52 protein-coding genes and 7 pseudogenes (1 of these 59 cut by a window edge) are annotated in these 55561 nt (G+C 70.4%); 24 read left to right on the top strand and 35 right to left on the bottom strand.

The window, feature by feature from the left end:
• The 4 genes from ACFYOH_RS32920 to ACFYOH_RS32905 form a co-directional block, all read right to left on the bottom strand.
• Nucleotides 1–1699, bottom strand: the 5' portion of a protein-coding gene (locus tag ACFYOH_RS32920; protein WP_388633225.1) for a GH92 family glycosyl hydrolase. 623 nt of this gene lie to the left of the window's left edge; the window shows 1699 of its 2322 coding nt (coding positions 1–1699); it begins with the start codon at nt 1697–1699; its stop codon lies off the left edge, out of view.
• Between the two features lie 314 nt (nt 1700–2013).
• Nucleotides 2014–3234, bottom strand: a complete 1221-nt coding sequence (gene glgC, locus ACFYOH_RS32915) for a glucose-1-phosphate adenylyltransferase (RefSeq protein ID WP_388633223.1) — start codon at nt 3232–3234, stop codon at nt 2014–2016.
• A 50-nt stretch (nt 3235–3284) separates the two neighbouring features.
• A complete protein-coding gene (glgA, locus tag ACFYOH_RS32910) occupies nt 3285–4430 on the bottom strand; it encodes a glycogen synthase (protein WP_388633556.1) in 1146 nt (381 codons plus the stop codon).
• Nucleotides 4431–4476: 46 nt separating this feature from the next.
• Nucleotides 4477–5226 carry a (2Fe-2S)-binding protein gene (locus ACFYOH_RS32905; RefSeq protein ID WP_388633221.1) on the bottom strand — a complete coding sequence of 250 codons (750 nt, stop codon included), beginning with the start codon at nt 5224–5226 and terminating at the stop codon, nt 4477–4479.
• 228 nt (nt 5227–5454) lie between these two features.
• Between ACFYOH_RS32905 and ACFYOH_RS32900 the strand changes: the two genes are divergently transcribed.
• Nucleotides 5455–6615, top strand: coding sequence for a DMT family transporter (locus tag ACFYOH_RS32900; RefSeq protein ID WP_388633218.1), 1161 nt, complete (start codon nt 5455–5457; stop codon nt 6613–6615).
• Here the strand turns inward: ACFYOH_RS32900 and ACFYOH_RS32895 are convergent.
• On the bottom strand, nt 6605–7762 hold the full coding sequence (locus tag ACFYOH_RS32895; protein ID WP_388633216.1) for a transglycosylase family protein: 1158 nt from the start codon (nt 7760–7762) through the stop codon (nt 6605–6607). The two genes, ACFYOH_RS32900 and ACFYOH_RS32895, sit on opposite strands and share 11 nt — an antisense overlap.
• A gap of 338 nt (nt 7763–8100) precedes the next feature.
• Here ACFYOH_RS32895 and gndA point away from each other — a divergent pair, with 338 nt between their 5' ends.
• Nucleotides 8101–9540, top strand: a complete 1440-nt coding sequence (gene gndA / locus ACFYOH_RS32890; RefSeq protein WP_388633213.1) for an NADP-dependent phosphogluconate dehydrogenase — start codon at nt 8101–8103, stop codon at nt 9538–9540.
• A 309-nt stretch (nt 9541–9849) separates the two neighbouring features.
• Here the strand turns inward: gndA and ACFYOH_RS32885 are convergent, their stop codons facing one another.
• Entirely contained in the window at nt 9850–10032 is a 183-nt protein-coding gene (locus ACFYOH_RS32885; RefSeq protein ID WP_388633210.1) for a transposase, read from the bottom strand.
• An 11-nt stretch (nt 10033–10043) separates the two neighbouring features.
• Here ACFYOH_RS32885 and ACFYOH_RS32880 point away from each other — a divergent pair.
• Nucleotides 10044–11212, top strand: a pseudogene (locus ACFYOH_RS32880) (RNA-guided endonuclease InsQ/TnpB family protein).
• A gap of 495 nt (nt 11213–11707) precedes the next feature.
• On the opposite strand, the gene panD reads toward ACFYOH_RS32880, so the two are convergent.
• The 8 genes from panD to ACFYOH_RS32840 all read right to left on the bottom strand — a co-directional run bounded on the left by panD (nt 11708) and on the right by ACFYOH_RS32840 (nt 20765).
• The gene (gene panD / locus ACFYOH_RS32875; protein ID WP_388633207.1) at nt 11708–12127 is read right to left on the bottom strand and encodes an aspartate 1-decarboxylase; all 420 of its coding nucleotides are present in this window, start codon (nt 12125–12127) and stop codon (nt 11708–11710) included.
• A gap of 245 nt (nt 12128–12372) precedes the next feature.
• Nucleotides 12373–14430, bottom strand: coding sequence for an acetoacetate--CoA ligase (locus ACFYOH_RS32870; protein WP_388633204.1), 2058 nt, complete (start codon nt 14428–14430; stop codon nt 12373–12375).
• Nucleotides 14427–15050 carry an RBBP9/YdeN family alpha/beta hydrolase gene (locus ACFYOH_RS32865; protein ID WP_388633201.1) on the bottom strand — a complete coding sequence of 208 codons (624 nt, stop codon included), beginning with the start codon at nt 15048–15050 and terminating at the stop codon, nt 14427–14429. Before ACFYOH_RS32865 ends, ACFYOH_RS32870 begins: the two co-directional genes overlap by 4 nt.
• Complete coding sequence (locus tag ACFYOH_RS32860; RefSeq protein WP_388633198.1) at nt 15047–16333, bottom strand: MFS transporter; 1287 nt, start codon at nt 16331–16333, stop codon at nt 15047–15049. The genes ACFYOH_RS32865 and ACFYOH_RS32860 overlap by 4 nt, the downstream gene beginning before the upstream one ends.
• Nucleotides 16334–16424: 91 nt before the next feature.
• Nucleotides 16425–17324, bottom strand: coding sequence for a TauD/TfdA dioxygenase family protein (locus ACFYOH_RS32855; protein WP_388633196.1), 900 nt, complete (start codon nt 17322–17324; stop codon nt 16425–16427).
• Nucleotides 17325–17364: 40 nt separating this feature from the next.
• Entirely contained in the window at nt 17365–18339 is a 975-nt protein-coding gene (locus tag ACFYOH_RS32850; protein ID WP_388633193.1) for a quinone oxidoreductase family protein, read from the bottom strand.
• A 43-nt stretch (nt 18340–18382) separates the two neighbouring features.
• Nucleotides 18383–19441 carry a 3-keto-5-aminohexanoate cleavage protein gene (locus ACFYOH_RS32845; protein WP_388633190.1) on the bottom strand — a complete coding sequence of 353 codons (1059 nt, stop codon included), beginning with the start codon at nt 19439–19441 and terminating at the stop codon, nt 18383–18385.
• Between the two features lie 301 nt (nt 19442–19742).
• The gene (locus tag ACFYOH_RS32840; protein ID WP_388633187.1) at nt 19743–20765 is read right to left on the bottom strand and encodes an AraC family transcriptional regulator; all 1023 of its coding nucleotides are present in this window, start codon (nt 20763–20765) and stop codon (nt 19743–19745) included.
• An 84-nt stretch (nt 20766–20849) separates the two neighbouring features.
• Here ACFYOH_RS32840 and ACFYOH_RS32835 point away from each other — a divergent pair, with 84 nt between their 5' ends.
• Entirely contained in the window at nt 20850–22052 is a 1203-nt protein-coding gene (locus ACFYOH_RS32835) for a TauD/TfdA family dioxygenase (RefSeq protein WP_388633184.1), read from the top strand.
• Between the two features lie 23 nt (nt 22053–22075).
• Entirely contained in the window at nt 22076–23593 is a 1518-nt protein-coding gene (locus ACFYOH_RS32830) for a long-chain fatty acid--CoA ligase (protein WP_388633181.1), read from the top strand.
• A gap of 58 nt (nt 23594–23651) precedes the next feature.
• On the opposite strand, the gene ACFYOH_RS32825 is transcribed toward ACFYOH_RS32830, so the two are convergent.
• The 5 genes and pseudogenes from ACFYOH_RS32825 to ACFYOH_RS32805 all read right to left on the bottom strand — a co-directional run bounded on the left by ACFYOH_RS32825 (nt 23652) and on the right by ACFYOH_RS32805 (nt 27336).
• Nucleotides 23652–24236, bottom strand: a complete 585-nt coding sequence (locus ACFYOH_RS32825) for a hypothetical protein (RefSeq protein WP_388633178.1) — start codon at nt 24234–24236, stop codon at nt 23652–23654.
• A 46-nt stretch (nt 24237–24282) separates the two neighbouring features.
• Nucleotides 24283–24462, bottom strand: a pseudogene (locus ACFYOH_RS32820) (hypothetical protein); the annotation flags it as partial.
• 74 nt (nt 24463–24536) lie between these two features.
• Complete coding sequence (locus tag ACFYOH_RS32815) at nt 24537–25739, bottom strand: Dyp-type peroxidase (protein WP_388633175.1); 1203 nt, start codon at nt 25737–25739, stop codon at nt 24537–24539.
• A gap of 194 nt (nt 25740–25933) precedes the next feature.
• Nucleotides 25934–26725, bottom strand: coding sequence for a hypothetical protein (locus ACFYOH_RS32810; protein ID WP_388633173.1), 792 nt, complete (start codon nt 26723–26725; stop codon nt 25934–25936).
• A 71-nt stretch (nt 26726–26796) separates the two neighbouring features.
• On the bottom strand, nt 26797–27336 hold the full coding sequence (locus ACFYOH_RS32805) for a hypothetical protein (protein ID WP_388633170.1): 540 nt from the start codon (nt 27334–27336) through the stop codon (nt 26797–26799).
• On the opposite strand from ACFYOH_RS32805, the pseudogene ACFYOH_RS32800 reads away from it, so the two are divergent.
• From ACFYOH_RS32800 to ACFYOH_RS32780, 5 genes and pseudogenes are all read left to right on the top strand, one after another.
• A pseudogene (locus tag ACFYOH_RS32800) lies at nt 27221–27631 on the top strand (SpoIIE family protein phosphatase); the annotation flags it as partial. The gene ACFYOH_RS32805 and the pseudogene ACFYOH_RS32800 sit on opposite strands and share 116 nt — an antisense overlap.
• Before the next feature lie 94 nt (nt 27632–27725).
• Nucleotides 27726–28298 (top strand): annotated as a pseudogene (locus ACFYOH_RS32795) (SpoIIE family protein phosphatase); the annotation flags it as partial.
• Nucleotides 28299–28356: 58 nt separating this feature from the next.
• A pseudogene (locus ACFYOH_RS32790) lies at nt 28357–28734 on the top strand (SDR family oxidoreductase); the annotation flags it as partial.
• Between the two features lie 682 nt (nt 28735–29416).
• Nucleotides 29417–29713, top strand: a complete 297-nt coding sequence (locus ACFYOH_RS32785; protein ID WP_388633168.1) for a hypothetical protein — start codon at nt 29417–29419, stop codon at nt 29711–29713.
• Nucleotides 29714–30913: 1200 nt separating this feature from the next.
• The gene (locus tag ACFYOH_RS32780) at nt 30914–32086 is read left to right on the top strand and encodes a PP2C family protein-serine/threonine phosphatase (RefSeq protein ID WP_388633553.1); all 1173 of its coding nucleotides are present in this window, start codon (nt 30914–30916) and stop codon (nt 32084–32086) included.
• A gap of 270 nt (nt 32087–32356) precedes the next feature.
• On the opposite strand, the gene ACFYOH_RS32775 is transcribed toward ACFYOH_RS32780, so the two are convergent.
• The 4 genes from ACFYOH_RS32775 to ACFYOH_RS32760 all read right to left on the bottom strand — a co-directional run bounded on the left by ACFYOH_RS32775 (nt 32357) and on the right by ACFYOH_RS32760 (nt 36116).
• Nucleotides 32357–32755 carry an SPFH domain-containing protein gene (locus tag ACFYOH_RS32775; protein ID WP_388633166.1) on the bottom strand — a complete coding sequence of 133 codons (399 nt, stop codon included), beginning with the start codon at nt 32753–32755 and terminating at the stop codon, nt 32357–32359.
• Between the two features lie 124 nt (nt 32756–32879).
• The gene (locus tag ACFYOH_RS32770) at nt 32880–33014 is read right to left on the bottom strand and encodes a hypothetical protein (protein ID WP_388633164.1); all 135 of its coding nucleotides are present in this window, start codon (nt 33012–33014) and stop codon (nt 32880–32882) included.
• A 51-nt stretch (nt 33015–33065) separates the two neighbouring features.
• Nucleotides 33066–35561 carry an ATP-binding protein gene (locus tag ACFYOH_RS32765; protein WP_388633550.1) on the bottom strand — a complete coding sequence of 832 codons (2496 nt, stop codon included), beginning with the start codon at nt 35559–35561 and terminating at the stop codon, nt 33066–33068.
• Nucleotides 35562–35852: 291 nt separating this feature from the next.
• Nucleotides 35853–36116 (bottom strand): hypothetical protein, encoded by a 264-nt coding sequence (locus tag ACFYOH_RS32760; RefSeq protein ID WP_388633548.1) that lies wholly within the window; start codon nt 36114–36116, stop codon nt 35853–35855.
• Here ACFYOH_RS32760 and ACFYOH_RS32755 point away from each other — a divergent pair.
• Nucleotides 36051–36317, top strand: a complete 267-nt coding sequence (locus ACFYOH_RS32755) for a hypothetical protein (protein ID WP_388633568.1) — start codon at nt 36051–36053, stop codon at nt 36315–36317. The genes ACFYOH_RS32760 and ACFYOH_RS32755 overlap by 66 nt on opposite strands.
• 311 nt (nt 36318–36628) lie before the next feature.
• On the opposite strand, the gene ACFYOH_RS32750 is transcribed toward ACFYOH_RS32755, so the two are convergent.
• Nucleotides 36629–37942: a PP2C family protein-serine/threonine phosphatase gene (locus ACFYOH_RS32750; protein ID WP_388633161.1), complete on the bottom strand. Its 1314-nt coding sequence runs from the start codon at nt 37940–37942 to the stop codon at nt 36629–36631.
• Between the two features lie 160 nt (nt 37943–38102).
• On the opposite strand from ACFYOH_RS32750, the pseudogene ACFYOH_RS32745 reads away from it, so the two are divergent.
• Nucleotides 38103–38495, top strand: a pseudogene (locus tag ACFYOH_RS32745) (PP2C family protein-serine/threonine phosphatase); the annotation flags it as partial.
• Between the two features lie 253 nt (nt 38496–38748).
• On the opposite strand, the gene ACFYOH_RS32740 reads toward ACFYOH_RS32745, so the two are convergent.
• From ACFYOH_RS32740 to ACFYOH_RS32725, 4 genes are all read right to left on the bottom strand, one after another.
• On the bottom strand, nt 38749–39351 hold the full coding sequence (locus ACFYOH_RS32740; RefSeq protein WP_388633158.1) for a DUF5994 family protein: 603 nt from the start codon (nt 39349–39351) through the stop codon (nt 38749–38751).
• Nucleotides 39352–39557: 206 nt separating this feature from the next.
• Nucleotides 39558–39923 carry a hypothetical protein gene (locus tag ACFYOH_RS32735; RefSeq protein ID WP_388633156.1) on the bottom strand — a complete coding sequence of 122 codons (366 nt, stop codon included), beginning with the start codon at nt 39921–39923 and terminating at the stop codon, nt 39558–39560.
• Entirely contained in the window at nt 39923–40594 is a 672-nt protein-coding gene (locus tag ACFYOH_RS32730; protein ID WP_388633153.1) for a hypothetical protein, read from the bottom strand. Before ACFYOH_RS32730 ends, ACFYOH_RS32735 begins: the two co-directional genes overlap by 1 nt.
• Nucleotides 40585–41133 (bottom strand): RNA polymerase sigma factor, encoded by a 549-nt coding sequence (locus tag ACFYOH_RS32725; RefSeq protein ID WP_388633150.1) that lies wholly within the window; start codon nt 41131–41133, stop codon nt 40585–40587. The genes ACFYOH_RS32730 and ACFYOH_RS32725 overlap by 10 nt, the downstream gene beginning before the upstream one ends.
• Nucleotides 41134–41330: 197 nt before the next feature.
• Here ACFYOH_RS32725 and ACFYOH_RS32720 point away from each other — a divergent pair, with 197 nt between their 5' ends.
• The 7 genes and pseudogenes from ACFYOH_RS32720 (at nt 41331) to ACFYOH_RS32690 (ending at nt 45349) form a co-directional block, all read left to right on the top strand.
• Complete coding sequence (locus tag ACFYOH_RS32720) at nt 41331–41816, top strand: Asp23/Gls24 family envelope stress response protein (protein ID WP_388633545.1); 486 nt, start codon at nt 41331–41333, stop codon at nt 41814–41816.
• Between the two features lie 76 nt (nt 41817–41892).
• Nucleotides 41893–42060 carry a hypothetical protein gene (locus ACFYOH_RS32715; protein ID WP_388633148.1) on the top strand — a complete coding sequence of 56 codons (168 nt, stop codon included), beginning with the start codon at nt 41893–41895 and terminating at the stop codon, nt 42058–42060.
• Nucleotides 42057–42464: an Asp23/Gls24 family envelope stress response protein gene (locus ACFYOH_RS32710; protein ID WP_388633145.1), complete on the top strand. Its 408-nt coding sequence runs from the start codon at nt 42057–42059 to the stop codon at nt 42462–42464. Before ACFYOH_RS32715 ends, ACFYOH_RS32710 begins: the two co-directional genes overlap by 4 nt.
• A gap of 52 nt (nt 42465–42516) precedes the next feature.
• Nucleotides 42517–43203 (top strand): DUF6286 domain-containing protein, encoded by a 687-nt coding sequence (locus tag ACFYOH_RS32705; RefSeq protein WP_388633142.1) that lies wholly within the window; start codon nt 42517–42519, stop codon nt 43201–43203.
• A gap of 30 nt (nt 43204–43233) precedes the next feature.
• Nucleotides 43234–43842 (top strand): alkaline shock response membrane anchor protein AmaP, encoded by a 609-nt coding sequence (locus ACFYOH_RS32700; RefSeq protein WP_388633139.1) that lies wholly within the window; start codon nt 43234–43236, stop codon nt 43840–43842.
• A gap of 86 nt (nt 43843–43928) precedes the next feature.
• Entirely contained in the window at nt 43929–44084 is a 156-nt protein-coding gene (locus ACFYOH_RS32695) for a DUF6131 family protein (protein ID WP_388633136.1), read from the top strand.
• 385 nt (nt 44085–44469) lie between these two features.
• Nucleotides 44470–45349 (top strand): annotated as a pseudogene (locus ACFYOH_RS32690) (PP2C family protein-serine/threonine phosphatase).
• A 254-nt stretch (nt 45350–45603) separates the two neighbouring features.
• On the opposite strand, the gene ACFYOH_RS32685 reads toward ACFYOH_RS32690, so the two are convergent.
• Nucleotides 45604–46230, bottom strand: a complete 627-nt coding sequence (locus ACFYOH_RS32685) for a DUF5994 family protein (RefSeq protein WP_388633133.1) — start codon at nt 46228–46230, stop codon at nt 45604–45606.
• Between the two features lie 351 nt (nt 46231–46581).
• On the opposite strand from ACFYOH_RS32685, the gene ACFYOH_RS32680 reads away from it, so the two are divergent.
• The 4 genes from ACFYOH_RS32680 (at nt 46582) to ACFYOH_RS32665 (ending at nt 49980) form a co-directional block, all read left to right on the top strand.
• Nucleotides 46582–47271 (top strand): DUF5994 family protein, encoded by a 690-nt coding sequence (locus tag ACFYOH_RS32680; RefSeq protein WP_388633131.1) that lies wholly within the window; start codon nt 46582–46584, stop codon nt 47269–47271.
• 10 nt (nt 47272–47281) lie between these two features.
• A complete protein-coding gene (locus ACFYOH_RS32675) occupies nt 47282–47560 on the top strand; it encodes a hypothetical protein (RefSeq protein WP_388633128.1) in 279 nt (92 codons plus the stop codon).
• A 149-nt stretch (nt 47561–47709) separates the two neighbouring features.
• Nucleotides 47710–48561, top strand: coding sequence for a slipin family protein (locus ACFYOH_RS32670; RefSeq protein WP_388633126.1), 852 nt, complete (start codon nt 47710–47712; stop codon nt 48559–48561).
• Nucleotides 48562–48711: 150 nt separating this feature from the next.
• A complete protein-coding gene (locus ACFYOH_RS32665) occupies nt 48712–49980 on the top strand; it encodes an ATP-binding protein (protein ID WP_388633123.1) in 1269 nt (422 codons plus the stop codon).
• 38 nt (nt 49981–50018) lie between these two features.
• Here the strand turns inward: ACFYOH_RS32665 and ACFYOH_RS32660 are convergent, their stop codons facing one another.
• The 5 genes from ACFYOH_RS32660 to ACFYOH_RS32640 form a co-directional block, all read right to left on the bottom strand.
• Nucleotides 50019–50504, bottom strand: coding sequence for a DUF5994 family protein (locus tag ACFYOH_RS32660; RefSeq protein ID WP_388633121.1), 486 nt, complete (start codon nt 50502–50504; stop codon nt 50019–50021).
• A gap of 284 nt (nt 50505–50788) precedes the next feature.
• Complete coding sequence (locus tag ACFYOH_RS32655) at nt 50789–51061, bottom strand: hypothetical protein (RefSeq protein WP_031029805.1); 273 nt, start codon at nt 51059–51061, stop codon at nt 50789–50791.
• Between the two features lie 251 nt (nt 51062–51312).
• Nucleotides 51313–51858: a DUF5994 family protein gene (locus tag ACFYOH_RS32650; RefSeq protein WP_388633118.1), complete on the bottom strand. Its 546-nt coding sequence runs from the start codon at nt 51856–51858 to the stop codon at nt 51313–51315.
• Nucleotides 51859–52048: 190 nt separating this feature from the next.
• A complete protein-coding gene (locus ACFYOH_RS32645) occupies nt 52049–53026 on the bottom strand; it encodes a magnesium transporter CorA family protein (protein ID WP_388633115.1) in 978 nt (325 codons plus the stop codon).
• 28 nt (nt 53027–53054) lie between these two features.
• Nucleotides 53055–53507, bottom strand: coding sequence for a hypothetical protein (locus tag ACFYOH_RS32640; RefSeq protein WP_388633113.1), 453 nt, complete (start codon nt 53505–53507; stop codon nt 53055–53057).
• A gap of 676 nt (nt 53508–54183) precedes the next feature.
• Here ACFYOH_RS32640 and ACFYOH_RS32635 point away from each other — a divergent pair.
• Nucleotides 54184–54819, top strand: a complete 636-nt coding sequence (locus ACFYOH_RS32635; RefSeq protein WP_388633111.1) for a PP2C family protein-serine/threonine phosphatase — start codon at nt 54184–54186, stop codon at nt 54817–54819.
• A 350-nt stretch (nt 54820–55169) separates the two neighbouring features.
• Here ACFYOH_RS32635 and ACFYOH_RS32630 read toward each other — a convergent pair whose 3' ends face one another.
• Entirely contained in the window at nt 55170–55412 is a 243-nt protein-coding gene (locus tag ACFYOH_RS32630) for a DUF5302 domain-containing protein (protein WP_388633109.1), read from the bottom strand.
• Nucleotides 55413–55561 lie beyond the last annotated feature (149 nt).

Raw genomic sequence — 55561 nt, 5'->3', positions numbered from 1 at the left:
CCATGCCGGGCACGTCCTGCGGCACGAGCCACTGGTACTGCCAGGCGGTCCCCTCGTGGAAGCCGGTGCCGCGGGCCGGGTCGGCCGAGCCGGTGAAGGCACCGGAGGCGTCGCGGGCGCGGAAGAAGCCGGTCGCGGGGTCGAAGATGTTCCGGTAGTTCCGCGCCCGTGCCGCGTAGCGGGCAGCGTCGTCCTCGTGGCCGAGGCCCCGCGCCATCTGGGCCAGCATGGCGTCGGCGAGCGCGTACTCCAGGGTGACGGAGGCGCCGTGGTGGTAGTCGGAGTCGCCCATCTTGGCGTACGGCCGGTCCTTGACGTACGGGGCGAAGCCGCGCGCGAGGTACTCCGCGTTGGCCTCACGGCCGATGCCCGGGTACTCGGCCGGGGGGACGCCGTCGGCGTTCTTCCTCAGCGCGCGGTAGACCCGCTCCTCGAAGCCCTTGAGCAGCCCGGTCTGATAGACAGTCGTCAGGAACGGGGTGACGGGGTCACCGCTCATGACGTTCGTCTCGACCGGGCCGTACCCCCACTTGGGCAGCCAGCCGCCGTCCTCGTCGACCGCGACGAGCGAGCGGGCCATGTCCCGTGCCTCGCGCGGCGCGAGGAGCGCGAGGAGCTGGGCCTGGGTGCGGTAGGTGTCCCACAGCGACCAGTTCTGGTAGTAGGTGAAGCCCTGGGCGCGGTGGACACGGCGGTCCCAGCCGAAGTAGCGGCCGTCGGTGTCGCTGCCGACGTTCGGCGCGAGGAAGGACCGGTACAGCGAGGAGTAGAAGGTCCGGCGCAGCGTGCCGGTACCGCCCTGGACGCGCACGGCGGCGAGCCGCCTCTCCCACGCCTCGCGGGCCCGTTCGCGCACGGCGTCGAAGGACCGGCCGCCCTCGGCGGCCAGGTTGCCGGCCGCGCCGCGCGCGTCGACGTACGACAGGGCGGTGGTCGCCTCGACCGTACGGTTCCTGGTGGTGTCGAAGCGGACGTAGGCACCGCCGGGTCCGCTGCGGGATCCCGGGGTGAGGGTCTCGCCGTCCCAGGTGCCGTACGCGGTGAAGGGCCGGCTGAACCGGGTGATCGTGTAGACCGTGTAGGGGCCGGTGTCCCGGCAGAAGCCGTGCCCGGTGATCTCGGTGCGCACGGTGTGGTCGTCGAGGATCTGGACGCTGCTGGAGACCGCCCTGTGCAGCGACTGGGCCGCGTTCAGCAGGACGTTGGCCTTCCCGGTGGCGGGGAAGGTGTAGCGCTGCACACCGGTGCGCTCGGTCGCGGTCAGCTCGGCCCGGATGCCGGAGGAGAGGCCCACCCGGTAGTAGCCGGGGCTCGCCGTCTCGTCCTGGTGCGAGAAGCCGGCCGCGTACCGGGTGTAGTCCGTCTGCGTGACGTCGCCGATGGTGGGCAGCACGGGCAGGTCGCCGCCGATGCGGCAGCCGACGCCCGAGAGATGGACCAGGGAGAAACCGCGGATATGGCTCTGCGTGTAGTCGTAGCCCGTGCTGTGCCCGGTGTCCGGGGAGAGCTGCACCATGCCGAAGGGCACGGCCGCGCCGGGGAAGGTGTTGCCCTCGTCCTGGCTCCCGATGAACGGGTTGACCAGATCGGCGAGGTGGCCGTCGGTCCGCTCGGCGGCCCGTGCGGCGGGGGTGGCGATCAGCGCCGACGCTGCCATCACTCCGGCCAGGCACAGCCGTGTGCGCCGGGTCCCTCTCATGTCGCATGACCTCCGCAGGTTCGACATCGATGTCTGAATCCTGAAGGTCGAACGACTCAGATCCGGGCAAGGTACGGTTATCGGGCGAACGCGTCGCGCCAGGCAGGGCCCGGACGGTGACGGAACGTCAGAGCGCCGGGCCGAACCCCTCGTGACTGCGGTGAGCCGGACGAGTGCGACGAGTCCGCAGCCTCGCGCGCGTGCCCGCGGCTGGCGAGCGTGCCGAAGGGGCGCGGGGAACCGCGCGGCCAGCCAACGGACCCGCGAACGAGAGACGACCCGGCACCGGACTTCCTGCGGCGGGCTGACGAGGTTCAGAGCACGCGCTGCCCCTTGCCCAGGGCGATCACCCCGCCCTTGGACACGGTGTACAGCTCCGCGTCCCGCTCCGGGTTGACGCCGATCGTCGCGCCCGGCGGGACCTCGACGTTCTTGTCCAGGACGGCGCCGCGCACCACCGCACCCCGGCCGATGCGCACGTTGTCGTGCAGCACCGAGCCCTGCACCACCGCGCCCGGGTCGACCCGTACGCCCGGGGAGAGCACCGACCGGGTGACCTGACCGCGGATCAGGCAGCCCGCGCTGATGATGGACTCGCTCGCGATGCCGCCCGCGTTGAAGCGGGCCGGGGAGAGCTGGCCCGAGTGGGTGTAGATGGGCCACTGGCGGTTGTAGAGGTTGAACGCGGGCCGCTCGGCGATGAGGTCCATGTGCGCCTCGTAGTAGGCGCCCAGGGTGCCCACGTCCCGCCAGTAGCCCTGGTCGCGGGTGGTCTCGCCGGGCACGTGGTTCTCGGCGAAGTCGTACAGCTGGGCCTCGCCGCGCCCGGTGAGCTGGGGCAGGATCGAGCCGCCCATGTCGTGCACCGACTGCTCGTCCTCGGCGTCCCGCTGCAGCGCCTCGATCAGGGCCTTGGTGGTGAAGATGTAGTTGCCCATCGAGGCGAAGACGGTCTCCGGGTCGTCCCGCAGGCCCGGCGGATCGGCGGGCTTCTCCAGGAAGCGCTCGACGACCTGGCCGTCCCGCCCCGGCGTGATGACCCCGAAGGAGGAGGACTCCGCGCGCGGCACCCGGATGCCGGCCACCGTCACGCCGGCCCCGCCCTCGATGTGCTGGGCGAGCATCTGCCGGGGATCCATGCGGTAGACGTGGTCCGCGCCGAACACGGCCACGTACTCCGGCTGTTCGTCGTGGATCAGGTTCAGCGACTGCAGGATCGCGTCGGCGCTGCCCAGGTACCAGCGCGGACCGAGCCGCTGCTGCGCCGGGACCGGTGTGACGTAGTTGCCGAGCAGGCTGGACATCCGCCAGGTGGTGGTGATGTGCCGGTCCAGCGAGTGCGACTTGTACTGGGTCAGCACACAGATCCGCAGCACGTCGGCGTTGACGAGGTTGGACAGGACGAAGTCGACGAGACGGTAGGTGCCGCCGAAGGTGACGGCTGGTTTGGCGCGGTCGGCGGTCAGCGGCATCAGACGCTTTCCCTCACCGCCCGCCAGTACGATCCCGAGTACGGAAGGCCCTCCACGACGCATGGCCGCTCCCCTCACCCTGGTTGAACCATGGCTGCCCCGAGCAGACGGGACTAAGCCTGCTTGAGGATCTCCTCGTACAGCGCGGCCGTGCGCCGGGCCACCGCGTCCCAGCCGAACTCGCCGACCGCGCGCGCCCGTCCGGCCTCCCCCATCCGCCAGGCCGCCTCCGGGTCGCCGAGGACGGTGTCCAGCGCCCGCGTGAGGCCCGCCTCGAACTCGTCGTCCACATCGACCAGGAGGCCCGTACGGCCGTCCTCCACGACCTCCGGGATCCCGCCGACCCGGGAGGCCACGACCGCAGTGCCGCAGGCCATCGCCTCCAGGTTGACGATGCCGAGGGGTTCGTACACCGAGGGGCACGCGAACACGGCCGCGCGCGTGAGGAGTTGGATCACTTCCGGACGCGGCAGCATCTGCGGGATCCAGAACACGCCCGCGCGGACCCGGCTCAGCTCCTCGAACAGCTCCCGGAACTCCCGGTCGATCTCCGGGGTGTCGGGGGCGCCCGCGCACAGCACGACCTGGACGCCCGGGTCGATGTCCCGTACGGCGCGCAGCAGATGGGGCACGCCCTTCTGGCGGGTGATCCGGCCGACGAACAGGACGTAGGGGCGGGCGGGGTCGATGCCGTGGCGGGTGAGGGCGTCGGTGCCGTGGTCGGGCCGGTAGAGGTGGGTGTCGATGCCGTTGTGCACGATGTGCACGGTGGCCGGGTCGAGCGCCGGGTAGCAGGCGAGGATGTCCTCGCGCATGGCGCCGGACACGGCGATCACCGCGTCGGCGGCCTCGACCGCGGTGCGTTCGGCCCAGCCCGACAGGGCGTATCCGCCGCCCAGTTGCTCGGCCTTCCAGGGCCGCAGCGGTTCCAGCGAGTGCGCGGTGACCACGTGCGGGACGCCGTACAGGAGCTTGGCTAAGTGGCCGGCCAGGTTCGCGTACCAGGTGTGGGAGTGGACGAGTTCGCGGCCTTCGAGGGCGGCGGCGATGGACAGGTCCACGGAGAAGGTGCGCAGCGCGTCGTTGGCCCCGTCCAGCACCGACCAGGGGCGGTGGCGTACGACACCGACGCCGCGTCCCTCGCCCCAGCAGTGCACCTCCAGGTCCACCAGGGAGGTCAACTCCCTGGCCAGGAACTCCACATGGACGCCCGCACCGCCGTACACGTCCGGGGGATACTCCCGGGTCAGCAGTCCCACTCGCACCGGACAACCCCCTGGCATCGGCGGCAGGTTCCTTTCATGGTCACCCAGAAGCGGCCCCTGGGGAAGAGCGCGGCGGCCGGGTGAAGCAGCAGTCGCCGCACACCCCGCCGCCGGGCACCCGGTAGTACAGGCAGCAGCTGCGGCGGCGGAAGGCGGTGCCGGTGCGGATGCCGGTGGCACGGAGCAGGGGGTGGGCGAAGAGTTCGTCCGTCAGGGCGCGGGTCCGGTCGGCCAGATCGGTACGGCCGTGCGCGCGGGCCCAGCGGTCCAGTTCGCGGGCCGCTCCGGCGAGCGCGGAGCCCGCGTTGCCCCACAGCAGTCCGGGTGCGCTGCCGTAGCCGGCGCTCAGGGCGTCCGCCAGGGGTTGCAGGTGTCCGTGGAGGACGGCTGCGGCGAGACCGGCGGCGTCGCCGGGCCGCGGGCGCAGCTCGGTCAGGTAGAGGTCGTCGGGGGCGGAGGCGAGCGGGTCCCAGCGCAGCAGCCGCGGGGCGAGCTCGGGCAGCCGGCCGTACCGGACGGCACAGCCGAGGGCAGCCGACCACAGCCGGGCGGCCAGCCCCTGCTGGGCGATGGAGGCGGCCACGCGTGGCTCGCGGGTGCGCAGCCGGTCCCCGACCACGGCCACCCGCACCGCCAACGCGTCCGGCGCCACCCGTGCGTAGGTCTCGGCGAGGGTCGGCAGTTGCCGGGGATCCGGTCCGTCGGTGACTGCGGCCGGACCCGGGACCGTGCGCAGGACGAAGAAGCCGCCGAGCGGGCGGAGGGCAGCGAGAGCGGGGTCGAGGTCCACGACGAGTACTGCTACCAGGTGAGTTCCCCGGTCCTCGCACGGGGTCTCCGCCTCGCGTCACCCGTCGCGAGGATGATCGCGCGGTCCGTGTACTCCATCGGCAGTAGGAGGCATTGCGTGCTCAGGGACGACGACGGGAAGGGCACGGCCGGGCAGAGTGTTGGCCATGGAAGCCGACCGTACGTCGTGCCGGGCCCAGAGCCCCCGCCGCCCGCAGAGGAGACGCAGATGAGCGCCCTCGCGCTGTCCGTGCTCCTGTCGTTCGCGTCCGCCCTCGCCTACGCGGCCGGCGCGATCGTGCAGGAGCAGGTGGCGGTCTCCTCCCCCGGCAGCGCGTACCTTCCGCTGCGGCGGCCCGGCTGGTGGGGATCGCTGGCCCTCAACGGCCTCGGCGGCGTGCTCCATGTGGTGGCGCTGGCCTACGGACCGCTCAGCCTGGTCCAGCCGCTCGGCGCGCTGACCATCGTCTTCGCCCTGCCCCTGGCGGCGCTCTTCGTCGGCCGCCGGGCCGGTGCGACCGCCTGGCGCGGCGCGGTCATGGCCACCGTCGGCCTCGCCGGTCTGCTCGCCCTGGTCGGTTCCTCCGACGGCCACTCCCTCGACACGGCCCAGCGGGTGGCGGTCGCGCTGGTCAGCGGCGGCGCGGTCGTGGCGCTGATGTGCGCCGGCCGGGCCGCGCACCGGCACCCGGCGGTGCGCAGCGTGCTGCTCGCCACCGCCTCCGGCACAGCGTTCGGCATGTCGTCGGTGTTCACCAAGACCGTGGCCGTCGACTGGACGCACGGCATCGACCTGGACGATCTGCCGTCCCTCGCGGTGATCGCCCTGTTCGCCGTCGCCGGTGTCCTGGTGTCCCAGGCGTCCTACCGGGGCGGCGGTCTGGCCGCGCCACTGGCCACGCTCACCGTGGTCAACCCGGTGCTGGCGGCCGCCGTCGGCATCCTGATGTTCGGCGAGACGTTCCGCCACGGCGGCGCGGGCACCGCGCTGGCCGTGACCTGCGGGGTGGTGGCTGCGGGCGGCCTGATCATGCTGACGACCGAGCGGATCGAGCGCGCCGGGACGCCGGCCCTGCCGGACGGCGGCCCGGAACCGGTCGCCGCCGCGGAGGCGTTCCCCACCGTGCCCCAGCAGCGAGGGGCCGCGGAGGCCGAGCCGGGGCGGGAAGGGCTTACCGAGGCCGACGGCACGCCCGACGCGCCGGTGCTGCGGCACCTGCTCGTGCCCGGCCCGGACGGCAGCCATGTTCCGGGCGCCCGCGGGCAGGGCACCGACGGCGGCGGACCGCCGGACGTCCGCTCGCTCCCCGCGTCGTACCTCGCGCTGCCCGCGGGCGTCGGGGTACCGCTGCCGGTCCTGGACGGGCGGGGTGCGTGCGTCAGATCCTGACGCCGCCGGCCCGCAGATAGGTGAGCGGGTCGATGTCCGTACCGAAGTCCGGTCCGGTCCGCACCTCGAAGTGCAGATGCGGGCCGGTGACGTTCCCGGTGGCTCCGGAACGGCCGATGCGCTGGCCCGTGGTCACGTTCTGCCCGATCCGCACCGAGATGGCCGACAGGTGGCCGTACTGGGTGTAGCGGCCGTCGGCGTGCCGGATCACCACCTGGTAGCCGTAGGAGCCGCCCCACCCCGCGGCCACCACCTGCCCGGCCTCGGCGGCCCGCACGGAGGTGCCGGTCGGCACCAGGAAGTCGACACCGGTGTGGTAGCCCTTCGACCAGTGCGAGCCGGCCACGCGGTAGCCGGTGCCGATGGGCGCGTCGACGGGGGCGACGAGGGTCCGGCCGGTGCTCTTGGCGCTCTTGGTCCGGTGCGGTGCGGTCCGGTGCGGTGCCGTGCGGTGCTCCGAAGGATCCTTCTTCTGCGGGGACTTGGTGTCGGTGGCGGCCCCGCCGCGCAGGCTGAGCCGCTGGCCCGGCAGGATCAGGTCGGGATCGGCGCCGATCGTCCCCCGGTTGCCGGCGTAGAGCGCGTGCCAGCCGCCGCGGACGTGGTGCTCGTCGGCGATGCCGGACAGGGTGTCGCCGTGCACCACCGTGTACATCTCGGCCCGGCCCGCGCGCGACTGGGGGGTGGTGTGCGCCTGTACGTCCTTCAGCGCGGCGGTCTTCGCGGGACGCCTGGTGGTGCTGTCGGTGTGCACTGCGGGCTCGGCGTCCCCGCGGGTCAGCCCGGCCTGCGCCGAGCAGACCGGCCAGGCGCCCGGGCCCTGCCCGTCGAGGACCCTCTCGGCGACGGCGATCTGCTGGTCCCTGGTCGCGAGGTCGGCGCGCGGGGCGTACCGGGCGCCGCCGTAGGCCTCCCAGGTGGACTGGGTGAACTGCAGCCCGCCGTAGTAGCCGTTGCCCGTGTTGATGCTCCAGTTCCCACTGGACTCGCAGGCGGCGACCTTGTTCCAGGTGGAGGCGTCGGCCGCGTCGGCCGCGCCAGCGGCGACCAGCGGGATCGCGAGGCCGGCGCCGCCCGCCGTGACGGTGAGTGAGGCGCGGTTGATCCTGTTCGGCTGGTACCGGCGATGCCGGCCGCGTACGGCCATGTCCGAATTCCCCTCGGCATGCGGCAGGAGGGGGCAAAAGTAAGCGCCGCGAACAGGCCATGACAAGACGGAAAACCGGCCTCCCGCACCGCCGAAGTGGCCGGGAACGGCCCCCGCTTGGTCCGGATCGCCGGAGACTGAGGCCGAGGGCGGCGTGCGTGCGTACAAAGGCATGGCGGGTCGGATGTGCACTCGCCGTGGCGGCACGTAAGGATGGGCCAGGGCTTGTCGCCATATTCCCGTCGTCCGCCCGGAGGGCGGGCGGGAATATGGCGGCAGGCCCTGGCGGACCCGTACTGACGGAGCCGTAGTCACGAGGCAGCTAGGGAGCAGGCGGTATGAGCACTTCAGCGCAGATCGGTGTCACGGGCCTCGCGGTCATGGGCCGCAATCTCGCCCGCAACTTCGCCCGCAACGGCTACACGGTCGCGGTGCACAACCGTACGGCGTCGCGGATGAAGGCGCTGGTGGAGGAGTTCGGGCAGGAGGGCGACTTCATCGGGACCGAGACCGCCGAGGAGTTCGTGGCGGCGCTGGAGCGCCCGCGCCGTCTGATCATCATGGTGAAGGCGGGCGAGCCGACGGACGCGGTGATCCAGGAGTTCGCGCCGCTCCTCGAACCCGGCGACATGATCATCGACGGCGGCAACGCGCACTTCGCGGACACCCGGCGCCGGGAGCGGGAGCTGCGCGAGCGCGGCATCCACTTCGTCGGCACGGGCATCTCCGGCGGCGAGGAGGGGGCGCTGCACGGTCCGAGCATCATGCCGGGCGGTTCGGTGGAGTCGTACGCGTCACTGGGCCCGATGCTGGAGAAGATCTCCGCGAAGGCGAAGGACGGCGCGCCCTGCGTGACCCACTGCGGGCCCGACGGCGCCGGGCACTTCGTGAAGATGGTCCACAACGGCATCGAGTACGCCGACATGCAGCTGATCGGCGAGGCGTACCAGCTGCTGCGCGATGTCGCCGGGTACTCCCCCGCCGAGATCGCGGAGATCTTCCGCACGTGGAACACCGGCCGTCTCGACTCGTACCTGATCGAGATCACGGCGGAGGTGCTGTCGCACGTGGACGCGGCGACGGGCAAGCCGTTCGTGGACGTGGTGGTGGACCAGGCCGAGCAGAAGGGCACCGGCCGCTGGACCGTCCAGATCGCGCTGGACCTGGGCGTTCCGGTGTCCGGCATCGCCGAGGCCGTCTTCGCGCGCTCGCTGTCCGGACACGCGAAGCTCCGCGAGGCCTCGCAGGGGCTGGCGGGTCCGCAGGCGGCGCCGCTGAGCAAGGCGGAGGCGGCCGCCTTCGCGGACCGGGTGGAGCAGGCGCTGTACGCGTCCAAGATCGTGTCGTACACGCAGGGCTTCCACGAGATCACGGCGGGCAGCGAGGAGTACGGCTGGGACATCGACCTCGGCGCGGTGGCCTCGATCTGGCGGGGCGGCTGCATCATCCGGGCCGCGTTCCTGGACCGGATCCGCGCCGCGTACGACGCCCGCGCCGACCTGCCGAGCCTGCTGTCGGACGAGACCTTCGCACGCGAGATCGCCGACGCGCAGGACGACTGGCGTGAGGTGCTGATCGCCGCGACTCGGCAGGGGGTGCCGACGCCGGGGTTCGCGGCGGCGCTGGCGTACTACGACGCGCTGCGTGCGCGGCGCCTGCCGGCCGCTCTGACGCAGGGGCAGCGGGACTTCTTCGGGGCGCACACGTATCGGAGGGTGGACCGGGAGGGTTCGTTCCACACGTTGTGGGGTGGGGACCGGTCGGAGGTGTCCGCCTGAGGTCTGCTCGGGTGGGGGAACGCGCGGCCGGCGGCATGTGCGGGCGCCTCGTGGCGGGTCGCGCAGTTCCCCGCGCCCCCTGAGGAACCGGCGCTTCACGCCGGGTTCTTCAACATGATCTAGCGCGGAACCCTGGGCGGTCACGCCCGGGAGGAAGCGCTTCTCAAAACAGGGGTGACCCGCACGGGCGCACGGATCTGCGCTGTTGACCTCATCCGGGACGTTTCTGGTTCTCGATGTACTCCTTGATGATCGCCAACGGGGCGCCCCCGCACGACGTGGCGAAGTAGGGGACCAAAAGTGGTCGCCTCATCGGTAGCTGCGGATGTGGCCGGGGAACTCCTGGCGGAGCCTGCGGGCGCACACGCCCTTGAGTGAGCCGACGAGCCGGGACAGGGCGACCTTGGGCGTGAAGACCAAGTGGGCGTGGCGGGTATGGACGACGGTACGGCCCGAGCGGATGTTGGGGTTTGGCTCCCAGCGTGGGGACATGGATCAACGTTATGATCATGCCCGTGAAGATCGTGACGCAGGTCAAGCTGATACCGGAGGCCGACCTGGCGTCCGCGCTGTCGGCGACCCTGCGCACGGTCAACGACCTGGCCAACTGGGTCTCCGACGTGGCGTTCGCCCGCGACGTGCCGCGTGAGTACGAGCTGCGCAAGCACACGTACGCCCACCTCAAAGCCTCCGGGCTGGGGGCGCAGGCTGCGCAACACGTCATCAAGAAGGTGCGCGACGCGTACACCACGCTGCACGCCAACCTCAAGGCCGGGAACCTGGGCAAGAAGGGCTCGAAGCGCCGGCGTAAGGCGGAGTCCAAGCCGATCACGTCCGGCCCGAGGCCGCGCAGCCGTACGACGACCGGTGTTTGAGCTGGCAGTACGACCGGCAGACGGTGTCGATCTGGACCACGGCCGGGCGCCTTAAGAACGTCCGCTTCGTCTGCTCCGCCGACGCGCTCAAGGTGCTCCAGCAGTACCGTAAGGGCGAGTCGGATCTGATCGAGCGCGGCGGCGTGTTCTATCTGATCGCCACGTGCGAGGTTCCCGAGGCCAAGCAGTACGGGCCGGATGGCTTCATCGGCGTGGACCTGGGCATCGTCAACATCGCCACCACGTCCACCGGCTACCAGGCCGCCGGACGCGGCCTGAACCGGTACCGCAAGCGGCAGCTTGCCCTGCGGGCCAAGCTCCAGAAGAAGCGCACCAGGTCCGCGAAGCGCCGGCTCAAGGAGCGCTCCCGGCGCGAACAGCGGCACGTGAAGAACACCAACCACATCATCGCCAAGACGATCGTGACCGAGGCTGAACGCACCTCCGCCGGACTCTCCCTGGAAGAACTCAAGGGAATCCGGCAGAGGGTACGGCTCCGCAAGCCCCAACGGGTCGCACTCCACTCCTGGGCCTTCGCCCAGCTCGGAGACTTCATCGTCTACAAGGCGCGGCGGGCCGGTGTCCCGCTCGTGTTCGTCAACCCCGCCTACTCCTCACGGGAGTGCGCGCAGTGCGGACACGTCGACCGGCTCAACCGCACCTCCCAAGCCAAGTTCGCATGCCGGTCGTGCGGCGTCGTTGCGCACGCCGACCGGAACGCTTCCCACGTCCTCGCCCGCAGAGGCGAGGACGCGTGGACCGCGGGGCGTGAGTCACGCGTCCCTGCCACCCCATAAGGAGTGTCTGGACGGAGGAGGCCACCCAGCAGCCAGTCGGGCTCTACCTCCAAACCCGGTCCTTTAGGTCCGGGTCAAGTTGACGTCAGTGGTGGACCGGGTTCGGGGTTCGGTACCGGCTCCGGGCCCGGCGGGATGGGGGACGGTGAGGGCTCCGGGGGACCTGGGGCCGGGGGTCCCGGGGGTGGCGTCGGGTCGGGGCCCGGCGGCGGTGGTGTGGGCTGTGGGCCCGGTGGGGGTGGTGTGGGCCCGGGGCCCGGTGGGGGTGTCGGCTGGGGGCCCGGCTCGGGTGGCGGGACGGGGCTCGGGTAGGGGTCCGGTGTGGTGGGACCCGGACCCGGTGCCGGCCACGGGGGGACCGGCTCGAGAAGTGGGTTCGTCATGGCGTCCTCCGGGCAGTCGCTGAACGTCGCCTCTGGACTACTCCCCCGCCTACCCGACCCCCGCGCGGCCACTCACCCGACAGGCCGAGCCGCCGCCCGCTCAGGACCCGGGTCAGGCCCGCACGGCCTGCGGGCTGCGCTGCTGGTCCGAGCCGGGTACCGGCTCGGACGGGTCGCCGCCGAGCGAGACGATCCGGTTGCCCGCGTCGACATGCACGACCCGAGGCTTCAACTCCCGCGCCTCGGCGTCGGTGACCTGTGCGTAGCTGATGATGATCACCAGGTCTCCGGGATGCACGAGATGGGCGGCCGCCCCGTTGATCCCGATCACCCCGGACCCACGCTCGCCCTCGATGACGTAGGTCTCCAGCCGGGCGCCGTTGGTGATGTCGACGATGTGCACCAGCTCGCCCGGCAACAGGTCGGCGGCGTCGAGCAGCTCGGCGTCGATGGTCACCGATCCCACGTAGTGCAGGTCGGCCTGGGTGACGGTGGCGCGGTGGATCTTGGACTTGAACATTGTACGAAACATGAGGAAACTCCCGGTTTGTCTGCTCCCTGCCTGTTCTTTGCAGGTCAAGGGCGATGTTCGGAGGCTACATCGTTTCGCATGTATGGTCAGGTGTCGCCAGGTGTTTGAGGACTCACACTGACTGTTGCTGACTTTCCTGACGCCGTGCCAGTTGAATACTTCGCTGCCGGCGTCGGCTTCAAAAGAAGATCCACACGCCTGCGGTGGGCCTCACGGTGCCGGCCCATCTCCTGCCGGAACGCAGTTCAGCGCGCTCCTCGCAGGGGTCCTGATTCCTCCCTGGGATGGCCGCTCTGCCCTTCCGCGGTCATGCCGTTACCGGTCCCGTTCTTCCGGCCTCCGAAATCTGCGAACCAGTCCAGCATGTGGCCATTGGTAACGGCGCCCGGACCGGTGACGTCGGACACGCGCGCGCCCTGCAGCAGCCGTTTGACCGGCACCTCGAGCTTCTTCCCGGTCAGCGTGCGGGGCAGCGCGGGCACCCGCACGATCACATCGGGAACATGGCGTGGGGACAACTGCCGTCTGATGGCCGCTGTGATCCGCTCCCGGAGGCCCTCGTCGGTTTCCTCGCCATCGTCGGTCACGACGAACAGCGGCATGAAGTAGCCGCCGTCGCCGTGCTCGACACCCACGACGAGGCTGTCCGAGATGCCGGGGAGTTGCTCCACCACCGCGTAGATGTCGGCCGAGCCCATCCGCACCCCCATGCGATTGAGCGTGGAGTCGGAGCGGCCGGACACGACGACCGACAGGTCCGCTTCCATGGTCGCCCAGTCGCCGTGCCGCCACACGCCCGGGTAGGTGTCGAAGTAGCTGGCCCGGTAGCGGGCGTCATTGGGGTCGTCGACGAAGCGCAGCGGCATGGACGGCAGCGGTGCGGTGACCACCAGCTCTCCCTGCTCGCCGGTCAGAGGCCGTCCCGTCTCGTCCCACGCGGCCAGCGCCACGCCGAGCGCAGGGCACTGAATCCGGTCTGCCCGCACCGGGAGGAGAGGGGAGCCGCCCGCGAGCACGGAGCAGAGGTCGGTCCCCCCGCAGATCGACTGGAGCCATACACCGGGGGTGAGCCGATCGTGGACCCACCGCCAAGTGCTCGGCGCCATGGCCGACCCCGTCTGCAGGACCGAGCGCACGGCACCGAGCTCCAGCTCGGCGGCCGGATGCAGACCCGACTTCTCCACGGCCGCGAGATAGGCCGCGCCCACCCCGACCATCGTCGCCCCGGTTCGTTCAGCGACGCGCCAGGCGCCGGCGGCGTCGGGAAACGTGGGGCTGCCGTCGTAGAGGACGATCGTGCTGCCGTGCAGCAGGCCGGCGACCAGGAAGTTCCACACCATCCAGCTCGTGGAGGTGACGAACATGTAGCGGTCCTCGGAGCGCAGGTCGGCACCGAGCCCCAGAGCCTTCAGCAGTTCCACCACAATGCCGCCATGGCCCTGCACGATCCCTTTGGGGACACCGGTGGTGCCCGACGACCAGAGAATCCACAGCGGGTGGTCGAAAGGTACGTCGGCGAATTCCGGAGCCCGTTCGGTGACCGGCATTGCGGACCAGGCGTGCACGGTGACGCCGGATCGTACGGACCAGGGTTCGTTCTGCGGTGGGAAGAGGTTGTCGACGGCCAGGAGGTGGCGCACCGTCGGCAGTCCGTCCAGGAGCTCGGTGACCGTGGAGCGTCTGTCGTGCTCCTTGCCTCCATAGCGGTAGCCGTCCGCAGCGACGAGGACCGTCGGCCGGGCCTGCCTCAGCCGGGCGAGCACGCTGGGGGTGCCGAAGTCGGGTGAGCAGGCCGTCCACACAGCGCCGATCGCCGCGGTGGCCAGCAGCGCCACCACCGCCTGCGGCAGGTTGGTGAGATAGCCGGCCACGCAGTCGCCGGGCTTCACGCCCAAGCGCCGGAGCGCGGCCGACACGTCGGCGACCTGGCGCCGCAACTCAGCCCACGACGTCTCGACGAGTTCGCCGTTCTCAGTCACGCTCACCAGCGCCGGTCGTGCGTCGGTGGCCTGGGCGAGACATCGTTCAGCGAAGTTCAGGCGCGCGCCGGTGAACCAGCGGGCTCCCGGCATGGTGACATCAGCCAGCACCTCGTCGTACCCGGAGGCGGCGTCCAGCCCGTAGTACTCCCACACCGCCGACCAGAAGCCCGCCAGGTCGGTGGAGCTCCACCGCCACAGCTCGGCGTAGTCGGCGAAGTTCAGACCGCGCGTCTCTTCCAGCCATTCCATGAACACCGCGACGTTGGAGTCCTCCAGCTCCCTGCGTCCCGGTGTCCACAGCAGTTCGGCGTCCAGGCTCATGAGTGCCCTCCGGCGGACGTCGCCCCGAGCGGTGCGCTCGCGGTGCCGGACTCCAGCGCGCGGATCAGCCCCTCCGCCTGGGACCACTCGCCGTATCCCGAGGCCGGGTTGAGGTGGCCGACCGCGCCCAGCTCCACAAGGCGGCTGCCCCAGCCGCGGGCCAGCTCGGCGACGCGCTCGGGTGCACCCAAGGGGTCGTCCGCGCTCGCGGCGACGATGCTGGGGAAGGGCAGCGGCACCCGGGGCACGGGCGTCCAGCCGTGCCGCGCCAGTTCGGCAGGGGTGGGATAGCCGTCCGGCAGCGGTGTTTCGAGGTCCGCCGGCGTGGCGAGCAGCGCGCCGCGTACATCGGCACGGTGGCGGCGGGCCCAGTGCACCGTGGTAATCACTCCGGCGCTGTGGGCGACCAGTACGACCGGATCGTCCAGGAGCGCCAACGTCGCGTCGAGGCTGCCGACTCGGACGTCCAGGTCGAGTCGGTTCCCCGCCGCCGGGGGGACGGTGCGGACGGTGCGGCCGGCCTCGGCGAGCCGGTCGGCCAGCAGGGTCTGCCAGTGGTCGGCGACGTGGTCGCGCAGACCGGGGACGATGACCACGGTGGGTTCCGCGGTGGGACTCATGAGGGGACCTCCGACGGGTGCTTGGGCTCCGCCAGCGTGGTGAGGTCGGCGAGGCGGGCGAGGTCGCGTTCGTACCAGTGCCTGCCGACCAGGAAGGCGACGGTGGCCCCGAGCGCGACGAGGGGCACGATGCGCAGGGCGCCCAGCAGGCCGAAGCGATCCGCGAGCGCGCCCGTGACCGCGGGACCGGGGGCCAGCCCGAGCAGGCTGTTGGCCAGGGTGAGGGTGGCGAACGCGGTCGCCGCGATGGAGGCGGGGGTCAGGTTGGCCACCATGGCCGCCGCAGGTCCGGCGGAACCGGCCGACAGCAGGCAGCCGACGGCCAGAGCGAGCAACTGACCTGTTCCGATGGGAAGTTGGAAGGCGAAGGTCAGCAGGAGGAGCGCGCCGAGACTGCAGCCGACCGCGACGGCCCATTTGCGGATGCGGGCGGTGGAGCTGATGCGGTCGCAGGCCACGCCCCCGAGGATCATCCCCAAGCCGATGACCATGGCGTAGCCGCCGGCGGCTGCGCCCGCCTTGGCCGGTGCCATGTGGTAGTAGCGGTTGAAGAAGCTGGGCAGCCAGGACAACAGCGCACCGGCGATGAACAGTTGCAGTCCGCTGCCGACATAGGCGCTGATGACCGAGACGGACGAGAAGAGGCGGGGCAGGTGAGTGCGCAGCCGCCCGCGCGATTCCGCGCCGTTCCCGCCGCCGGAGGGGTGTCCTTGGGGCGCCAGTCTGCTCTCCTTGACCACGACCCCGTACACGGTGGCGAGTACCAGGCCGAAGATACCCATCACGGCGAACGCCCAGCGCCAGCCGGCCGCCTGGGCCACGGCGCCGCCGACGGCGACGCCGAGCACCGAGCCGAAGGCGCCGCCCGCGATGAAGGCACCGGAGAGGGTGGCCCGCAGGGCGACCGGGAAGATGCTCAGGACCACGGCGATCCCCACACTGCCGTACGCCGCCTCGCCGATGCCGACGAAGAGACGGCCGACGAACATCTCCCCGTAGTTCGCGGATATGGCGCAGCCGAGAGTGGCCAAGCTCCACATCGTGGCGGCGAGCAGCAGGCTCCGCACCCTCCCCCACCGGTCGGCCATGAGGGACATGGGGAAGGTGAGCACCCCGACGGCCAGGGCCACGATGCCGCTGAGCGAGCCCAGGGAGGCATCGGACAGCAGCCATGCGGCCTTCAGCATCGGGAAGACGGCGTTGAGGACCTGGCGGGACATGTAGTCGGACAGCAGCAGGCCGAAGCCGAGCGCGAAGACCGTCCAGGCATAGCCCTTGGACACGGGCCATTGCGTCGCGGACGATGCCGGGTCAGTGGACTGCGCAGTGGTGTGAAACTCCATTGTCATCACCTCGACTGCTCGAAAGGGAAGGTCAGAACGGTCTGTCGCCGACGATTCCGGCGCGCTCCATCTTGCGGACGGCGGGCCAGTAGTCCTGGACGGCGTAGTGCTGGGTGGAGCGGTTGTCCCAGATGGCCACGCTGTTCGGGCTCCAGCGCCAGCGCACCTGGTACTCGGGGATGGCGGCCTGGCTGATCAGGTAGGTGAGCAGCTGGCTCGCGCCGGGCGCGTAGTCCTGGCCGAAACGGACGTTCTCGGGCGTGTGGTAGTTGACGAAATGCGTCGTGAACGCGTTGACGAAGAGGATCTTCTCGCCCGTCTCGGGGTGCGTGCGCACGACCGGGTGCTCGGCGTCCGGGAACCGCTCCTTCAGCGCGTGGCGCTGTTCCTCGGGCATCACGGCGCCAAAGGTGGCCTCGATGCTGTGCCGGGCGCGCAGCCCCGGAATCCGCGTCCTGATGTGCTCGGGGAGCCGGCGGTAAGCCTCGACCATGTTGACCCAGATCGTGTCGCCACCGACCGGGGGCGATTCGACGCAGCGCAGTACGGCACCCATCGACGGGTTCACCCGCCAGGTACCGTCCGTGTGCAGCGCGTTCTCGTAGTGCTCCGCAGGGCTGTCCAGATCCTTGTAGATCCGGACCAGTCCGGGGTGGTCCGGGTCGCTGCCGGCGACGGGGTGGTCCTCCAGCGCACCGAAGCGCGAGGCGAACGCGACGTGCTCGGCACGCGAGATGTCCTGGTCCCGCAGGAAGAGGACCTTGTACTCCAGCAGGAGGCTCTTGATCTCGGCGAACAGGTCCTCGTCACGGGCGGCGTCGGCGAGGTTCACACCGGTGAGTTCTGCACCGATGGTGCAGGTCAGCGGCTCGACCTGGATCGAGGTGCGCCGTGCGGCGGAGCGCACCGGAGACGAGAGGATGTCGGGCATGGGTGCTCCCTCCATGGGAGGTGGGTCGAGGGTGCCGTGCTCACAGGACGAAGGCGGAGGACCCTGTGGTCCGCCCGGCTTCCAGGTCGCGGTGGGCCTGGACCGCGTCCTCGAGCTCGTAGCGCTGGTTGATCTCGATGGCGATGCGCCCAGAGGAGACGTGATCGAACAGTTCTCCTGCCAGGGCGTCGCGCTCGGCCGGGTCGGCGATGTAGTCGGCGAGGGCCGGCCGGGTGACGAACAGCGAGCCACGGACCGCGAGTTGCATGGCGTCGATCGGTGGTACGGGACCGGAGGCGGTACCGAAGCAGACGAGCAGGCCACGGCGGGCCAGCGAGGCCAGTGAGCCCGCGAAGGTGTCCTTGCCGACGCTGTCGAGCACCAGCGCTACACCGGCGCCGTCGGTCAGGTCCCGCACCCGCTCGGCCACGTCCTCCTGCCGGTAGCGGATGACGTGCTCGCATCCGTGTGCGCGGGCGATCTCCGCCTTCTCCTCGCTGGAGACCGTTCCGATGACACGGATGCCGAGCAGCGCGGCCCACTGGGAGACGATCAGGCCCACGCCGCCCGCGGCCGCGTGCAACAGCACCGTGTCCCCCTCCCGCAGCGGGTGGATCCTGCGCAGCAGGTAGGCCGCCGTCAGGCCGCGCATGGTCATCGCGGCCGCCGTCTCGCAGCTGATCTCCGGGGGCAGCTTGATCAGGTGCGAGGCGTCCATGACCCGCTCCGTGCTGTAGGCACCGAGCGGACTTCCGGTGTAGGTCACCCGGTCCCCCACGGCGACCTGGGTGACGCCGTCGCCGACCGCCTCCACGACGCCGGCGGCCTCGACGCCGATGCCGTCGGGCAGCCGGACCGGGTAGAGCCCGGTCCGGAAGTAGGTGTCGGCGAAGTTGAGCCCGACGGCTTCATGCCGGATGCGCACCTGGCCCGGTCCGGGGTCACCGACGGACACCTCCTCCCAGGTGAGGACGTCTGGGCCACCGGTCTCGTAGAAGCGGACGGCGTGTGCCACGGGATGCTCCCGGAGGGTTCGTAGGGTGGGGGTGAGCGCCGGTTCAGCCCTGGACGTCGCGCAGCATGAAGCCGCGCTGCCCCGGGCGGCGGTTGGGCACCATGCCGAGCCGGGCGAGGGTCTCGTCGGCGTCGGCGTAGTACTCGCCGAGCTTGTAGATCCGCTTGGCGTCCGCTCCGGTGGCGATCTCGCGGCCGAGCGCCTCCGAGATCCTCACCATCTGCTCGACCTGGGCGACGGAGGACATCCGCTCGCCCTTGGCGCGCCAGAGGTTGTCCTCGTTTCCGACGCGCACGTGCTGGCCGAGGGCGATGGCGACGGCGTTCATCGGGGCCACGGCGCGCATGGAGCTCTCGATGGTCAGGACGGCGCCGTCCGGCACACGGCGGATGAACTCGACCAGGTCGGCCGGGTGCCGGCCGGCGAAACCGCCGCCGATCGCTACGTAGTTGAGGATCAGTGGCCCGGTGTAGATGCCCGCGCGGATCAGCCGCTCCACGGTCTCCAGCTGTGCCAGGTGGGCGAGCTGGAAGTGGGGCTGGATACCGTTGGCCTGCAGGCGCTTGAGGTGCTCCAGGTAGAACTCAGGACCGGCCTCGACGACCATGTCGCGGTAGGCGCGGTAGTAGTCCGGCTTCGCGATCGAGGTGCCCACCAGGTCGTCGTCGTTCATGATCTCGACGATGTTCATCTGGCTGGTGTTGATCGCGATCGTCACCTGATCCGGCGCCGGGGTGAGGTCGGCCAGCAGGTGGCGGGTGTCGTAGGCGAGCCACTTGGCGTCGCCGCCCTCGCCCTCGGGGGCGAAGGAGATCGAACCGCCGATCTGGAGCACCATGTCCGGCACGGCCTCGCGCAGCCGTCCGAGCAGTTCGTTGAACATGGACATCCGCTTGGAGCCCTTGCCGTCGAGCTCACGCACGTGGATGTGGAGCACCGTCGCGCCGGCGTTGTAGCAGTCGACGGCCGCCTGTACGTGCTCGTCCATGGTCAGGGGCAGGTCGTCCGCGTCCCCGGGAAGCCACTCGGGGCCGTAGGGAGCGGCCTGGATCACCAGCTTCTCCTGGTTCTCCGGGAAGAGTGAGTCGTCGTGGAAATGCACGGGGCTTCTCCTTGGCGTAGGGGTGATCGCGTCACGGAGCAGGCAGCGGACGCGACGACAGGACTGCGACGGCGTACGTCCGGGCCGGTGGCCACAACTGACCCGATGGTCGCGGGCCGGTCCGGAGGAAGTGCCCTCAGGGGAGCTGCAGAGCGCTCCCTCCGGAGGCCGACCGCCTGCGCGGTGGTGCCAAGGTAGGGCGGGCGGCACGCAGCCGCTTTGCCTGTGGTGACAGGTGACTTGCCAATCGGGGACATGCGGCAGGGCCCATCGTGGGACCGCCGGCGTGCGCCCCGCGGGCTCAGCTTCCGCCGGGCACTGCCGGGCCGCCCCGGCTCCTGCGCCACTCCCGCGGACCGGTGCCGAAGTGCTCGTGGAACCAGCGGGAGAATGCACTCAGCGAAGAAAACCCCAGCAGCGTGGAGACCTCGGTCAGGGAACGGTTCGGGTTGGCGACGAACTGCTCCGCGAGCGCCGTGCGCGTCGATTGGAGCAGTGACGAGAACGTCTCTCCGGAGCGGGCCAGATGACGGTGGACCGTGCGCCGGTCGACGCCGAGGCTGCGCGCGATCTGCTCGATGGAGCAGCGCCCGGTCGGCAGCAACGCCTCGATGAGGTCGCGCACCCGGTCCACTTCGGATGCTTCCCTGGGGGCCGCGATGGGCTCGAAGTACTGCCTGGTGTAGCTGCGCAACTGGGCGTCGGCCATGGCGTTGGGGGCGTCGAGGTCCTCGGTGTAGAAGACGATGCCGTTGAAGTCGCGGTCGAACTCGACCGAGGGCCCGAACAGGCGGCGGTGGCCGGCGGTGTCCCGCGGCGCCGGATGGGCGAAGCAGACCGCCGAGGGGCGCCAGTGCGGGCCGAGGAAGCCGCTCAGCACGCGGTGGAACGCGCCCACGGCGAGTTCCGTGCCCTGCCGGGCCGGTTGCGGTTCACCGAGCCGGAGGTCCACCTTGAGCGTGGCCACCCCGTTGCCTTCCGAGAGCCGTGCGTGCAGGACCTCGTTGTAGGTGTGCTGATGGCGGATCAGCAGGGCCAGAGCACTGCGGACATCGGGCTCTTCACGAACGAGCAGGCTGATGGGGCCGAGGTTGGAGAAGCGCCGCCGCTCGGTCAGCAGCACACCGAAGTCCTCGCGCCCTGAGGCAGCAGCCGACAGCTCCAGCAGTCCGACCACCGCCGTGCCGGAGATCCACCGGTCCTGCACGGCCAGGTCCGCGGTGTCCAGGCCGACGCCCTTCATCAGTGCACGGGGATCGAGGCCGAGGGACCGGCTCAGCTCGACGTAGCCGTTCAGCGCGGCGGTGCGGACAAGGGGCCTCATGGACACGCTCCAGGGGCGGCGGGTCCCCAGAAGTTAAGTTTCACGTCCCCGCACGTCAAGCATGACGAGCGTGTGATTCGTAGCATGCCCGTTCAACACGGCCCGTGCGGCGGCGCGACGGCCGTGCCGCCCAGCCAGGGCACCGCCGGAAGAGACCGCCCGACCCACAAGGACCTTGCGGAGGCGACCATGGTCGAAACCCCAGATGCACCGACGGTGCCGGCCGGACCGTTCACGGACCCCGCCCTGTGGTACGGACCCGACCTGGCGGGCCATGACGACTGGGTCCTCAGTCTGTCCGCCGAGACACGTGAGGAATTGCGCACGGCGCTGCGCACCGCCCGCGCTCGCTCCGCCACCCTGCTGCGGATGGCCGTCGCCGACTTCCCGCTGCCCACGCTCGCCGCCGAGCTGAGGCGCGCCGCGAGAACACTGTCCGAGGGACGGGGCTTCCTTCTGATCAAGGGCATCCCGGCGGATCTGCTCGGGGAGGCCGAAGCGAGCACCGTGCTGCGCGGCATCGGCCAGTACCTCGGCAGACCCGTCCCGCAGACCGCCGACGGCCGCACCCTCTGCCACATCCGGGACGCCGGCCCGAACCCGGACGAACCTGCACTGCCCGCGTACCTGACCCGGGCAGCGCTGCCCTTCCACACCGCGGAGGCAGACCTGCTCGGCCTGCTGTGCCTGCGGTCGGCCCGCTCGGGCGGCCGTACGCTGCTGGCCGGCGCGGCCGCCGTGCACAACGCCGTGCTCGACACCCGGCCGGACCTCGCCGGGCGGCTGTACCGCAGGCACCTCTTCGACGGTCCGTCCGGGGACGGCGCGTACCTGGCCTCCCCTCTTGTCACCCGGCACGGCGACAGGCCCAGCATGCGCTACGACCGGGTCCGCCTGGGCAACGGCGCCCGCACTGCCTGCGACGGTGGTCCGGACGGCGAACAGGCCGCCGACAGGGAGCTGTACGACCTCATCGACACGACGGCCGCCTCACCCGCCGTACGGCTCGAACTGGATCTCCAGCCCGGTGACCTGCTGCTGCTCGACAACCACGTGGTACTTCACGCCCGCTCGGCGTACGAGGACTTCGACACACCGGAGAGCAGACGCCACCTGCTGCGCATGTGGCTGGCCCGCGACGAGGACGCCGCCCCGACCGTCCGCTCAGCCGGACCGCACTCCCGCCCCATGCCGCGCACCGGCGTCACCCCGAGCGACGTCATCCGTCCCCGGAGCCTGTGCAGAGCACGCCCCGGCTGTGACTTTACGCCGCTGCGCACCCACTGATACGAATCGAGGACACCCCGGTCATGCCCAATCTCGCCACGCTCCTGGTGAACTCCGCCGCCGTGCACGGATCGCACGTCGCCGTACGACACGACGACACCACCCTGACGTACGAGCAGCTCGACGAGGCGAGTGCCCGGCTCGCCACGGTTCTGCACCACCGGGGTGTCCGGCCGGGCGACGTCGTCACGATGACCATGCCCAATGTGCCGCTCTTCCCGGTCGTGTACTACGGCATCCTTCGGGCCGGCGGCGTGGTGGTGCCGATGAACCCCCTGCTCAAATCCCGAGAGGCAGCCTTCGTGCTCCGCGACTCGGGGGCCCGGACGGCACTGGTCCACCCGATGTACGCCGACGAGGTCGCGAAGGCGGCGGCCGAGACCGGAGCGGCGTGCCTGGTCACGGATCCCGACGCCTTCCATGCGCAGCTGCTCGCCACCCTTCCCCTGCCCGGAGTCGTCGATCGGGCCGACGACGACACCGCCGTGATCCTCTACACCTCGGGTACGACCGGCACCCCCAAGGGAGCCGAGCTGACCCACCGCAACCTGCTGACCAACACGGCCACGACCGCTCAGACGCTGCTTCGGCTCGGTCCGGAGGACGTCCTGTTCGGCGGGCTGCCGCTGTTCCATGCCTTCGGGCAGACCTGCGCCATGAACACCGCCGTGGCCGTCGGCGCCACGCTGACCCTCCTGCCCCGCTTCGATGCGAGCCGGGCTCTGCAGGTCATGCATCGGGACCAGGTCACCGTCTTCCTCGGCGTGCCGACGATGTACTCCGCGCTCCTGCACACCGAGACACCGAACGGGCCCGGCACGCCCAGGCTCCGGCTCGCGGTCTCGGGCGGTGCCGCGCTGCCGGTCGAGGTATTGAACCGCTTCGAGCGCGCATTCGGAGCCACCGTGCTGGAAGGTTACGGCCTGTCGGAGACATCTCCGGTGGCCGCCTTCAACCATCCGGACCGCCCGCGCAAGTCCGGATCGATCGGCACACCCGTTCGAGGGGTCGAGATGAGACTCGTCGGCGACGACGGGTCCACCGTGGAACCCGGCGCGGTCGGTGAGATCGCCGTCCGCGGGGAGAACGTGATGAAGGGCTATTTCCACAACCCCGACGCCACCACTCTCGCCCTGCGCGACGGCTGGTTCCACACCGGCGATCTGGCACGCGTCGACGAGGACGGCTTCTACTTCATCGTGGACCGGAAGAAGGATCTGATCATCCGGGGCGGCTACAACGTGTACCCGCGGGAGATCGAGGAGGTGCTGTACGGGCACCCCGCGATCGCCGAGTGCGCGGTCGTAGGTGTTCCCGACCCGCTGCACGGTGAAGAGGTGGCTGCGGTCGTGGTCCTCCGGGCCGGCGAGGCGGCCACTGCGGAGGAGATTCGCGACTACGCCAAGGAGCGCGTCGCGGCTTACAAGTACCCGCGCATCGTCACCCTGGCCGTCGAGCTTTCCAAGGGTCCCACGGGCAAGATCCTCAAGCGGGAGCTCACCGTGCCGCCGCTGACGACCCGAGACCCACTCCACCCCTGAGTGGATGTCCGAGGAACCCTCGGGCTCCGCAGCGGCGACTGAGGACGTGGCCACCTGGTCAGCGCGTTCCTGCGGCCTCTGGGGCACTCCGGTGGCTGCTGAGAAGCGTGGCGATCGGGAGGGCTGCCGCCAGGCCGCTCAGGAGGATCGCGGCGAGTGCGCCCAGAATGGCAGGTTGGTCGGCGAAGGCGAGGCCGATGGCGGCCGGGGCGGGGCCGGCGTTGCGCACCGAGGCGACACCTCCCATACTGGTGCGGCGCGTCGTCGGACCGGTGGCCAGCAGCGTTCCCACGGCGAAGGCGAACACCGCGAGCAGGGCAAGTGAACCGAAGAGATCGACGACGTCCCGCCAGTTGCCCAGCAGCATGCCCGCCAGCACGACCAGGAACGTGATGTTGGAGACCGCGGCCGCCGTGGGGTGCCACGACTGCGCCGTGGGTTCGGCGTAGCGGCGCAGGAGCAGGCCGATGGCGAACGGGACGAGTTGCAGGAGCGCCACCGTCCGCACCAGCGCGCCGACGTCGAGGGAGACCTTGGTGCCGACGTCGGCTGCGGTGAGGATGGCGTTGACCGTGGGTGCGAAGGTGAGGCTGCCGATGGCAGGCGAGCAGTACCTGCATCGCCGCGCCCGCGACGACGTCACCCTGCTGCACGGTCGCCAGCTTCGCCCCGAAGGGGCCGCCCGGGGACGAGGAGATCAGGATGAGCGCGATGAAGGAAGCCGAGGAGAGGCCGAAGAGCGCGCCGATGCCCCAGCCAAGCAGCGGGGTGACCACCATGTTGGCGATCAGCGCCAGCAACAGCAGCAGAATATCGGCGAAGACGCCACACAGTGCCGGGACGGTGGCTCGCAGACCGGCGGCGAACATGGTGGCCCCGATGAAGATGACCGTGACCGCGTCGAGGACGAGAGGCAGGACGTCCATGGCGCTTGCCCGCCCTGTCAGTCGCGAAGGTCCCCGAGCCAGCGCAGGGCGCTCAGGCTCGGCAGGAAGCAGTACTCGCCTCCCCGGGTGACGACGAACCGGGGCAATGGGGCGAGGCGGCGCCTCACCGGCCGCCGGGGAATGGTGTAGCCCGTCTCCCCGTCCTCGGATCCGACGACGGGGTCCTTCGCGTTGCCCGCCCCGAAGAAGACGCCGTCGTTCATCCACTCCGACTGGACGAACTCGAACTGTCGGCCCAGGTGGGCGCCGATGAACGCGAACATCAGACCCCGGTCCACCCCGTCGTCCTCCAGCACTCCTTCGGGCAGCGGTGGACCGTAGACGGCACCGCGCCGGATCATGCGGTGCAGCCGCACCTCCCCGGCCACCGAGGAATCACGCGGGTTGGCCCGGCGGATGTGGCAGCCGCCGGGCGTGGTGAACCCCGTCGGATCGTCCTGCTCGTACAGGAAAGTGTTGCGGCGATGGGGGTCAGCGCCGAGTGCGGGGGCGTCCTGCTGCGGGGCGAGCGCCAGCGGGGCCCCGCTGCGCCAGCGCCCCATGATCTTCGCCGCGATCAGCTCCTCGTCCTCGGCCCCGGCGGAGTTGTCCCTCAGATACCGCCTGAACCCGGCGACGTCCTGGTGGAGTTTACGGAAGACCGCACAACTGCCATTACGTCCCAGCACGGCCGGCTGCGGCATCTGGACCCCGCCGATCTCATCGGGGTAGCCAAGGACAAACTCACCGCTCTTCAAGGGCACTTCCAACTCATTGGACCCTGGAATGCCGCTGCCCTCGATGGCCGGATGGCTGACGCCGTCGAGGTAGCCGAAGTGCTCCTTCTCGGTGGGCAGCGCGTAGCAGTCCTGTCTCCAGATGGCCGACACGCCGGAGAGGCGGTCGTAGGCGGGACGGGCGCGGTCGATGGCCGCCTCCAGGCGCGGGGAGTCGGGTGCGATCGCCGTGATCACCACATGGACGTCGCGGGTACCGAGCGGTGCTTCCCAGTGCTGTGGGCTGCTCGCCCCCTCGTCGCACAGCGCTCGTGCGCGGGCGGCCATGCCCTGCCGGAACTCCCAGGCGAACGTGTCCAGCGATGAGCGCGGGACCCCCAGTGCCACCAGGCCCCAGTACGTGACGGCGACACTGACCCAGGTGTCCCCGAGGGGGCTGGAGGAGTCGGCGGCTGAGGTCGCCGCCGCGCTCGCCCGCCGCATCAGCTCCCGGCCCTGGGAGCGGTCGTCGATGCCGGAAGACCGGGTACGTCGCCGCGTAGGGGGTCGGTCGCGGGCTGAGGACCCCGCGCTGGATGTCGTCGAGTTGCAGTGTGACGTCCGTGGGCGCGTTCACGTCGGCCTCCCTGCGGCATCGCTACGAGACGAGGTTGCGCCAGAAATTCCGCAGGCTGTCGTCAGCGCCGAAGAGCGTGCTGAAGATCGTCGAGTCGGCCAGCAGCACATCGGCCGCACGGGATGGCCTTCGGCTCATCGGTCGTCACCGCGTAGTGCGGCAGGTGCATGTGGAAGTTGAAGTTCGTGACCCCGTTCAGCCACCCTTTCTCGTCCAGGTCCCTGACGGTCGGCAGAGGGGCGATCCGGTTGTCCTCACCGGTGGCGGGACGCAGCCCGTACCGGTTGATGACCAGCACGCCCAGGCCCTTCATCACGTCCCTGACGTAGGACGCGAACCGCTGCTGGCGAGGTACCAGGGGATCGCCGTGGTGGCGGTACTCCACCTCCCGCACGGACAGATCGTCCGACGCGCCGACATCGTGATGGGGTCCGAGGACGAGGCAGGCGTCCCCCCGGGCGAGGAAGGCCCGCAGCGCATCGATCTCCCCAGGCAGGGCCTCCTGCCGGGTGATCATGTGGTCCAGTCCGAAGACGAACAGCACGTCCGTGTCGTCGAGCACCCGCTCATCGAGCGGAGTGTGGAAACCGGCCTGGTCGATGCGCTGGTAGACCGGGACGGGATGCCCGGTCACCTCCTCGACGAAGTCTTGGAACGGCACCCACGCCCAGAAGAACAGCTCCAGTGATCCCGCGATGCCCTGCTGGAACTGATAGGGGTCCGACCACTTCGGGTCCTCGTAGGCTGGCCAGGCCACCCGCCGCACCTCGGTCAGGGTGGAGAAGCGGTTGTCCAACTCGGCCGCGTTCCGCCCTGCCTCGGCGGGATAGCTCCAGGAGACGTAGATGCTCACGCGTGGCCCGGCAGGGGTGTACTTCCGGGGGATATGCCTTTGGTTGTAGGTCCGCGCTGTTTTGGCCTCGCTCATCGCCCAGCCCTCACTGCATCTGGTCGAGCATCTCCGAGAGAGCGCCCTTGATCCGCAACGCCGTCTTGATCTCGTCCGCCGTCACGTACGGATACTCTCCGTACTCGATGAAGCTCGGGCAGTGGTGTTCGCGGACGAATCTTGACGAATCTGACGAACGCCTCCGGATTGGTCCGCCAGTCCTCCGAGACCCCCTCCAGATGCTCGAACGCCGTGCTCACGCCCGCCTTTGAGAAGAGCGCGATGGCGTCCTCGGTGTACTTGTCGAAGTCGGTGTCGAAGATCCCCTGGTACATGAAGGGCGTGTCGTCATCGAAGAGAACCCAGCGCAGGTAGTGCAGCTTCAACGGCGCGAGCAGGTACGGATCCCGGCCCATCCACGACTCCGGCGCACACACCCTCCTCGCCGTCCCCCTGGCCCTGCGCGGCACCGTGCTCGGGCTGTTGAGCCTGTACCGCAGCCGGTCGCCCAGCCCGTACGACGAAAACGACTTCGCACTTGCCCGCGACGTCGCACGCCACACCGCGTTGTGCATCGACAACGCCCGCCGCTACACGAGGGACCACACGGTCGCGGCGACCGTCCTGCACCGGATGCTCCCCCTCCGTCCCGCCTCCCACACCGCACTGGACGCGGCTGTCACCGCACGTCCCGGAGACGGCGGCGCCTGGTACGACACCATCGCTCTGTCGAGTGCCCGTACCGCGCTGGTCGCCGGGGCGGTGTCCGGGCAAGGCATCCACGCCATGGCGACGATGGGGCAGTTGCGCACCGCCGTCCGCTCCCTGACCGCCCTGGACCTGGACCCGGAGGACCTCCTTGCCCGTCTGAACGACACCGCGACGTTTCTGGCAGCCGAGAGGGCCTCACTACCGTTCCCGGAGCTGAGCCATCGCAAGCCGGGCACAGCCAGTTGCGTACGCCGTGTACGATCCGCTGTCGCTCACCTGCACCGTTGCAGCGGCCGGTCACCCGGCGCCGGTCGTCGTACGCCCCGACGGCACCGTCGCCCACGTCGGGACAACAACCGGGCCGCAGCTGGGCAGCACCGACCAGTCACCCTTCGCGGCCACCCGCATCCAGCTCCCTCACGGCAGCGTGATCGCCTGCCCAGACACGGTCGGCGTGGCCGCGCGCCTGTCCGATACCGAGAGCCCCCTGCGCGCGGCGCCGGCTTACGCGAACCGCCCACTGCAGGATCTGTGCGACGACATCCAGTACAGCCTTACGGCCGACACGGAGACGGACGGCGCGGTCCTCCTGCTGGCCCGCACACATCCCTTCCCCGCCGACCGCGTCGCCACCTGGCAACTCGACCACGAGCCGACCGCCGCCGCCACAGCGCGGGAATGCGTCAGTGGCCAGCTCGCCGCGTGGAACGTGGGCGAAGAACCCGCGTTCAACACCGAGCTCATCGTCAGCGAACTGGTCACCAATGCCGTCCGTTACGGCAGCCCCCCGTTGAACTTGCGCCTGATCCTGGACCGGGCGCTGACCTGCGAAGTCAGTGACTGTGCTGCCACGGCACCACGCCTGCGGCACCCCCGCACCCGACGTGATGGTCACCAACGCGCTCAGCCCCATGCGCGTCATCGAAGCCCTCGAAGACCTGGTGTCCGCGGCGGGGCTCATCGGGGCGATGTCATCCGGGCAGGGCAGTATCACGAACAACACGAGCGGGGGCCGCGAGGTCTACCGAGGGAGCAAAGCAGCCCTGAACATGTTCCTGCGGAGCTTCGCGGCCCGGCGAGGTCGGACGCAGCGCGCCTTCGTACTCATGGCGCCGGGGTGGATACGCACCGCCCTGGGCGGTCCGGATGCGCCGTTCACCATCGAGGAGAGCGTCCCCTTGCTGGTGGACGTCCTGCTCTCCCGACTGGGCACGCCCGGCCTGGCGTACCTGGACCGCCTCGGCCGGACCGTCCCTTGGTAAACCCTGCGGCCCACCCAGCACTCACATGCGCCGGCTTGGGGCAGCCCTCAAGGAGGAGACCGTGCCGATCACCGCCGTCGAAGAACGCTGGAGCATGCCGGATCCGACGGCTGCACTCCGCGCCCCGCCGCACCCGGATGAAAGTCTCCTCCTGGGGGAAACGGACGACAACCAGGAGTGCTCGGAGGACCTGGAAGCGGGCCGCATCGCGGCGATGGAGACTCAGGGCTTCGACCTTTCGGCCCTCACCCTGACTCAGCCCGGAACCCAGGCGCCGCCACCCGAAAGCCCTGGCGCTCAGAGCGCGAACGGGCAGGGTGCCGGGCGACGGCCGCCACGGCCACGTCGTTCCCAGCCCGTTTCGGCGCGGCGTCGGAAATCGGGCAGCCCGTGTTCACTCCCCCTCGACTGCCGTCGAGTGTCCGTGATGCCTCGTACCGAGGGTTCGACCCCGTGACGGAACCCTCCCTGTGCTCCGGCGAGCCGAGGACGCAACCAGTCGTTCCGGCCGCTCTACCTGACCGGGCCTTCGTCTTCTCCTCGCTGTTCGTCAGGCATGTCCAGGATGGCCTCTCGGGTGTAGTGAGGGCTCCCGCGGGGTGGGGCCGCCCCGGGGGCCATGAGTTCGGCGAGGAGTCTGCTCAGGTCATCCGTGGACAGCGCCAGGCCCAGGGTCTGCACGATGCGCAGAGCGCAGTCCCGGATGGACCGGGCACTCTTCTCGGGCGCCGCCGTGCTCCTGATCTCGTCACACACTCGGCCGAACTGCTCAGCGCTGATCGTCGGCCTACTTGCCGGTTGCGCCATGGTGCGCTCCTCCTGGATGAACGGGCCGTTCCACCCGCTCTTCCAGAAAGCGCTGAGCACACTCCGATGGCAACTGGAGAGAGCCGGCGCGCAGGCGATCGGCCAGAGGCGCTCAGACTTCGCTGGCCAGTGCCTGTCCTTGCAGTTCGACCGCTTCGAAACCGGTTCCTGACCGAGACCACCACCTCTTTTCCTGCGCCTTCAGCGAGACAAGGTCGAGATGACCCGGTTCGCCGTCGCTCTGCTGCTCGGATGCGCCCCGACCATGTCGGCCACTGTGCGCTGCCAGGGGCTGACGCACCGTTACGGACGCAAGGCCCAGCTGGTGTGCCTGGCCTGCCGTGCGGCCAAGGCCGCCGAGGATTGCTCCGGCTCATCGGCTGAGGCCACCCGGCGATCGGCGCAGCTCCCTGTGCGAACGCGGCGACGTCTCCGAGTTCCCTGTCCTCGCGGACTCGCACGAATCACGCGGGATGCCTCCAGACCCCTCGGTCCCGCGCGGTGTCCACGTCGGTCTCGGCGACCGGCTCGGGCTCGACGGGGACGACGCCCAGCGGGGTTCGTGATCCCGACGGCGTGGTGAATGGCGTCGTGAACCGCGTGCCCTCTCAGTGGTGTCCCGATGCGGCCGGGCTGAGCTGGTCCGGCGATGTACCGGCCGTGGTCGGGATGGGGCGGCGTGCTGCGCGCCACGGCCCGAAAGGCCCCTCCCGGTCGTGCCGGCCCAGCAGGAGGTTCTGGGGGGCGGCGCAGGGCGCCGGTGATCGCGCCGAGGGTGCACGGATCTCGATGAGTGCCCGGGCGACGGGCAGGTGCCGCTGCTGGTTCCCACGAATGATCAGCCCTCAATGCCCGGCGCCTCGGTCCAGGCGGTGAACCGCTCCTTGGCGGGGGCGACGTCGGTCGTCTCGGGCCACAGGGCCCACGGGTCGGTCAGGCGCGCTCGGCGAACCGCGCCTCCAAGGGGGCATGGCTTCACCGTCCGGCGCCCACGACAGCTCCTGCCCGTCGATCCGGAGGGCCTCGAACGCGGCAAAGCGGGCCGACAGCTCGGCGTGGAGCCGGATGGCAGGCAGCCCCCGCCTGCGAGTGTGGTGGTGGGGTGGGGTGGGGGCGGATACGTCAGCGCCTCGTCGGGTCGCGCGACCAGATGGCGGCGCCCCCAGGCGGGCGCCGAGGCCGATTCATCTCCGTGTACGCACAGCCAGACCACGTACGCACAGCTTGGCCACCGGCCGTGATCACGCACGGATTGACGCCTGCTGTGAGGGTTCCCAAGCTGTAGAAGGGGCGGGTGGAAGGGGTCGTGGTCGTGAGCGGTAGGCGGAGTGGACTTCCCCGGCTGCTGACCGCAGTGGAGAGGGCGGCGCCGGTGGACGCCGTCGCGGTGGTCGCTGAGGACCTCCGGCGGCGTTTCGGCGCCACGAAGGTGTCATTCCTCATCGTGGACCTGACGGGCAAGGCGGTGGCGCGGCTGGCCACGGCCGCCGGTGCGGAGGGTGGGCGGGAAGCGGAGCGGATTCCCATGTTCGGCAGCGTCTACGAGCAGGTGATCCGTACCCAGCGGCTGTACCAGGAGAGGACCGGCCAGGGACAGCGGGTGATCGTGCCGGTCACCAACCGGGGGGACGCCATCGGACTGCTGGAACTGCTCCTGCCCGCCGACCCCGGCGACGACGTCCTCGACGAGGTCGGTGAAGCCGCACACATCCTGGCCTACATCGTGATCGCCAACGGACGCTTCACCGACCTCTACACCTGGGGCAAACGCTCCAGGCCCCCCACACTGGCAGCTGAAATCCAGTACCAGCTACTTCCCCCGTCACTGTCGTGCGAGGCTGCGCAGTTCACCTTGTGCGGGAGCTTGGAGCCCTCGGAAGACCTCAGCGGCGACACCTTCGACTACGCGCTGGACCGCGACACCCTGCACGTGTCGGTGACCGACCCCATGGGCCACGACATCGATTCCGCCCTTGCCGCCACCGTACTGGTGGGCGCCCTGCGCGGCGCCCGTCGCGCAGGAGCCGGTCTGGCCGAGCAGGCCCACCGGGCCGACCAGGCCCTGACCGATCACGGCCACGGTCACGCCACCGGGCAACTGCTGCGCATCAACCTCCACACCGGCCGCGCCCAGCTCGTCAACGCCGGCCACCCCTGGCCACTGCGCATGCGCGACGGGACTGCGGAAGCGATCACCTGCGAGGTGGACCACCCCTTCGGGCTGCCCGTCTCCGTGCCTCACCCCTACCGTGTCCAGGACCTCGACCTGCGCCCCGGTGACCGTCTGCTCATGGTGACCGATGGCATGCTCGAACGCCATGGGGAGAAGGTCGACCTGCTCGCCCTCCTGAAGCGCACCCGGGATCTACACCCGCGGGAGGCGGCGCTGACGCTGACGTCCGCGGTCCGGGACGCCGCCGGGGGCCGGCTCGCAGACGATGCCACCGTGATGTGCCTGGACTGGCACGGCCCCCAGCAGACCCTGCGGCACGTCAGCTCCGGCGCGGACACTGAGCAGGCTTCAGCCGACCGCACGAAGCAGTAGCGGTGACCAGGGCGCTCCCCCGGCCGGTGCCAGACGCTCGGTTCGTTGCTCCCGCGCCTCGCCCTTCCTTCCGAGCATGAGCTCTCCCAGCTGCTGTGGGCGGCTCCGGCGACCTGACCGGATGAGACATCACGAGGCGTCCGGAGAACCGTCCCGCTTCGGCTGGAAAATCGGTTCGCCGGGGAGCGCGCCGACAACGGCAGGCTATCTTGCGCCTGCGCCGGCAGGGGTTCCAGAGGCGGTCGCAGGACCATACATCCGGTCCACGGGTCACCTGGGGATCCGCCACCCGAAAGCACTCGGCCGGGTGCTGTCGCAACCCCGCACGCGCCCAGCCGGCAAGGCGCCGAGGCCCATCGGGCCGACGACGCGGTCCCACGACTCATTGGACTGGATCGGCATGGTGACGACATGCAGCGGGATACGGTGCAGAACGTCGACGAACGGGATGATGAACCGCAACCCAGGCGCGCGCGTACCGACACGGCGGCCGAACCGGAACAGGACACCGTTCTCGCAGTGCCGGACGATCCGGATCGCCATCGCCAGCCCGATCAGGACCAGAACGGCCAGACGCCCACCGGTCATTGACGGATTCACGCTGACCGCTTGCCGGCATCGCTGACGCTGCGCCAGTAACGGGCCTTCCACCTGACTCGGACACGACATCCTTACCAGGGTATGGACACGTGCGGCAGAACCGCTTCGAGATCTGTGGCAGGCAGGCAGGCCCGACATGACCGGACCGCACTCCGCTCAGCCGCGACAACTCCGTGAGGGTGCGTCCGGCCGGTCACTGGATGCGGATCTCGGCCACCTGCAGGAAGTACCCGGTGATCTCGCCGGGGGCGGGGGCGCGGGCACCGAGCTCGGTGGCTTGCAGCCGGGTTGGCCTGCCCCGTTCACCGTGCCGACAGTTGAAAGCCAAGACGCTTGTGCTCCGGCCTTGCAGGGGCCGAGCTTCTCCTGTTCCAGGTGCTCACCGCCGGGCTGTGCACCCACCCTCGGTCCGTGCCGCCGCCCACAGTGCGATCTGCGTGCGAGAGCGCAGGCCCAGCTTGTCGCGGATCTTGTCCAGGTGCGTGGCGACCGTGTGGACCGAAAGGCCGAGCCTGTCCGCGATCTGCCGGTTGGTCAGCCCTTCGGCGACGAGTTCGGCCACCGTGGACTCCCTTGCGGTGAGCCGGAACCGCTCGTCGGTGGCGCGGACATCGCGCCTCGACCGGTCCTCGCCGTTCCCTGCGCCGAGCGCGTACGCGACCAGCCGCTCTCCGCGCAGCCCATGGGCACCGGCGACGGCAGCCTCCCGCGCGGCAGCCGACAGCCGTGTCCTGGCACGCGCCGCCGCCTGTTCCATCCTGTGCCGCCAGGGAGCCTCGGGCTCGGTGTCCAGGCGGCGCCGCGCCTGCACGCTCGCCTCGTACAGCCTCAGCGCACGCTGCATGTCGCCGCTCTCCGCGGCCACGAGGGCCAGGCCCTCCACGGGGTACAGGGCATGGAAGCTGGCCCCAGGAGCGATCCGCAGCACCTCGGAGAACAAGGTCTCCGCGCTGCGCAGACGCCCGAGGGCCAGCCGTACGGCTCCCGCGGTGTGCAGCGCGGCCGCGATCCGAGGCCACGGCGCTTGTTGCCTCAGCACGGGCAGAGACCGTGTCATCAGTTCGTCGGCCTCCAACTCGCCGCCGGACTGAAGCAGCGCCCAGGCCAGGTGATGGGTGCACCAAGCAATGTCCTGCGGCCTGCCGAGGGAAGCGACGGCCTCCAGGCACTCCCGCAGATCCGCGACGGCCTCGGTGAACTCACCACGGCACAGGCGCGCCGCCGCCCGGGCGTCCAGGGCGTTGGCCAGTCCGGCGGCGTCACCGCGCATCCGTTCGCTCCGCACCGCCTGCGCCCCCAGGCACAGCGCCTCGTCCAGATCGGCCTGCTGGCAGGCCACGCGCGCGGCGAGCGCCGGCACCTGCCCACCCAGCGCCCGGCCCCCGGCTCCCCGCAGTGGTCCGCTGAGCAGCGCACGGGCGGCCGACGGCTGCTCCTGCTGGTAGTGCACTCGTGCCAGCTCCAGTGTCAGCCGCGCCAGTACGGCATCGTCGTGGCCGGCGCTGCAGGCCAGTACCGAGGCGAGATTGTCCCGTTCCGCCGCGAGCGGGCTGCCGGCCTGGTCGGCGAACACCTCCCCGCAGCCCCGCCCGGCCAGCTCGGTCAGCTCGGTCAGCTCGGTCAGCTCGGTCAGCTCGGTCAGCTCGGTCAGCTCGGTCAGCTCGGTCAGCTCGGTCAGCTCGGTCAGCCACGCGAGCGCCCGGCGCAGGGTGGCGTCAAGCTCGCCGGATGCACGCAGACGGTCCAGGGCGCAGGCACGGACGGCACTCAACTGCCTGAAGCGTGTGGGCGCCGTCTCTCCCGGCAGACGTACGACGAGCGACTTCGCTTCCAGGGCGCACAGGATGCGCAATACCTGCTGCCGGCCAATGCCGTCACCGGCGCAGACTGATTGCGCAGCGGTCGCGTCGAACCCGCCGACCAGGACCGAGAGGCGCCGGAAGACCGCCTGCTCGGCCGGATCCAGCAGCCGATGGCTCCAGTCGACCGCTGCGGCGAACCCACTGTGGCGTGCGGGTCCGGTTCTGCTTCCCCCGGTCAGAAGGTCCAACTGGCAGAACTGGTCGTCCAGCCCGGCCAGGATGTCGCTCAGCGCGAGCGCACCGACGTGGCGGGCCGCGAGTTCGACTGCGAGCGCCAGGCCGTCCAGGCGCCGGCAGATCTCGGCCACCAGATGGCCGTTGCCGCGATGGAGCGCGAACCCTGGGGAGTTGCTCGCGGCCCGGTCGACGAAGAGCCGTACGGCATTGGACTGCAGGAGGGCCGTCGCATCGTCTCCGGCGTCGGCCGGCGGCAGGGACAGCTCGCCGAGCCGGAACACGGTCTCGCCGGGCACCCTCAGGGCCTCCCGGCTGGTGGCCAGGATGCGCAGACGGGGGCAGCGGCCCAGCAGGGTCGCCGCCAGCCGGGCGCAAGGCTCGGCCAGATGCTCGCAGTTGTCCAGAATCAGCACCCGGGAGGCGTCACCGATCGACCGGACCAGCACGTCGACGCCGGTCCGGCCCGCTCGTTCGCCCACCCCCAGCACGGCGGCCACGGACTGCGTCGCCAACGCGCCGTCCTGGAGTGAGGCGAGTTCCACGAGGTCGACTCGTGCGAAGCGCCTCGGTAATCCCTTGGCGAACTCCAGCGCCAGCCGGGTCTTGCCCACACCGCCCGCACCGGTCAGCGTGAGGAGGCGCGAGCTCCTCAGGAGCGTACGCAGGGCCGACAGCTCGCTCTGCCGGCCGACGAAGGAGTCGAGCGCCGACGGCAGGACGTTGCCACCGGCCGTCGAGACCGCAGGCGTGACACCCGAAGCCGCCCGTCGCCGCAGCGCCCGCTGCCGACAGGCGCTGGAGCAGTATCGAGCCGGCCGACCCCCGTGCGGCCTCACGGTCAACGTCGCACCGCACACTTCACACGTTCGACTCCGGCTCATGTCCGACTCCTGGCCTCACCGCCCCGGAACGAAACCATCGCCTTCGGCCATGTGTCTCTACGAAGTCCGAGCCGGTTGGCTCCGGCAGGAGCAGTGCGGCCGGAGTCGCGCGTGCGATGGCCGACACGGTGGCAGGGCCGGCCACTGCAGGCGTCCGGGTGCGTCAGGGTGTGGCGGCGGGGTCGATGCCGAGCACGACGGTTCCGGTCACCCCCCTGCCGAGGTCGCTGCCTGCCTGGGTGAGGGTCAGCAGGGTCGAGGACCCGCCGTTGCGGTAGATGCCGTCCCGCGCGTTGAGCGTGCGGGTGACCGTGTTGTTCCGGTACGGCGACAGGGCGGCGATCCTGGTGTTGTACGCCTCCGGGAAGTAGACGACGAGATCACTCCCAGCAAGGCACCACGCTCGTAAAGCAGCGGGACGCTGTGACAAGCGCGGCTGCCGGCGTGCAGGATCACGTGCCGGGAGTCCTCGTCGAAGACGGTGGCACTGGCGACGTCGCGAATGGTCACCTGCCGGCGGTCACGGGCGGCCTGCGCGCATGCGGTGCCGGAGTGGTCGACGAAGGCGAAGAAGTCCGTGGACTGCCGACCGAGCCCGGAGTGCTTCTCCAGGCGCAGCAGTCCGCCCTCGGCGAGCTGCACATTGCCCATGGCGGTCTCGGCGATCTCCAGCACGCGGCGCAGCCCCGCGCCGAGGACCGCGCCCTGTGAAGCCGTCGAGCTTGTGCTGCGGGGCAGCCGGAGCCCGGGAGGCCGGGGAGCACCGGCCCGGGCGCGGTGGGGAAACCAGGCACCGGTCCGCTCGTCCGGCCCGGCGATGCGGATGACCGCGTCCGCAAGCCGGACGGACTCGGATTCGTGGTGACGTGAATGTCGATCTCCTGGCCCACGACTCCTCGCCCTCCTCGCTGCTCGGCAGGCCACCCACATGATCCGGGCTCTTGCGTTGTCTCCTTTCCAGCGCGCACACCTAGGCGTCACAGTCGCAGGATCATCGCGTAGGGCGAGCATTCGACGTGGCCTCAGGGCGAGACGCCGTCGTCCGACCGTGGCAGTCGCAGGGCGAGCAGGGCGATGTCGTCGTGGGCCCCTGCCACGAGTCCGTTCATCAGCTCGTCGCTCAGCTCGTCGAGGTCCTGGTCGACCCAGGCGGCAGCGTGCTGCCGGAGCCGGGTCATACCGTGATCCATGGATTCGCCGCGCCGTTCGATCAAACCGTCCGTGTACAACAGCAGGGTGCTGCCCTCGGGCAGCGGCAGGCAGGCACTGGGCCGTTCGGCGTGCGGGTCGACGCCCAGCAGCAGGCCGTGTGCTTCGTGCAGGTAGGCGGTGTCGCCGTCTGCGGTGACGAGGAGGGGCGGTGGATGTCCGGCACTCGCCCATTCCAGCTGGTACGGCCCTCCTTCCTGGCCCTTGAGCAGCGCGTACACGCAGGTGGCGGTCCGGTGTCTGTAGAGGGCGTCGACCGCGAGGTCCAAGCGACGCAGGATCATGCCGGGGGGCTCCCGGCGGTCGCAGGCGATGCCACGCAGCATGTTCCGCATCTGGCTCATGGTCACGGCGGCATGCAGATCGTGGCCGGTGACGTCGCCGATGATCAAAGTGGTGTCACCGCTTTCCGGCAGGACGAAGCTGTCATACCAGTCACCACCGATCTGCGCCGTGGTGCCCGCCGGGGAGTAGCGGGCGGTGAGGCGCAGACCCGGTACGACGGGCAGGTCCGGCAGCAGGGAGCGCTGGAGGCGCTCGGCGACGGCCTGGGTCTCGGCGTAGAGCCTGGCGTTGTCGAGAGCCAGCGCGATGCGGTGGGTCAGGTCCTCGACCAGCGCCAGTTCCGCCTCGCCCCATGGCGGGTTCCCCTCGCTCCTGACCAGGGTCAGCGCACCCAGCACTCTCCGGCGTGCCCGCAAGGGTGCCACGATCACGGAGTCTCCCCCGAGTCGGGCGAACGGCCGCATGGATGCGGCATGCAACGGATCGGACGCCTCCTGCCCGCTCGGCAGGCGCCCGGCCGACAACAGCAGCGGGCCGGCGCCGCGAAGCACCCGTGACAGCGGGCCTGTCGCCGTCTCCGGCACCGGCGGCAACGGTCCCGTCAGGCCGGTCAGGGCGGCGTTGGGGTCACGGTGCGAGACACAGACCCGCTCGACGGCGCCGTCCTCGTCCATCAGGTCGGCCGCGGCCCAGTCGGCCAGACCCGGCACCAGCACCCGGCACACCCGCCTGAGCCCCTCGACCGCGTCCAGCGTGCTCGACAGCGCCGCCGCGCTCCGGGTGGCGAACGCCAGCTGGTCGAGCGCGGCTCGCAGCGCCGCGTTCGAGTCATCCTCGTTCATGCCGACCACCTACCCGCCTGGTCGCCCTACGGCCGCTGCCGCCCTGGGAAACCACTCCCCAGGCAGTGCACTGCGTCCGTGTACGGCACGGGGCCCAGGCATGTCCTTACGGTCTCACCGGGGCCGCGTCTCCTCCTTACGGCTCTGGTCGGCCGGCCGGGCCGAGAACTATGCGTTCATGGACCGGGCCATCGCCGAGCAGTTCCGGCCCGACCACTTCGTCACCGCGCAGATGATGCGCCTGACCATCGCAACGGGCCACCTGCAGTGGGTCAACGCGGGCCACCCCGCACCGCTGCTGATCCGCAACCACCAGGTCGTGCGGCAACTGACGGGCCCGACCACCCTGCCGGTCGGCTTCGGCGGTGAAGAGCCCCGGATCAGCGAGCAGACGCTCCAGCACGGCGACCGGGTGCTGTGCTTCACCGACGGCCTGATCGAGGAGCACGAAGCAAGCGAAGAGCAGTTCGGGAAGGAGCAACTCATCCACTGGGTCAACCGCATCGGACACACGGAGAAGGGAGTACGCGCGGTGGTGCGCGCACTCTCCCACTGCAGAAGGCCGTGGTGGGAGGTCGCCCGGGTAGCCGTGGAGCAGGGTGCTGTTACCGGTGAGGGCGATGATTCGAGCCAGCGCCGGTGGCGGGTGGTGCAAGCGCAGGGATCCGCCGGCCACAGCGGTGCCCGCGACGCGGGGCAAGGTCGCCATGCGATCACCGTGGCGCGTGGTGAAGCACTGCATCACGAAGGCCGCCCAGGGCGATCACCGCCAGGCGCAGGCCCACCGTCGTGACGGTCTCCATGCCTCACATTCCTTCTGCCGGGGTGGGCACGTGGTCGATGACCGTTCGGACGGAGGCATGTAAGGCCGGACGGCGGGCGTCATGCCCGCCCTCGGAGTCCCAGACCGCCTCCCGGATCAAGTCCGAGCCGGCCGCTGCCTCCGCCGCCCGGAAACGTTCGGCCTCGTGAATCAGGCCGGTCGCCGTGAGGCTCCGCGACGGGTCGGTGGCCGTAGCCATGAGCCGGGCCGCGGTGGCCGGCTCTGTCTCCGGTGGGATCACCAGCAGGTCCCAGCGGCCGACGGTATAGGAGAGCAGCAACAATTTGTGCGGGTCTTGCTCGGCTTCGAACCAGCCGACGTGCACCACGTGCCCTTGGACGGGAACCTTTCGGGGGATGACGGGCCAGAACGTGGGATTCACCGTTACTCGGGTGATCCGCCCCCACAGCGGATCGAGGACCTCGATGAGCGCCGGAAGCTCCCCCGTCAGGTCGCGGGAGCGGGGCCACCAGGCACCGTCGATCAGGGCCGGAGCGGTTCCGGGGGGTGCCAGGACGAGCCGGAGGGGCGACGAAGAAGGAGTCCGGTCTTCGACCGCGGGCTTCAACAGAATGGTCGCGGTCATGACGCGGACCTAACCCCGGGCCGGTCGTGGCCCACCCGGTTGTCGTGAATCGCCGAGAACGACGTCAGCGTGGAAGCCGGTGTGCGGAATGCTCTCGGTAATGACCAGGCTACTCCTCGTCGGGGCCCGGCGGACCGATGCGGAGCGATGGGTTGAACGAGAGCACGAAGGAGCGACGTTCGCGGGGCCTGTGCCCGCGCCGCCGCTCATGCCGCGTCGTGCCAGGCGGCAATACCGGTCACTGTGACCGCGACGGTGACCGGCTCCGCGACACCGTGGGTGGCGAGGTGGGTGATGAGGGCGGCTGTCACCCGGTCGTGGACGTTTCGGGCGATGTCCAGCGCCCGCCGGCCCTCTGCCAGGACGCAGCGCACCTCGATGTGCCATCCCGAACCGTCCGGCGCCCGGTCGGCGCGAATGCCGGCCTCGGGCGGCGTGGTGTCCGCCCGAGCGGGCGCGGCGGCTGCCGCGAGGCGCCGGGCGAGGCGGGGTTGCAGGCCGACTACGCCAGGGACCGCGAGGGCTGCCTCCGCCGCGACGCCGAGGAGCGCGGTGGTGCCGGTGGCGGTCATCACGTGCCACCGCCCGTCGGGAGGCGGGGGCCGAGGGTTGGCCCCGGCCCCAGTACGTCGACCACGGTGATGTCGACGGCTGTCACCGTGAGCCCCAGGTCCTGTCCGGCCGAGCGGAGGACCGATCGGCGTACCTGATGGACCCGGTCGGGCAGCGGGCGGTCGAGGGCGGCGGCCAGGGTCATGGTCACCCGCACGTCGGTGCCGGAGCCCTCGGGTACGAGCCGGCAGGTCGCGGCCCGGACGCCGGCGACCGTGTCCGCGGCCTGCCTCAGTACCTTCGCCGCGGCGCTCTCGGTGATCCGTAGGTCCAGGTCCGGGTCGGCCAGGGGCAGCAGCCGCCCGAACCGGACCTCTGCCCTGACGATGTTCATGACGCGGTCGGCGAGTGCGTGGAGGCCGGGCGTGTCCTGGGCACGCAGCGCTCGGGTGGCCGCGTCGACCGCGGCCAGCCCCTCGGCGGCCTCACGGCAGTGAGGGCAGGAGAAGGTGTGCGGGTCCGCGGCCGGCGTCGTGTCGCGGGCCTGTTCCCAGACCCGGCTGAGCAGTTGGCCGCAGGGCAGGACCTCGTCACCTGCGAACGGGGGGACGTCGGTGGCACCCGGCCTGGGACCGGTCCCGTCGACCCCGAGAGGCTCGGAAGGCCGAGCGTGCGGGTCGTCTAGCGCCATGGGCCCATCGCCTCCTGCAGGGATCGGCGTGCCCTGAACAGCCTGCCGCGCACCGTCTGTTCGCTGGTTCGCGTCACGTGGGAGATCTCCTTGTAGGACATGCCCTGCACCTCCCGCAAAATCCAGCAGAGTCGCTGCCCGGCGTCGAGATCGCCGAGTGCGCGGGACAGGGCGGCGGCGGCCGCGTCCTGCTCGGCGGACCGGGCGGGTTGGCTCCAGACGTCTCCCGCCGCGGGCTCGGCGACGGCGTCCAGGGGGAGGGGCGGCTGCCGGCGATGGCGCATGGTCAGGCAGCGGTTGACGGTGATCCGGTACATCCAGGTACGGAACTCCGCGCTGTGGTGGTATTCCGGCAACCGTCGCCAGGCGCTGACGAAGGCGTCCTGAACAGCGTCCTCGGCATCGTGGGGGTTGCCGAGCATGCAGCGGGCCAGGGCAAGGAGCGGTCGGCCGTGCCGCTGGACGAGAACTGCGAAGGAGTCCTCGTCCCCCTCGGCTGCCCGTACGGTCAGCAGGCCGTCCGGCAGGTCGCGTCCCATCAGGTCACGGCCCGGCGATGGGGAAACAGCGCTTTCGATCACGGCACTCCCGCACACGGCTCGGACCGTCCGCGTACCCGACGGGTCGCATGTGATGCACATCACATGCAATGCGCGTGAGGAACGCGGCGCCCGATATGTCCAACCTTTTGAAGGGCACCGCACCGGTGTCCGAGGGACCGATCGAGGCGACCGCCATGACGGACAACATCACCAGCGTCGGCGGGGGCAGCCGGCCCGAGGCGGGCGTGAGCGCGCTCAAGGGCCGCACCGGGGCCGGGGCTCCGGCCGAGACACGGGGGAAGACCACCATCGCGGACGGTGTGGTGGCCAAGATCGCGGGCATGGCGGCCCGCGAGGTACCGGGCATCCACAGCCTGGGAGCGGGGATGGCGCGCGCCTTCGGCGCCATGCGTGAACGCGTTCCCGGAGGCGGAGGCGGGGCCGTCACGCGGGGAGTGAAGGTCGAGGTCGGCGAACGTCAGGCCGCCGTGGACCTGGACGTCGTCGTCGAGTACGGCGTCTCCATCGTCGACGTCGCGGGCGACGTGCGTACCAGTGTGATCAGCGCCGTGGAGCGGATGACGGGCCTGGAGGTCGTCGAGGTGAACATCGCCGTCGACGACGTCCACCTGCCCGACGAGGAGGCAGAAGCCGAAGCGGACGAGGGGCGCGTGAGGTGATCCGCCGCCGCGCCCCTGGCGGGCGCGGATGATCGCGCGCACGGCGACGCCCCTGCGCGAGACGGGTGAGTGCGAGATGAACGCAGCAATGACGGGCCTCGCGGCCGGTATGGCCCTCGGCTTCGCCGGTTACTTCGGCGGCTTCTGGGCCTTTCTGCTGGTGCTGGTCCTGGGTGCGGCGGGGCTGATGGTCGGCCTCGTCGTACAGGGCGACCTCGACCTCCGGACACGGAGGCAGCGGTGACGACCCGGCCCGCTCCTCCGGGGGAGGGGTCGAACCCGCCGGCGCCCACCGCCGGGCTGCCGCCCCCGGCCGAGCGGGGGGCCACCGTCATCCCGGACAGGGTGGTCGCCCGTATCGCCGCCCAGGCCGCACGCACGGCCCAGTCCCGGCGCGCCGCCGTACCGCCCGACCGCGGCGGACCGGCGGCACCCCACGCCTCCGCCGCCGTCCGTACCGGGTCGGTGCGCCTGCATCTGACGATGGACCTGCCCTACCCCACCGACATCCCCCGTGTCTGCGAGCGGATCCAGCAGGACGTCGCCGAACGGGTCGCCCAGCTGACCGGCCTGCGGGTGGGAGAGGTCCTCCTCACCGTCCGGCGGCTGGTGACCGCCGCCGGCACGAGCCGGGGGCGGGTCCGGTGAGCGGCCACGCGGCCCGGGTCGCACAGCACGCCATGGAGGAAGGGCGATCGCGATGACACCTGATCCCGGTCCTCCCGACCGCAGCGGCGCGCCGTCCGCGCACCGTGGCGCCGGGCCGCTGACGAAGGAGCCCGACCCGCCCGAACGCGACGTGTCCGCCTCGGACCTCCCACCCGGTGAGCGCGGCAGAGGGCACCGAACCCACCGCAAGTGGTCCGCGCGTCGCATCACGGCGGCACTGGTCGCCGTCGTGATCCTCGTGTCCGCGGTCGCGGCGCTGGTCGACGTCATCGCCGTACGGGCGGGACGTCCGGCAGCGGCCTGGAGACGGCATCTGGCCGACGAACTGGCCACCCGGCCGGTGGATGATGTGTGGATGCTGACGGGAGCCGCCGTGGCCGCCGCCGTCGGCGTCTGGCTGATCGTCCTGGCCCTCACCCCCGGTCAACGCCGCTGGCTCCCCCTGTGCTCCCCCGCCGACTGCCCCCGTGTGCGGGCCTTCCTGGACCGCGACGGCGCCTCCGGTCTGCTGCGCGACGCCGCGATGCGGGTCCCCGGGGTCGGCGCGGCGCGTGTCCTGGTAGGCCGCCACCGCATCAAGGCCCGCGCGGACGTCCGCTTCCGCGACCCCCAGCGGGTGAAGGACGACCTCACCGCCGTCCTCGGCGAGGAACGCGACCAGCTGGCCCTCGCTCGCCCTCCCCGCATCGTCGTACGGGTACGGCGACGCACCGACTGACCGACAACCGCACCACCGGGAGCCCGCACCATGACGCCGCGATCCGCACTCAACCGCAGTCTGCTGGCCCTCACCGGACTGGTTCTGCTCGGCGGCGGACTGCTGGTCCTCTTCGCCGGGCTCGACCTCTACCGGCGGCACGATCTGGTCCCGCCCGCCGGCTGGCCTCTGACCACGCCCGCCGACGTCCTGCTCGGCTCCGCCGACCGGGCCCGCTGGAGCAGCCAGGGCTGGTGGTGGTGGCCCGCGGTCATCGCCGCCCTCGTCCTCACCGCCCTGCTCGCCCTGTGGTGGCTGCTCGCCCAGCTGAGCCGACGCCGCCCCGGCTCCCTGCCCGTCGGCGGCACACCACCGCAGGAGGGCGTCGAACTGCGCGACCGCGCGCTCAGCGACGCGATCGCGAACGAGGCCGGCGCCCTGCCGGGGATCGAACACACGGCCGTAAACATCACCGGCCGACCAGCCCGCCACCGCACCCACGTCAGGCTCACCCTCACCCCCGAGGGCGCGCCCGGCGCCGCTCTCGGTGCCCTCTGCGAAGGCCCGCTCAGCACCGCTCGCCGGTCCACGGGCCTCCCTGACCCGCCCACCGAGGTCCGCGTACAGGTCACCCGCCACAGACCACACCGCGTGGAGTGAGGGGAAGACCGGCCGTTCCCGCCCCAACGCTCTTGCGGAGCATTGCGGTTCGCAGGGGAACAGCACTGCTCCCCGAAGGAGAGATCATGATCGTCCTGGGCGTCATTCTGCTCGTCGTCGGCTTCCTCACCGGCATTTCCATCCTGTGGACCATCGGGATCATCCTGGCGGTCGTCGGAGCCATCCTGTGGGTCCTCGGCGCGATGGGACACGCCGTCGCCGGTCGACGCCACTACTGGTAATCGAGGTCGGGCGCTGAAGGGCAGTGACCCGGGCAACGGGCAGGCCGGCAGCCGGCGCGGCCCCCACAAGCGTTCGCGGCGGCGGAGAGGCCCGATCCGGCTGCGGTCTCCGCCGTGCCGGGCACAAGCGGGGCGCGCCCGATGGCCGTTGTGCCGGTCCTCGCCGCACGAGCGCACGGCCGACTCGGTCGGGACGGTGGATGAGCCCCCGGCCCGGTCGGAAGTTTCCACGCCGCGTCGGCCTGTCAGGCTGCGTCGGGAGTTCGCCTGCACAGCGCCTCCGTGAAGATCCGCCAGAACATCCCCCCGAGCCACGGCAAAGACGTGCGGTGAGCGGCAGGCCGCGGGGAAGGCTCCGACCGGTCGGGGCTTCGGGGAGGAGTTTCTGGGAGCCTTGCTGGACCAAGGGCACGAATTGCCGCCGTACCAGCTCGTCGCGCGGCAGATCGGCAGGCGCGATGGCCGCGGGCCCTCGGTCTTCCTGCGGGACTACGGTCAGGTCTGGCTCGTTGCTCTGCCGGGTGACGGGCTGGCGGCCGGGGAACCGCAGCCGATCGACGGATCCGACGGTCATGTCCACGCCCCGGTTCAGGTTGGCCGGGATGCTGGAACCCGCTATGACGTGGCCGGCGACAGCTTCGACTACGCCCTCAACGGCGATGCCCCGCATGTGGCCATGGTCGATGCGATGGGCCACGGCCTGGACGCCGCCGCGATGGCCACGGTGGTCATCGGGGCCTACCGGCATGCCCGGCGGACCAGCTCGGCCTGTCGGAGATCCACGCGTTCATGGACCGGGCCGTCGCCGAGCAGTTCGGCCCCGAACACTTCGCGACCGCTCAGATGATGCGGCTCGACGCGGCCACGGGCCGGTTTCAGTGGGTCGACGCCGGAGGTCCCGCTCCTGTGCTGATCCATGGACACCGTGTCGTACGGCGACTGCACGGCCCCACGACGCTGGCCATCGGCTTCGACGGTCACGAGCCCCGGATCAGTGAAGTTACGCTCGCCCCGGCGACCGGGTGCTGTGCTTCGCCGACGGCCTGATCGAGGAACACGAAGCAGGCGAAGAGCAGTTCGGCGAGGAGCAACCCGTCCACTGGGTCAACCGCGTCGAACACACCGAGGAGAGAGTACGCGCGGTGGTGCGCGCACTCTCCCACGCTCTGAAGCAGCAACGGGGCGGCCGCACCAGCGATGACGCGACCCTCTTCCTGATCGGATGGCGCGGGGGCGCCGTCGACCACCTCGCCATCCTGGAGTGAGCCCACAGGCGCACCAACTGCACGCTGCCCGTTCCGCTCCCGCCGCTGTTTGCGAACGCCCTACCGCTGGAGTCGGCTCCGCGATCCTCCCTGGGGCGGGTTCACTTCTCTGTGCGGCTCTCTGCGCCATGGCGAGAACCGCCACCGCCGGGTACGGCCTGAGGCCAGGATCTCCATACGATCATCGTGGCTCGCGGTGAACAGCTGAATCACGATCACACCAAAGACGATCAACGCGAGGAGCACACTCACCGTCACGAAGGTGTCCATGTCTCCCACACCCCTGCTGCGCGGATCCGCACGTGGTAGATGACCGCTTCAGCAGGAGTACCTGAGGCCAGGTGGCGGGCGTCGTGTCCGCCTTCGGAGCCCCAGACCGCCTCCCGCAGCGAGTCCGAGTCGGCCGCTGCCTCTGCCGCCGCCCGGAAACGTTCGGCCTCATGAATCAGGCCGGTCGCGGTGAGGCTCCGCGACGGGTCGGTGGCCATGGCCATGAGCCGGGCCGCGGTGGCCGGCCCCGTCTCCGGTGGGATCACCAGCAGGCTCCAGCAGTCGAACGTGTAGGACAGCAGCAACAGCTTGTGCGGGTCTTGCCCGGCGTTGGACCAGCCGACGCGCACTATGTGGCCGTGCGCGGGCACTTCTCCCGGAATGACCGGCCAGAACGTGCGGCTCACCGCTGCCCGGGTGATCCGCCCCCACAGCCGGTCGAGGCATTCGACGAGCGCCGGGAGCTGCTCCGTCAGGTTGCGCGAACGGGGCCACCAGGCACCGTCGATCAGAGCCGGAGGGGCGTCGGCCGACGCCAGCGTGAGTCGGAGCGGTGACGAGGAAGGGGCCCGGCCTTCGACTGCGGGTGTGAACGGAATGGTCGCGGTCATGGCGCGGACCCAACCCCGGGCCGGTCACGGCCGGCCCGGTTGTCATGAATCGCCGAGAACGACCCGGCGTGGAAGCCGGTGTACGAGATGCTCTCGGTAATCACCAGGATACTCCTCGCAGAAGCCCGGCGGACTGATGGGGAGCGACGGTGCGAACGGAACAGGAACACCTCCCACGCAACACAGCCCAGGAGTGCTGGGCCAGGGCACGCGAGCCGTCGTGGGTGGGACCGGTCCGGGAGCCGGCATACGAAGTGCCCCGGCGTCCTCGGCCCTCTCCCGCCGGTATCGACAGCCGCTTCACGGATTGCTGCGTCGCCTCCGCAACCGCCCCGGCGTGTGCGGAGTACGGTGGACAACACCGAGGGCATTTCGCACACCGGCTTCCACGCCGGGTCGTTCTCGGCGAGAGATGAAACCCGGGTCGCCGCGAAGGCGGCCCGGAGACGGGTCCGCATCATGTCGGCGACCTTGCACCAACCCCTGCCGCACCACGAGCCCGTCGCCGCCCCGGCCGCGCGTCTCGCGCTGAAGACCGACGGGACGTCGCGCGGCCTCCTGGACGGTGCCTGGTGGCCCCGCTCCCGGGACCTGCCGAGCGAGCTGCCCGCACTGACCGACGTGCTGGACCCCCTGTGGGGCCGCATCACCCGCATAGCCGTCAACCCGAAGTACTGGCCGGTCATCCCGCACGAGATCCCCGTGGGCGGTCATGTCGTCAAGGTCGGCTGGTTCACCCCGGAGATCGAGCCGCACAAGCTGCTGCTGCTCTCCTACGGCACCGGCCGCTGGGATCTGCTGGTCATCCCACCCGAGACCGGGGCGGAGTCGGCGGCCCGCCTGATGGCGGCCGCGTCCGACTACGACGGTCCACCGACGACCGCAAGCGCTCTCATCGCCGCGGACGAGACCCGGAGTGCCGTCTCCGCTGCCGACCGGCCACTCGAACCGGACGAGGCAGGGACGTACGAGAGCGGCCCCTCCTCTGCGGCCGTTCCGGCACGGACCCATCGCGTCAGTCGCCTGATCATCGGCATGTGAGACAACCGCCATGAACACCTTCCTGACGACCGGCGTCTTCCTGGTCCTCATCGCAGCGGCGGCATTCGTGATCCACCGGCTCGACATCGAGCACGCGGAAAGGATCGCCGTGCACCGGTACAGTCGCGTCCTGCCCGGCGGTCCGCGTCGCGGCACCGACACGGCACGACCCCTTGCGGGACCACCGCGGTCCACCTCGCCGACCGTCGGCGAACGACGTGACCACCGCGACGGGGGCCGCGGCCGCTTCCCACCGCGCCGCCGCGACCGCATCGCTCACCACGGGTGACGAGGCAATGTCCCCGGCCCCACGCACCGACCGTCGGCGCGGCCCGTACCGACGGGTTTCGGCCCTGCCTCACGAACCGGCGCAGGCACATGCATGGGTCTCGACCGGCGGGTCCCCGCCCCACGTGGTCCTCCCCCGAGGAGCAGCACATGCAAGCCCTGATCGTTCTCATCGTCGTGATCGGCCTCCTGGCCGTCTTGGCCCTCGCCCTGTCCGTGAAGGTCGTCAAGCAGTACGAGGAGGGAGTGCTGTTCCGTTTCGGCCGACTCGTCGGAACACGCTCCCCGGGACTGCGGTTCATCATTCCGTTCGTCGACACCCTGCACCGGGTGTCCCTGCGGGTCGTCACCATGCCGATCCAGTCCCAGGGCATCATCACCCGGGACAACGTGAGCGTCGACGTGTCGGCGGTCGCCTACTTCCGCGTCGTCGACGCCGTCAAGTCGGTCGTCGCCGTGGAGAACGTCAACGCGGCGATCAATCAGATCGCCCAGACCACCCTGCGCAAGGTCGTCGGTCGGCACACGCTCGACGAGACGCTGTCGGAGACGGACCGCATCAACCTGGACATCCGCCAGATCCTCGACGTCACCACCGTCGACTGGGGTGTGCAGGTCACGCTGGTCGAGCTCAAGGACATCCAGCTGCCCGACACCATGAAGCGCGCCATGGCCCGCCAGGCCGAGGCGGAGCGGGAGAAGCGAGCGAAGATCATCAACGCGGAGGGCGAGTCCCTGGCCGCAGCCGCGCTCGGCGACGCCTCGGACACCATGATGGCCCACCCCCTGGCGCTTCAACTGCGCAATCTCCAGAGCCTGGTGGAGATCGGTGTCGACCAGAACACCACCGTCGTCTTCCCAGCCCCCCTCATGAGCACGATCGGCGAGCTCGGCTCCTTCCTCGCCCGGGAAACCGCGGCCGCCGCACCCGCCGCGGCAGCACCACTGGCCGACACCGGCCGCACCGACAAGTCCGTCAGCCCGGCCGGCAACGCAGCATGACCCGACTGCCCGCACCACCACCGCGTGCCGCGGTGGTGGTGCGGACGAGCGATCCGGGCCACCAGGGCGGACTCGTGGACGACGCCTGTCGTGCGCGTCCTCCGGGCATCAGCTGATGATGGGAGTACGGCCGAACACACGGAGCTGATCATGACGGGTTGGCGCGTCAGGGACTACTCCCAGGACGATCTCGAAGCGCTGATCCGTGTCGACATGGAGAGCGGCACCACCGAGGAGCCGCCGCTCTTCCCGCTCTCGGACGCCGTGACGGCCCTCCAGACCCGTCACCCGGCTGTGGTGGCCACGGCCGACGACGTGCTGATCGGCGCCGCGGTGAGCAGGGTGGAGGGCGAACGGGCATGGATCCTGCGCATCTGCATGGCGCCCGGCTGGCGCCAGCGCGGGCTGGGCAGTGCCCTGATCACCGCCCTTGAGCAACGGCTCTTCGCCGCCGGCGTCCGCGCGGTGCACGCCGCCCTGCCCGAGGGCGAGACCGGTGCCACCGCCCTGCGCAACTGCGACTTCGGTGCTCGCCCCGGCCTGGTCTTCTTCGAGAAACGCGGACCGGTCACCCCGCAGTCGGCCGGCACGCTGTCCTCGCTCGGAGCGGAGCTGCCACCGGGGGGACTGTGGCAGAAAGTCGCGGGCATGCAACGGGAGAAGCAACTCATCGAGCGGCGCCTGGTCCTGCCGCTGGCCCATCCCGAACTGGCCGCGCAGCACGGAGTGGAACTGCCACGGGCGGTGATGCTGTTCGGCCCGCCCGGGACCGGCAAGAGCACGTTCGCGCACGCGATCGCCAGCCGCCTGGGATGGCCCTTCCTCGAACTGTTCCCCGCCCGTCTGGCCGCCGAGTACGGCCTGGCGACCGGGCTGAACCGGCGCTTCGACGAGATCGCCCGGCTCGACCACGTCCTCGTCTTCATCGACGAGGTCGAGGAGATCGCCGGCCAACGCGGCGGCGCGGACGCGACCGCTGTGGGCGTCGTCAACGAACTGCTCAAGGCGATCGTCCGGTTCCGTAGCCAGGACGGGCGGCTGCTCGTCTGTGCCACGAACAACGTGACCACCCTCGACTCCGCGTTCCTGCGGCACGGCCGCTTCGACTACGTGCTGCCGATCGGCCCTCCCGACCACACCGCCAGGACCGCGCTGTGGGAGAGCTACCTGGCCCGAGCGGGCGCGCGGGCCGACAGCGCGGCACTCGCGTCCGCCAGCAAGGGGTTCACCCCCGCCGACATCGCCCACGCGGCGCGAACCGTCTCCCAGGCCCAGTTCGAGCGCACCTTCGACACCGGATCCCGGACCACCCCCACCACCGACGACTACCTGGACACGATCCGCGACACCAAGCCCACGGTCAGCGCCGCCATGGCCCAGGAATTCGCCCAGCAGACGGAGAAGTTCGCCCGCATCTAGCGTCCAGGCCGATGGGGAGTCGGTCTGCGGCGGATGTGTCAGGCCGGCGCAGGTGGCGTGTCGCTGCCCGTTTCGATGAGGATCTGCCTGGCCTCGGTGACGTTGTCGGCCCGTACGGCCCTGGCCATCGCGGCGCGTGCCGCGTCGGGCGACGCGTCCGGAGGGACCACCATCAGGGAGAAGTGGTCCCGGTCGCCCCGGGTGATGAGGACGGTGTCGTCACCGACCGGGAAGGAGTCGATGTGGACGACTCGGCCGTCGACCATCACCCGGGTCGGCAGTCCGTCCCAGGCGCTGCCGTCCAGACCGACCCGGGTGACAGGCCCGAGATGCTCGGTCAACGCGGAGATCAGCGAGGGGAGCTCGGCACCGATGTCCCGGGACCGCGGCCACCATGCGCCGTCCAGGATTCCCTCGCGTGCGCGTGCCGTCTCCAGCCGCAGCAGGGCCGTGCCGGGTTTCACCGACCGGTGGACGGCGTCCGGCAGGAGCCTGGGGAGGTCGGGGGTGGGTGAGTCGGCCATGATGTCCGCCCGTCCGCAAAGATCAGTGCGACCGCAGAGCATGCGACCGCGATACGACCCTGCAACCTCACCGTACTCCGCACGACGCTCGCGCGAGCGCCTCGCCGCACGGCACGGTTACGGAAACAGGCAACGGCTCCGGCGTATACCCGCCGGAGCCGCCCTTCCGGGTCATTGCACATGAGCGTGCGCCGACCCGCTTTCCACGTTACGCCAAAGGGATTAGTCCGACACGAACAAGCCTTGTGGAGGTTCGCTTCGGTCCGAGAAGCCGACCCGGCGGCTCAGCCACGCCCTTCCTCTTCCGTCTCCATCTGCCGGATCCCCTGGTGCGTCAGCGTGATCATCGCGGGCGTGTTGCCCCTCCCCCAGTCCACGACGACCCAGCCTTCGCCCGCCAGGTACATACAGGCAGCGGCCATGTCCTGCTCAGGGATACCGAGGTCGGTGCGGAGCTTCGCCCCATCGACGCCGAGGAGGCGATTGCCCTCGGCGGCTTGGTACAGAGCCTGCATGATCCTCTCGCGGTACGTCTTCCGGTCTCGCAATATCGCCATGACGCGCCTTCCTCTGCTGCCCACGGTCGGGCCGAAGTCGATGTCATCCGCGGCCGCCGTCGCGGTGGGGCGCGTCGGAACGCTCGCGTCCACCGCCGAGCGACGGTGCCTCCGGGGCCGACGCCCGATCCCCGGCAGAACATCGCTGTAGTGGAAGGCAGCGATCCGTTCGTCGTGCTGACCATTGAGCTGGTGGATCAGAACGACTCCGACGGCGACCAGAAGGAGCAGTACGGCCACGGCGATGACAGTCATGGTTCTCTCACCTCCGCCGACCGCCGAGCGAAGGCCCTGTCGAGCCGATGGGCCGGGGCGGGGCACGACGGCCCACCTGCTCCGCCGTCGGTCTCCCACGCTTCTTCCCTGCTTCGGGCGGCGATCCTTTCTGCTGCTTGCTCCCGCGCCGGGACATCGATGCCGTCGCCGGCCATCAGCTGCGCGGCGGCATCCGCACCGGTTTCCGGCGGAAGCACCAGCACGTCCCGGCGGCCGTCAGCGGAGAAGAGAGTCAGTCTGTGCGGATCCTGCTCCTCGGTGGACCAGTCCACCTGCACGGTGCGCCCGGCGTCGGACACCCAGTGCGGCAGGACGGGCCAGTAGGCCGGGTTCACGGTGACACCCGTGATACGACCCCAGAGATCGCCCAATGCGGCCGTCAAGGACGGCAGCTCACGGGTGAGGGCACGGGAGCGGGGCCACCACGTGCCGTCCAGCCCGCCCGGCGCGGGCGTCAGGGACAGCCGGGCCGGCGGCGGCGCGCGTCTGCTCGATGTCGTACGGTCAATGGTCACGGCCATGGCGCGGACCTGTCCCCGGGCTCGTGGGTGCGGCCCGGCGCTGTCGATCACCGGAAACGGCACCCGCAGCGGAGCCGGTGCGCGAAGAACTCCCGGTGAGTTCACACTACTCCGCTCACCGGCCCGAAAAGCCGGGGATGACCAGGTAGTTTCCTGCCTTCGGGACCTGGTCGCCGGTGCCCGATGCCGGTCAGAGCCAGTCCTTGCGCTTGAAGGTCAGATACAGCAGCGCGGACAGGAGCACGATGACGGCGGCGGAGGTGATGAATCCCGACTCGCGGCCGAAACCGGGATAGGGGAGATTCTGGCCGTAGTAGCCGGTGATCGCGGTGGGGACGGCGATGATCGCGGCCCAGCTCGTCACCTTCTTCATGATCAGGTTCATGCTGTTGGCCTGGACCGAGAGGTTCGTCTCCATGACCGAGGCCACCAGGTCCCGCAGTGATTCCGTCCATTCGGTGGCACGCAGCACGTGGTCGTAGACGTCCTGGTAGTACGGGACGAGAGGGTCGGTGATCAGGTGCAGGCCGGGGCGCATGAGCCCGTTGACCACCTCACGCATCGGGAGCACGACGCGGCGCAACCGGACGAGGGTTTTGCGCAGTGCGAAAACCCGGCGCTGCACGGCTTCGATCTCACGGCGCCCGGCCGCGAAGAGCAGACCCTCCAGCTCCTCGATGCCGTCGTCCAGCTGCTGGACCGCGGCGAAGTGGCCGTCCACGAGATGGTCGAGCAGACCGTGCAGCAGGAATCCGACGCCATGGCCGGCCAGGTCCGGGCTCTCGTCCCAGCGGGCGACGACGTCCTCGATGTCGAGACCGTCGTCCTTGCGGACGGTGATCATGGCCTGAGTGGTGAGGAATACGGCGATCTCGCCGTATGACAGTTCCGCATCGTCCGGGCTGACGGTCACGGAATAGGCGCTGAGGAACTCGTGGGTGCGATAGCGGTCGAGTTTCGGCCGCTGCCCACGCTGTGCGGCGTCCTCCAGAGCCAGTTCGTGGATGCCGAACTCCTGGCCGAGCATGGTGAACTCGGCAGGCCCGGGCCGGTACAGGTCCAGCCACAGGACCGACGCCGGATCGGCGAGATGCGCGGAAACGTCACTGGCGGGAAAGCCCTCCAGGACGAGAGTGCCGTCGTGATACAGCCGGGTGCGCGTCACCATGGCCCGAGGTTAGTGTCTTGCGCCCAGATCATGCCGCTTGACCCTCATTGATCCTGACCGGCAGGGACCGCCGGACTTCGCGCGCCGCCAGGTCCTCACCGCACGTAACGTACGCGGCAGCCGGTTCACCGACCCCGTCCCGGGCGGCCTGTGCACGTTGACGGAGCTGTCCACGTGCCAGCCCGTGGAGTACTCCGTCATCCTGCGCTGCCGCGGCCACCACCGCTTGGTATTCCGCGACCGTCTGCTGACCGAGTTCCCGGCGGGCCTCGGCAACGGACGGCGCCGTCTTCTTTTTCTCCGCGTAGATCTGCGCAAGGCGCTCGATCACGTCGCCCTGCGCGTCATAGCCGGCCTCTTCACGCTGCTTGCCGAGAGCGTCCCTGAACCGAATCGTGTACGGATGCGGGCAACAAGTCGGCCTGGAACAACCGCACTCCTTGAAGCACGACCCCATCCCACGGGCGAGCTGCCGAGCCACGCACCAAGCCTTCCGAGCGAGGCGCCGGGCGTGACAGCGGGTCCCTGCAGCGGGTGCAGGTCGACAAGCCCGGACACGGCCCGGCCTCATGCTGACCTTTTACTGACCCTGACGCGACGATCAGCGCTCTGACCTGCGGAAAAACCCAAACGCTAGATCTTGGACTTGAACATGGTACGAAGCACGAAGAAACTCCCGATTCGTCTGCTCCCTGCCCGCTTTTTGCAGGTCAAGGGCGATGTTCGGAGGCTACAACGTTTCGCATGTGTGGTCAGCTGTCGCGGGGTGTTCGAGGACTCACACTGACCTATTACTGACATTTCTGACGCTGCGCCAGTCACCACAAGTACGCGCGTGACGTTGACCGCCCGAACTCATCCTTGCGCAAGCCGTACCGCATCATGACGATTTCCAGCGCGAGATCATCCTCAGTGACAGTCGGCCCCTTCTCCTTGTTTCCGCGACCGCCCTCGTGCATCTGCGACTCCTCAGCAGCTGGGCCCGCCGGAAGCGGGCCTGACACTGCCGGTGTGCCGGCAACTCGTGCTCCCCGCCATCCAGCGCAGCTCGGCCACCACTGCGGAAATCTTCCTGCCCAGATGATCGGCAACCTGCTGCCCGTCCTCGTGACCCAGCTCGTCAGCATCCTGAAAGAGTCGGTCGGCACCGGCGGGCGGTGGGCACTGTCCAGACACTTGGCAGGCGGGAGTGCCCATGGTCATGCCGGTACAACGACACCCTGCCCGAACTCGCCGCGGGCCTGGAGGCCAGCGTCTGCAGGCATCTCAAGGAAGTCGCAGCCACCGAGCAGGATGCGGGCGAGCATTTCATCACCGCCCTGCTGCTCGACGTCCCCGACCACGACGCGCAGGTCGAGATGGTCAACTGCGGCCACCCTCCGCCCCTGCTGCTGCACGGCGGCCAGGTCACCGTCCTGCACGCCCGACGCCCTGTACCCCCTTTGGGCATGTGCGAACTACCTGCCCCCAGCCACCGCGCCGACCCGTTCACCTTCGAGGAAGGCGACACGCTGCTGCTCTATACCGACGGCGTCACCGAGGCCCGTTCACCCGAAGGAGCCTTCTACCCCCTCACCGAGCGCGCCGCATCCGCCCCGACGTCCGGACCCGAAGCCCTGATACGCCACATCCACCGCGACCTGCTGAACCACGTCGGTCACGAACTCGGAGACGATGCCGCGCTCCTGGTCCTCGAACGCTTCGGCGCCCGACCGCACATCACGGCCCGCCCCCTCGACGGCCGCCGTCGACTCGGCTCCGACCCAAAGCCGGTTGCGGAGGACCATTCCTGAGCCCTCGACCCATGCTGTCGTGATCGCCTTGCCGACGCCCAGCAGGGCGACAAGGCTGGCAGGAGGTGGAGACGCGGGCGGAGCGGCGGCTCGCCTTGCTCCCGGTGGGCACCAACACCGTCAGCTATGCCCTGGCCCCCGTGCGACGTCGGCGGCCGGACGTCCTGGCCGCAATTCCAGCGCGGCGGACGCTACCGACCCGCGCCAGCCCAGCTGGGCCCTGGCACCGCCGGCTATGCCTCGCCCGCAACGCGCACACCGGCATGCGCACGTTGCGGGCCGGCGCCGGGCGCGCGAGTGGACAGCGCGCAGAATGCCGGTAATGCGGCCAGACCGCGGGACTGATCGACTCAGCCTCCGCTCTTACGCCTGAACGACCGCTGGCTCGCAGCCGGGCCGTGCGCCGCACGCACCTTCGACGCATCCGGGTTGGCGGCAACATCGGCCGCGTCCGCCTGCGCACCGCGCTTGCGCGCCAGGGCTTCACGGAACTTGCGCTTGAGGTCGTAGTTGCCGTCGCTGTCCGGCGCCAGAGGGGACGTCTCGGGGGCAGCCGGCTCCGAACCTTCCGTAGTTGCGGGCTCTGCGGTCATGGTGACCTCCTGGGTTCGGGAGTGGGCAAGCACAGCTTGTCATGCCGGGCGCAGTGCGGGGCGCCGGCAACATCGTTCTGCTTCGTTTTGGGGGGTATCCCTGCCGCGGCCGAGGGCGTTCGCTTCGTAGTGGGCCACAGGGACGGGCT

The sequence above is a fragment of the Streptomyces sp. NPDC007856 genome (genome assembly GCF_042868225.1).
GTDB lineage: Bacteria > Actinomycetota > Actinomycetes > Streptomycetales > Streptomycetaceae > Streptomyces.
Note: the sequence above shows the minus strand (reverse complement) of the source record. Positions and strands in the feature narration are given on the sequence as shown.

What these genes read in the sequence shown, in the direction of transcription:
- glgC (WP_388633223.1), bottom strand. Translation starts at nt 3,234, where the DNA reads ATGCGTCGTGGAGGGCCTTCCGTACTCGGGATCGTACTGGCGGGCGGT.
- ACFYOH_RS32900 (WP_388633218.1), top strand. Translation starts at nt 5,455, where the DNA reads ATGAGCGCCCTCGCGCTGTCCGTGCTCCTGTCGTTCGCGTCCGCCCTC.
- ACFYOH_RS32895 (WP_388633216.1), bottom strand. Translation starts at nt 7,762, where the DNA reads ATGGCCGTACGCGGCCGGCATCGCCGGTACCAGCCGAACAGGATCAAC.
- gndA (WP_388633213.1), top strand. Translation starts at nt 8,101, where the DNA reads ATGAGCACTTCAGCGCAGATCGGTGTCACGGGCCTCGCGGTCATGGGC.
- ACFYOH_RS32885 (WP_388633210.1), bottom strand. Translation starts at nt 10,032, where the DNA reads ATGTCCCCACGCTGGGAGCCAAACCCCAACATCCGCTCGGGCCGTACC.
- panD (WP_388633207.1), bottom strand. Translation starts at nt 12,127, where the DNA reads ATGTTTCGTACAATGTTCAAGTCCAAGATCCACCGCGCCACCGTCACC.
- ACFYOH_RS32870 (WP_388633204.1), bottom strand. Translation starts at nt 14,430, where the DNA reads ATGAGCCTGGACGCCGAACTGCTGTGGACACCGGGACGCAGGGAGCTG.
- ACFYOH_RS32865 (WP_388633201.1), bottom strand. Translation starts at nt 15,050, where the DNA reads ATGAGTCCCACCGCGGAACCCACCGTGGTCATCGTCCCCGGTCTGCGC.
- ACFYOH_RS32855 (WP_388633196.1), bottom strand. Translation starts at nt 17,324, where the DNA reads ATGCCCGACATCCTCTCGTCTCCGGTGCGCTCCGCCGCACGGCGCACC.
- ACFYOH_RS32840 (WP_388633187.1), bottom strand. Translation starts at nt 20,765, where the DNA reads ATGAGGCCCCTTGTCCGCACCGCCGCGCTGAACGGCTACGTCGAGCTG.
- ACFYOH_RS32835 (WP_388633184.1), top strand. Translation starts at nt 20,850, where the DNA reads ATGCCCGTTCAACACGGCCCGTGCGGCGGCGCGACGGCCGTGCCGCCC.
- ACFYOH_RS32830 (WP_388633181.1), top strand. Translation starts at nt 22,076, where the DNA reads ATGCCCAATCTCGCCACGCTCCTGGTGAACTCCGCCGCCGTGCACGGA.
- ACFYOH_RS32815 (WP_388633175.1), bottom strand. Translation starts at nt 25,739, where the DNA reads ATGCGGCGGGCGAGCGCGGCGGCGACCTCAGCCGCCGACTCCTCCAGC.
- ACFYOH_RS32805 (WP_388633170.1), bottom strand. Translation starts at nt 27,336, where the DNA reads ATGCACAACGCGGTGTGGCGTGCGACGTCGCGGGCAAGTGCGAAGTCG.
- ACFYOH_RS32785 (WP_388633168.1), top strand. Translation starts at nt 29,417, where the DNA reads ATGCGCAGAGCGCAGTCCCGGATGGACCGGGCACTCTTCTCGGGCGCC.
- ACFYOH_RS32775 (WP_388633166.1), bottom strand. Translation starts at nt 32,755, where the DNA reads ATGTCGTGTCCGAGTCAGGTGGAAGGCCCGTTACTGGCGCAGCGTCAG.
- ACFYOH_RS32750 (WP_388633161.1), bottom strand. Translation starts at nt 37,942, where the DNA reads ATGAACGAGGATGACTCGAACGCGGCGCTGCGAGCCGCGCTCGACCAG.
- ACFYOH_RS32740 (WP_388633158.1), bottom strand. Translation starts at nt 39,351, where the DNA reads ATGACCGCGACCATTCTGTTGAAGCCCGCGGTCGAAGACCGGACTCCT.
- ACFYOH_RS32735 (WP_388633156.1), bottom strand. Translation starts at nt 39,923, where the DNA reads ATGACCGCCACCGGCACCACCGCGCTCCTCGGCGTCGCGGCGGAGGCA.
- ACFYOH_RS32730 (WP_388633153.1), bottom strand. Translation starts at nt 40,594, where the DNA reads ATGGCGCTAGACGACCCGCACGCTCGGCCTTCCGAGCCTCTCGGGGTC.
- ACFYOH_RS32725 (WP_388633150.1), bottom strand. Translation starts at nt 41,133, where the DNA reads ATGGGACGCGACCTGCCGGACGGCCTGCTGACCGTACGGGCAGCCGAG.
- ACFYOH_RS32720 (WP_388633545.1), top strand. Translation starts at nt 41,331, where the DNA reads ATGACGGACAACATCACCAGCGTCGGCGGGGGCAGCCGGCCCGAGGCG.
- ACFYOH_RS32715 (WP_388633148.1), top strand. Translation starts at nt 41,893, where the DNA reads ATGAACGCAGCAATGACGGGCCTCGCGGCCGGTATGGCCCTCGGCTTC.
- ACFYOH_RS32705 (WP_388633142.1), top strand. Translation starts at nt 42,517, where the DNA reads ATGACACCTGATCCCGGTCCTCCCGACCGCAGCGGCGCGCCGTCCGCG.
- ACFYOH_RS32700 (WP_388633139.1), top strand. Translation starts at nt 43,234, where the DNA reads ATGACGCCGCGATCCGCACTCAACCGCAGTCTGCTGGCCCTCACCGGA.
- ACFYOH_RS32695 (WP_388633136.1), top strand. Translation starts at nt 43,929, where the DNA reads ATGATCGTCCTGGGCGTCATTCTGCTCGTCGTCGGCTTCCTCACCGGC.
- ACFYOH_RS32685 (WP_388633133.1), bottom strand. Translation starts at nt 46,230, where the DNA reads ATGACCGCGACCATTCCGTTCACACCCGCAGTCGAAGGCCGGGCCCCT.
- ACFYOH_RS32675 (WP_388633128.1), top strand. Translation starts at nt 47,282, where the DNA reads ATGAACACCTTCCTGACGACCGGCGTCTTCCTGGTCCTCATCGCAGCG.
- ACFYOH_RS32670 (WP_388633126.1), top strand. Translation starts at nt 47,710, where the DNA reads ATGCAAGCCCTGATCGTTCTCATCGTCGTGATCGGCCTCCTGGCCGTC.
- ACFYOH_RS32665 (WP_388633123.1), top strand. Translation starts at nt 48,712, where the DNA reads ATGACGGGTTGGCGCGTCAGGGACTACTCCCAGGACGATCTCGAAGCG.
- ACFYOH_RS32660 (WP_388633121.1), bottom strand. Translation starts at nt 50,504, where the DNA reads ATGGCCGACTCACCCACCCCCGACCTCCCCAGGCTCCTGCCGGACGCC.
- ACFYOH_RS32655 (WP_031029805.1), bottom strand. Translation starts at nt 51,061, where the DNA reads ATGGCGATATTGCGAGACCGGAAGACGTACCGCGAGAGGATCATGCAG.
- ACFYOH_RS32650 (WP_388633118.1), bottom strand. Translation starts at nt 51,858, where the DNA reads ATGGCCGTGACCATTGACCGTACGACATCGAGCAGACGCGCGCCGCCG.
- ACFYOH_RS32645 (WP_388633115.1), bottom strand. Translation starts at nt 53,026, where the DNA reads ATGGTGACGCGCACCCGGCTGTATCACGACGGCACTCTCGTCCTGGAG.
- ACFYOH_RS32630 (WP_388633109.1), bottom strand. Translation starts at nt 55,412, where the DNA reads ATGACCGCAGAGCCCGCAACTACGGAAGGTTCGGAGCCGGCTGCCCCC.